Here is a 55,188-nt window from a genome sequence, read left to right as displayed (position 1 = left end):
CGCTGGCGCGGCGCTCCGGGTCGTCCTCGGTCCAGTACCGGTGCTCGGTCGCCAGCGCGGGGACGAGCTGCGCCGCCAGCAGCAGGCTCGTGAGCCGCCGCATCTTGCCCGTCAGCAGCAGCGCACCGGTGCCCAGGCTCAGCGCGCCCTCGGCGCGGACGAGCGCGACGGGGTCCTTGGTCGGCAGCCAGTCGAGGTTCTCGGCGATGTTCGCCAGCGCGGGGCCGTTCTGTTCGGCGCGCTGCCGAGGGTTGCGCAGGGCCTCCAGCCCGGCGACGAGGAAGGGCGCCGCCACGAACGGGCGGGCCAGTGCAGTGATGGGTCGCATGTCCGGTCTCATGCCCATCAAGGGCGTGATCAAGCACGAATGTCGGCGGGTGCGTGCAGGATGGGGCGCATGTGCGGTCGCTATGCCACAGCAAGGGCGCGGCAGGAGCTGCTCGACCAGTTCGGCGTGCAGCTCGACGGCGCGGGGGCGCTGGACCCCGACTACAACGTCGCGCCGACCAAGGACGTCCCGGCGGTGCTGGCCCGCCCGGCCGCCGACGCGGCGCGCGACGCGGAGGAGGCGGGCGTCGCGCCGCCGGACGGGGACGGCCCGGTGCGGGAGCTGCGCGCGCTGCGCTGGGGGCTCGTGCCTTCGTGGGCGAAGGACCCGGCGATCGGCAGCCGGATGATCAACGCGCGGGTCGAGACCGTCCACGAGAAGCCCGCGTACCGGCGCGCGTTCGCCCGCCGCCGCTGCCTGCTGCCCGCGGACGGCTACTACGAGTGGTACGTCCCGGAGCACACCGGCCCCGGCAGGCCGCGCAAGCAGCCGTTCTACATCCGCCCGGCGGACGGGTCCGTCATGGCGATGGCGGGCCTGTACGAGCTGTGGAAGTCCCCGGACGACGCCTGGGTCTGGACCTGCACCGTCATCACGACCGACGCGCCCGACGCCCTCGGCCGCATCCACGACCGCATGCCGATGGTCGTCCCGCCCGACCGCTGGGACGCCTGGCTCGACCCGGCGCTCACCGCCGCCGACGAGGTGCGCGGCCTGCTCGTGCCCGCGCTCGGCGGCGGCCGCCCGGCCCGGATGGAGGCGTACCCGGTCGGCGCGGCGGTCGGGAACGTCCGCAACAACGGCCCGGAGCTGATCCGGCCGCTCTCGGCGGAACCCGCCGAACCCGCCGAGCCCGCCGGGGACGACGGGGCGCTGTTCTGACCCGCGTCACCGCTCCGGGCGGCGCGCCGACGCCAGCAGGTGGACGCCGAGCGAGTCGTCCCCCGGCGGGGCCGTCAGCTCGGTGTTCACCAGGCGCGGCAGCGTCTCGGGCGACCGCGTCAGCATGTGCTCGACGGTCGACGGCGACAGCACCGTGCGCGGCCGGACCCACTCGACCTCCAGGCCGGACTCGGTGAGCAGCTCGCGGAGCTGGTCGATGCCGAAGCAGCGGGTGATCGTCCCGTCCGGCCACGGCACCAGCAGCACCTCCGCCGCCGGGACGTCCGACAGGTGCGCCCACTGGTTCCGCTCGGCCAGCAGCGCCATGCCGAGGGTCAGCGAGTCCACCGACACCAGCAGCCGCCCGCCCGGCCGCAGCACCCGCGCGATCTCCGCGACGGCCGCTTCGGTCACCAGATGCCGCGACAGGACGCGGTTCTCGGCGATCACGCCGTCCACGGACGCGTCGGTGAGGCAGCCCAGCCGCCCCGCGTCCGCGATCACCGTGGAGACGCCGGGCGGCCGCGTCTCGGCGCCGACGCGCGGCGGCGCGCCGTCCGGCACGGGCTCCACCACCTCGATCACCCGGTGCCCGGCCCCGGCGGCCTGCGCGGCGCTGCGGCCGTCGTCGCCGGACAGGTCCAGCAGCCGCCCCGGCCGGCGCGGCAGCCAGCGGGCGAGCTGCGCCTCCGCGACGGCCCAGTAGAAGGCCCAGTAGAGCGCGAGCGGCTCGGTGTCGTCGCTCGGGCCGGTCGCCGCGCCGCGGCGGCCGGTCGTTCGGGGAGGCTCGGGAGGTCGCGCCGGCACCGGTAGCAAGGCCGCTCCTGTTCTCGCCGTGTACGTCACTTCTTCCCCCATCGGGCGCGGCGTCACCCATCGGGGGCGCGCCCGGCCGTCCGTCTCCCCGCGCGCCGTCCCGCCGGGGGACGGCGCGCGGGCCGCTCGCAGGGTCTCAACGTGCGAGGACTCCCGCGTGTTCGCCGGACCGCCGGGAATCCGGGCGGGGACTCCGGTGTTGCACCGTCTCACAGGACGCGAGCGGATCGTCCCGCCCAGGAGGTTGTCGCCCATGACCGCAGTCGTCGCAGAACGCCGGGACACCGGTGCCGCGACGGTCCCCGCCCAGGCACCCGCCCCCGGCGGCGGGCCGCTCCGGCGCCGCCCGATATCGTCGGTGGGGTACGACGCCACCGGCGTCGCCACAGCCAAGGGGGTGGGTCAGGTACAGGGGACCACGGAGACCGTCGAGCAGCGCCAGGAGCGGTTCCAGCGCGATGTGCTCCCGTACTTGGATCAGCTTTACTCGGCCGCGCTGCGGATGACGCGCAACCCCGCGGACGCCGAGGACCTCGTGCAGGAGACCTTCGCCAAGGCGTTCGGGTCCTTCCACCAGTTCAAGGAGGGCACGAACCTCAAGGCGTGGCTCTACCGCATCCTGACCAACACGTTCATCAACACGTACCGCAAGAAGCAGCGGCAGCCGCAGCAGTCCGCGAGCGAGGACATCGAGGACTGGCAGCTCGCGCGCGCCGAGTCGCACACCTCCAGCGGCCTGAAGTCGGCCGAGGCCGAGGCGCTGGAGCACCTGCCCGACTCGGACGTGAAGCGGGCGCTGCAGGACCTGCCCGAGGAGTTCCGCATCGCGGTCTACCTCGCGGACGTCGAGGGCTTCGCCTACAAGGAGATCGCGGACATCATGGGCACCCCGATCGGGACCGTGATGTCGCGGCTGCACCGCGGCAGGCGTCAGCTCCGGGGGATGCTGGAGGACTACGCCCGGGAGCGGGGGCTCTCCGGCGCGAAGGAGGGGTCGGCGTGAAACGGCTGCCGATCCACCGGGACGGGCGCCGCTCGTCGCGGCGTCCGCTGAGCGGAAAGGGTGCGTGACGGCATGAGCTGCGGCGAAGCCCACGAGACCCCGTGCGGCGAGGTCCTCGCCCGGGTCTACACCTACCTCGACGGCGAGCTCGACCAGGGCCGCTGCGGCGAGGTGCGCCAGCACCTCGACGAGTGCGGCCCGTGCCTGCGCGAGTTCGGGCTGGAGGAGTCGGTCAAGAAGCTCGTCCACAAGTCGTGCGGGTGCGAGCCGGTCCCGTCGGACCTGCGGGCCCGCGTCCTCGGCCGCATCGAGCAGATCTGCGGCGAGCTGAAGGACGCCGAGGGCGCGAAGCCCGCCGAGAAGGGCTGATCCCGCGCCGCCGACCGGGCGGAACCGCGTCCGGCGTGCTCGGTATCGTGGCGGAATGCGCGTTCTCGTCACCGGTTCCGCCGGGTTCATCGGTTCCCACCTCGTCGACCGGCTCGTCGCGGACGGCCACGAGGTGGTCGGCGTGGACGACCTGTCGTCGGGCTCCAACGTGCGGGACGACGTCGAGCTGTGGGAGATGGACGTCGCCGACCCCGCGCTCCTCGACCGGGTCGCCGCGTTCGCGCCGGACGCGGCGTGCCACCTCGCCGCGCAGGTGAGCGTGCGCGTCAGCGTCGGGGACCCCGCGCGCGACGCCCGCGTCAACGTGCTCGGCACCGCGAACGTGCTGGAGGCGGTGCGCCGCGCGGGCGGCCGCAAGGTCGTGTTCACGTCGAGCTGCGCGGTGTACGGCGTGCCGGACGCGCTGCCGGTCCCGGCGGACGCGCCGCTGCGGCCCGCGTCGCCGTACGCGGCGTCCAAGACGAGCGGCGAGGTCTACTGCGGGATGTACCGCGCGCTGCACGGCCTGGACTACACGGTCCTGACGCTCGCGAACGTCTACGGTCCGCGCCAGACGCCCGAGGGCGAGGCGGGCGTCGTCTCGATCTTCACCGACGCGCTGCTGGCCGGGCGGCCCACGCGGGTGTTCGGCGACGGCACCCAGACCCGCGACTACGTCTACGTCGGGGACGTCGTGGACGCGTTCGCCCGCGCGGTCGGGCCGGACGGCGGCGGCGAGCGGCTGAACGTCGGCACCGGCCGCCAGACCACCGACCGGGAGCTGCACGCGCTCGTCGCGGCGGCGGTCGGCGCGCCCGACGACCCGGAGTTCGCGCCGCCGCGCCTGGGCGACCTGCCCGCGATGGCCGTCGACCCCGCGCGGACCCGCGCGGCGCTCGGCTGGACGGCGTCGGTGGAGCTGCGCGACGGGCTCGCGCGGACCGCCGAGTGGGCGCGCGAGCGGGCCGCCGTCCGGCCCGCCTGAACCGCCGCGCCCGAGCGTTCTGTGCATCGGCGTGTGCATGTGCCTTGTGCGCATACGCAGCGTCGATCTTCGCGACGCCGTCGCCACGCACAGTGGTGATTAGTTCACGCTTTGCTCACGATTCGCGGCATCCCTGTGTGACCTGCGCCTCCCGCGTTAGGCTTGGCCGCGCATCATCCGAACGGCATCGTCAACGGCATCGTCGAGGACGTCGGCGACGGGGCCCGGTCGGCCGTCCCCCCGCGGGAGCGCGCCCACGCGGTCCCGGCGGAGGTCCCCGGGGCACGTGGGGGAGACTCGTGACCATGATCGACCTCGGCACCGCGCACCGCGCCCGCCCGTCCGCCCGGCCGCGCCCGCGGCGGCGCCCCCGGCGCGGGATCTCCTGGGTCTAGCCCGCGCCCGCCGGTTCCGGCCAGTTCCAGCTCAGGCGGGGGGCGACCCCCGCGATCCCGGCGACCGCCGGGCACTCCCGAAGGGGGCGGCAATGCGCGAGCTACCCGCGGCGGCGTGGGTCTTCGTGGGCGGGGTGGTCGCGCTCGCGGCGGGCCTCGTCGCCACGGTCCCGCTCACCGACCTGGACTGGACCACCCTCGCGGTGCTCGCCGTCCTGTTCCTGGTCTGCGACTCCCGGCCCGCGCAGCTCACCGTGGAACGTGCCCGCGTGTCGCTGGGCTTCGCCGCCAGCCTCGCCGGCGTCGTCATGCTCGGCCCCGGCGGCGCGGCGCTGCTCGGGCTGAGCGCCGTCGTCACCGGCCAGCGGATGTTCGCGCCCGTCAAACGGCTGTTCAACGCCGCGCAGTTCGCGCTCGGCGGGTACGCGGCGGGCCGGGTCTTCGACGCGCTCGGCGGGCCGCGCTTCCACCCCAACGAGGCCGCGTGGGTCGAGCACGTCATCGGACCGTTCCTCGCCGCCGCGGTGACGTTCGTGCTGGTCAACCTCGCGCTCACCGGCGGCGTCCTCGTCCTGTCCCGGCAGGCGACGCTCGGCGGCATGGCCGCGCAGAGCGGCCAGCTCGTCCTCGGCTGCCTCGGCTACAGCATGTTCGGGCTGCTCATCGCGGGCCTGTGGCCGGGCATCCGGGCGTTCGCGGCCGTGCTCGTCCTGCTGCCGCTGTTCATCGCCCGCTGGGCGCTGGAGCAGGCCCACGACCAGCAGCGCTCGCACGCCGCCACGCTCGCGTCGCTGTGCCAGGCCGTCGAGACCAAGGACTACTACACGCGCGGCCACTCCGAACGGGTGTCGCGCGGCTCGGTGATGATCGCCCGGCAGATCGGGATGCGGCCCGCCCGCGTCGAGGCGATCCGGTACGCCGGGATGCTCCACGACGTCGGCAAGCTCGGCGTGCCCACGACCGTCCTGCAGAAGGACGGGCCGATGACCGAGCAGGAGTTCGCCGCCATCCAGCTCCACCCGATGCGCGGACTGGAGATCGTCCGCGAGATCGGCTTCCTCGACGAGGCCCTGGCCGGGATCATGCACCACCACGAGAAGATGAACGGCCGCGGCTACCCGATGGGCCTCGCCGGGGACGAGATCCCCGAGTTCGCGCGCGTCATCTCCGTCGCCGACGCGTTCGACGCGATGACCTCCACCCGCTCCTACCGGGCCGCGCGCGGCATCGACGAGGCCGTCGCCGAACTGCGCCGCTGCGCGGGCGACCACTTCGACCCCGTCATCGTCGACGCGTTCCTCACCGCGCTGGAGCGCGAGGGCTGGGAGCCGCCCGGCCCCGTCGCCGCGCCCGGCGACGCCGCGCAGACCACCGCGCAGGACCACGACGACCCGACCGCCCCGCTGCGCGTCACCCGCGACGGGGCCGCCCGGTGAGCGCCGGGGCCGGGTACCGCAGGCCCGGCTGGCAGACGCTCGACTCCGGGCAGGCGCTGCTCATCGCCGTGTCCGGGCTGATCGTGCTCGTCGCGGTGACGCAGGTCTTCGCCGTGCATCTGGTCCAGCCCGACATCGCCGTGTTCTTCGGCGTCCTCATCGCGCTCGGCGAGCTGTTCCGCATGGTGATGCCCGGCAACCGGGAGGTCGCGCCCGTCGCCACCGCCGGGGCGCTCGGCTACGCGCTGCTCGCCGGGGTCGGGCCGCGGCCGGACGCGCCGCAGGGCGGCGGGGTGCTGGACGTCGTCCCGGCGACGCACTCGTCGTTCCAGGTCATCGCGGTCGCCGCCACCGGCATGATCGTCGGGACGCTGCCGCACATCGCCGTGGGCCGCTCGCCGCGCCCGGACGCGATGGCGCGGCGGCTCGTCACCGTCGCGATCGTCGCCGTGGCGTTCCGGCCCGTCGTGCGGATGCGGCCCGACTGGCTGCCGCTGCTCGCGGTGATGGGCGCCGTGGTCGTGTGCGCGTGCTTCCTGGACGTGCTCGTCGCGGCCGTCATCCGCGCCGAGTCCGTCCGGTTCGGGATCGCCGTCCGCGACGAGATCCGCGCCAAGCTCGCGCTGTGCGCGGCGACCAGCGCCACCGCGATGCTCATCGCCGTCGCGACGACCGAACTGGGACCGGCGGCGCTGCTGGTGTTCACCGCGCCGATCCTCGTCACCCAGTTCGCGTTCCGCCGGTACGCGGGCATCCGCGCGACGTACCTGCAGACCGTCCGCGCGCTGTCGCGGGTCACCGAGGTCGGCGGCTACGTCGAGACGGGCCACTCGCGGCGCGTGTCGCGGCTCGCCGTCTCGATGGGCCGCGAACTCGGCATGTCGGAGGAGGAACTGCTCGAACTGGAGTACGCGGCGCTGATGCACGACATCGGGCAGCTCGCGCTCGGCGACCCGATCCCCGGCGGCGCGACCGTCCTGGCGTCGCCCGTCGAGCAGCGCCGCATCGCGGAGCTGGGCGCGGAGGTCATCAAGCAGACCGGCGTCCTGGACCGCGTCGCCGACATCGTGCGGCTGTCCTCCCACCCGTACCGGACGGCGCACGGCGACGCCGCCCCGCCCGACGCCGAACCGCCCCCGCCGCTCGCCGGACGCATCATCAAGGTCGCCAACGCCTACGACGACCTCGTCGGGGACTCCGGCGACCGCGATCGCGGCGCGGCCGTGCTCGAACGGCTCCGGCTCGACTCGGCCGCCGAGTACGACCCGGCCGTCGTGGAGGCCCTCGCCCGCGTCGTGGACCGCCGCCCCCGCCACTGACGCCCGTTCCGCGGGGTGAAGCGCGGGTAGTGACAAATCCACGCTCGGGTATTTGTCGTTCTCACCGCGCCGTGGACGGTCCCCCCGGGACTAGTGTTCGGGAACGTCCGCAGGGGGCGCGGTCGAGCGAGAGTGAGGGAGTTTCCGGTGTTCGAGTCCGTTCTCGTGGCGAACCGCGGCGAGATCGCCAGCCGGGTCGTCCGCACGGTGCGCGCGCTCGGCCTCAAGGCCGTCGCCGTGTACTCCGAGGCCGACGCGGAGCTGCCGTTCGTCGCGGAGGCGGACGAGGCGATCCTGCTCGGCCCCGCCGACCCGTCCCGCAGCTACCTCGACGGCGCGGCCGTCCTGGAGGCCGCGCGCCGCACCAACGCGCAGGCGATCCATCCGGGCTACGGGTTCCTCGCGGAGAACGCCGCGTTCGCCGCCGCCGTCGTCGACCGGGGCCTCGGCTGGATCGGCGCGCCGCCGCTGGCCGTCGCCCGGATGGGCGACAAGATCAACGCCCGGAACCTGATGCGGGAGGCGGGCGTGCCCGTCTGCCCCGGCGTCTGGGAGCCGGTGCCCGACGAGGAGACCGCCGTCGAGGAGGCCGAGCGCATCGGCTACCCCGTCATGGTCAAGGCCGCGGCGGGCGGCGGCGGGGTCGGCATGGGCGCGGCGCACGCCGAGGACGCGCTGCGCGCCGCGTTCCGCACCGCGCGCAGCCGCGCCGAGCGGTTCTTCGAGGGCTCCGACATCCTGCTGGAGCGCTTCGTCACCGGGGCGCGGCACGTCGAGGTGCAGATCCTCGGGCTCGCGGACGGCACCGTCGTCGCGCTCGGGGACCGCGACTGCTCGGTGCAGCGCCGCCACCAGAAGCTCGTCGCCGAATCGCCGTCGCCCGCGCTGGACGCCGAGCTGCGGACGCGGCTCGCCGACGCGGCCGTCCGCGCGGGCGAGGCCGTCGGGTACCGGGGCGCGGGCACCGTCGAGTTCCTGGTCGCCCCGGCCGCGGGCGAGTTCTACTTCCTGGAGATGAGCACGGCGCTGCAGGCCGAGCACCCCGTCACCGAGCTGGTCACGGGCATCGACATCGTCGAGCAGCAGCTCCGCGCCGCCGCCGGGGAGCCGCCGACGTTCACCGGCACCGCGCCGCACGGGCACGCGCTCGCGTTCCGGATCTACGCCGAGGACCCCAGGTGCTTCCTGCCGGGGCCCGGCCGCGTCCGGGTCTGGGAGGAGCCGGTCGGCGAGGGCATCCGCATCGACGCGGGCTACGCCGAGGGCAGCGCCGTCACCCCCGTGTACGACCTGCTCATGGCCAAGCTGTGCGTCCACGCCGCCGACCGCCCGGCGGCGCTGGAGCGGGCGCGCGCCGCGCTCGCCGCGTTCCGCGTGGAGGGGCCGCGGTCCAACATCGCGTTCCACCTCGAACTGCTCGACCGCCCCGAGTTCGACGACGGGCGGCACGACACCGGGATCGTCGAGCGCATGCGGAACCGCTGAACCGCGCGCCGATCGTCCGACGAAGTCCGCCGCCGGCACCGGCCGGGGCGTCGCAGAAGGGAGCCGCGGGTGGCCGAGGTCCGCGCGGAGATGGTCGCGAAGCTGCTGGAGGTCACGGTCGCCGAGGGCGAGCGTGTGGAGGAGGGCGACACGCTCGTCCTCCTGGAGTCGATGAAGATGGAGATCCCCGTGCAGGCGGAGGAGCCGGGCGTGGTCACCCGCCTCGCCGTCGCGCCGGGCGCGCAGGTCCAGGCGGGCGACCTCCTGGCCGTCATAGAGTGACCTGACCGATTCGTCCGACCGGGCCGGGAGGGACCGTGACGTACTGCGACCGCTGCGGCCGCGACGCCGCCGAGGGCGCGCACGACGCGTGCCGCGCCGCGCGCGCGATGGAGCCGCCGCGCTACTGCCCCGAGTGCCGCCGCCGCATGGTCGTGCAGGTGACGCCGCTCGGCTGGACGGCGCGGTGCTCCGCGCACGGCGTCACGCGCAGCGGGGAGCCCGTCTCCTGACGCGTCCCCTCACAGGGGCAGGTGGTAGGTCCACAGCAGCACGTCCGGCACCGGCGTCCAGTCGCGGCCGGGCGTGCGGACGAATCCGAGCCGCTCGTAGAGGCGGTGCGCGTCGGTCATGTTCGGCTGCGTCGAGAGGCGGACGCCGGTGAGCCCGGCGGCGCGCGCCCGGTCCAGGCAGGCGCGGACCAGCGCGCCGCCCGCGCCGGCGCCGCGCGCGGCGGGCAGCACCGCCAGCATCCGGAACTCGGCCTCGCCGGGCGCGGCCAGCTCGCTGTACGGGCCGCCGTGCGGGCAGTACGCGACCGATCCGACGAGCGCGCCGCCCGCCTCCGCGACGAGCAGTTCGGCCGCGGCGGCGCGTCCGGCGGCGTCCCGCAGCGTCTCCACGTAGTCGTCGCCGGGGTCGATGAGGCCGCCGCCGACGTAGACCGCCTCGGTGAGTTCGCCGATGCGGGCGTACTCGTCGGGGCGGGCCGGGCGGACGGTCACCGGGGTCGCCGCCCTCTCGTCTGCGAGCCGCATCGCTGATTCCTTCCGTCGCGTTTCCGGGTGCAGCGTAGGGGCATCGCCGGACATTCCCAGCGTCCGCTGATAGTCGTCAGGGTCTTGACGACGCTTCGCCGAGCCGGTTGATTGGCAGGCGCGACCCCGGCGGACCGGGCCGGGGCGACCCGCCGGAGGCCGCCATGCCGATCCCGCGCTCGATCCTCGGCACGCAGGACGTCGCCGACCTGGACCTGACCGTCGTCGCCGGGAGCTGGCCGGACGACGTCACCGGGCACTTCGTGGTCAGCAGCTCCGACCAGCGCTCGCACCCCGTCCACGCGTTCTTCGGCGAGGGGATTCTGGCGCGGCTCGACCTGCGGCCCGGCGCGGACGGGCGGTTCACCTGGCAGGCGCGCGTCGTCGACACGCCCTCCGTGCGGCTGCGCCGCCGCCGGCCCGACGTGTTCAGCCCTGGGCCGGTCGGCACCGGTTCGCCGTTCGGCTACCAGAACTGCGCGAACACCGCGCCGCTGCCGTGGGGCGACCGGCTGTTCGCGACGTGGGACGCGGGCCGGCCCGTCGAGGTCGACCCGGTGACGCTGGAGTTCGTCGCGGAGGTCGGGCACCGCGACGACTGGCGGCCCGCGATCGACCAGGCCGTGCTGCCGCTGGTGGCCACGACCGCGCATCCTGTCGTCGATCCGGACCGGGGCTGCCTGTGGAGCGTCAGCCGGGACGTCCTGACGGGGGAGACCGCCGTCATCCGGTACGACGGGACGGGCCGCCGCGTCCGCCGGTGGACCGTCGAGGGCGCGGTGCTGCCGCAGGCCACGCACACCATCACGCAGACGCGGGACTGGCTCGTCCTCGCCGACACCGCCTACAAGATCGACACCGACGAGGTCTTCGGCGGGGACCGGACCGTCGCCAACAACCCGGACGGGCCCGTCCTGCTGATCCGCAAGGACGACCTCGACCGGTCGTCCGGCTCGGTGCGCTGTACGACGTTCCGGATCGCGCCGGAGGTCAACCATTTCTACGCGCGCTACGACGACTCCGACGGTGTTCAGGTCGTCATGGAACATTCGCCGGGCGTGGACATCGGCATGTACCTGCGCGCGGACGACGTGGACGTGTACGGGCGGCCCGTCGATCCCGCGCTGCGGGGAATGTACTGCCACGGGATGAGCCCGGCCGTCACGACCGTCATGGAGTTCGACCCGGCGACCGGGAAGGTCCGCGAGACCGCGCGCGCCGCCGACCCCGCGCGCTGGTGGCAGGCGGAGCTGTCCGCGATCGACTGGAGCCGCGAGGGCCAGACCGACCCGACCCGGCACCACCTGATCTACCTGGGGTTCCATCCGGAGGCGATCAACCGGCGGGCGCTCGCGAACTACGGCGGCCGCGTCGACCCGGCGCTGTTCCCAGGGGAGGAGACCCCGGCGGTGCTCGTCACCCACGACCGGGACGGACTCGCGCCGCTCGCCGAATGGACGTTCGCGCTGGACGACTACCCGACCGCGCCCGCGTTCGTCCCGCGCGGACTCGGCGCGCCCGGCCGATCCCGCTACGCGGGCGCGGACCCGGGCGGGCACGACGGCTATCTCGTCGTCGCCGTCCACAACGACGACCGGTTCCGCGTCGAACTGTTCGACGCGGCCGACGTCGCCCGCGGCCCCTTGGCCGTCCTGGCGCCCTCACCCGGCACGACGCTCCCGTTCCTCATCCACGCCGCGTGGCTCCCCGACGCCCGCCCCGCGCGGGACGGCCTCGACCGCCTGCGCTTCGCCGACGACCTGGACAACCGCCTCGACGCCCTCCCCGCCGACCTCGCCGCCCTCGCCCACGAGGTGGCCGCGGACCTCGCGGACCGCCCCTCCTGACACCCGCGCCCGCCGCTCGTGCCGTGCTTCCACGCCGCAGGTCGGCGTCCCCACGCCGGACCGCCGTCGGGCTCCTTGCGTCCGTGCGCCCGCGCGGAGCGCGGGCGCACGGACGCGTCATCCCACGGCGCGCCGCATGGCGCGCGCCGCGCTCCCGCGTCGTCCGGCGACGGCGCGCGGCCGTCCACCGGGCCCGCTGTGTCGGGTGTCACGTCGGGCGCGGCGGCGAGGGACGGGCGCGGCGGGGTGTTCCCGCTGGCCGGAGGTCGGGTTACAAACAGGGGGCGTCAAGACTGTCGGTTTCCGCACGGTCGCGGGTTCAGGGGGCCGCGCTAGTGTGCGGCACGTGAGTGTGCTCGTGGTGACCGGGACCTGTACCGGGGTCGGGAAGACCGTCGTCACCGCCGCGCTGGCCGCGCTGGCGGCGACGCGCGGGACGCCGGTGGCGGTCGTGAAGCCCGGCCAGACCGGCGTCGCGCCGGAGGAGCCCGGCGACCTGGCCGACGTCCGGCGGCTCGCGGGCGTCACCGACCTGCACGAGTACGCCCGGTTCCCCGATCCGCTGTCGCCCGCGGCGGCGGCGCGCTGCGCGGGGCTGCCGCCGGTGCGCCTGTCGGACGTCGCCGTGCGCGTCGGCGAACTCGCCGCGACCCGCTCGCTGGTGCTGGTGGAGGGCGCGGGCGGTCTGCTCGTCCGCTACGACGACGACGGCCGCACCCTCGCCGACCTCGCCCGCTGGCTCGGCGCGGCCGTCCTGGTCGTCGCCCGGCCCGACCTCGGCACCCTCAACCACACGGCGCTGACGCTGGAGGCGATGGCGCACCGCGGCGTGCAGCTCGCCGGGGTCGTCGTCGGCGCGTGGCCGGACGACCCCGACCTCGCCATGCGCGCCAACCTGCGCGACCTGGAGACGATCGCGGCCCGGCCGCTCGCCGGGGCGCTCCCCGCGGGCGCGGGCGCGCTCGACCCCGCCGAGTTCCTGCCCGTCGCGCGCGGGGGCCTCGCGCCCGCGTTCGGCGGCGTCTTCGATCCGACGGCGTTCCGCGCCGCCCACGGCCTGCCCGAGAAGGAGAACCCGTGACCGACGTCCTCGATGTCGCCCGCCGCCAGGTGCTCGACGAGGGCCGCGGCCTGTCCGCCGCCCAGGTGCTGGAGTGCCTGTCGCTGCCGGACGACCGGCTCCAGGACCTCCTCGCCCTCGCCCACGACGTCCGGATGCGCTGGTGCGGGCCGGAGGTGGAGGTGGAGGGCATCGTCTCGCTGAAGACCGGCGGCTGTCCGGAGGACTGCCACTTCTGCTCCCAGTCCGGGACGTTCGAGTCGCCCGTCCGGTCGGTGTGGCTGAACATCCCCGACCTGGTCGAGGCCGCGAAGGAGACCGCCAAGACGGGCGCGACGGAGTTCTGCATCGTCGCGGCCGTGCGCGGTCCCGACGAGCGGCTGATGAAGCAGGTCCGCGAGGGCGTCGCGGCGATCAACGCGGCCGTCGACATCAACATCGCGTGCTCGCTGGGGATGCTCACCCAGGCGCAGGTGGACGAGCTGGCCGAGCTGGGCGTCCACCGCTACAACCACAACCTGGAGACGGCCCGCTCCCACTTCCCGAACGTCGTCACCACCCACTCGTGGGAGGAGCGCTGGGAGACGCTGCGCATGGTGAAGGAAGCCGGGATGGAGGTGTGCTGCGGCGGCATCGTCGGCATGGGCGAGACGCGCGAGCAGCGCGCCGAGTTCGCGGCGCAGCTCGCCGAACTCGACCCCGACGAGGTCCCGCTGAACTTCCTCACCCCGCGCCCCGGCACGCCGTTCGCGGACCTGCCCGTCGTGGAGGGCGCGGAGGCGCTGAAGACGATCGCGGCGTTCCGCCTCGCGCTGCCCCGCACGATCCTGCGCTACGCGGGCGGCCGCGAACTCACCCTCGGCGACCTCGGCACCCGTGACGGCATGCTCGGCGGCGTCAACGCCATCATCGTCGGCAACTACCTGACGACCCTGGGCCGCCCCGCCGAACAGGATCTCGACCTGCTCACCGAACTCCAGATGCCCATCAAGGCCCTCCAGAAGACCCTCTGACCTCGCACTTGGACGGCTGACGGCGGATCGTGCCGCAGGGGACCAGCTCCCCTGCGGCACGCTTTCACCAGGTCGTCCAGTTGCTCGTGTCGATGTCGATGTCGAACGGCTCGGGCAGGTGGATCGTCTTGCCGAACTCCCACTCCTCGGAGTGCAGGTATGCGCCGACGCCACCGTCGGGGACCGAGTACAAGATCGTCCGGGCGATTTTCGGGTCACGGTCGATCAGCAGGTAGTAAGGAATGCCGGCGCGGGCGTAGCTGACCCACTTGCTCTTCGTCCGGGAACCCGACGGGCGAGGGCGGTCGTTCGTGGCGTTCCGTCGCGACGTGACCTCGACGACGAGTTCGATCTGGTCCGGGGTGAGGATGTTCTCGCCCGTCTGGTTGGCCGTGTCGAGAACCTCCTCGTCCAAGACGACGAGGTCGGGAATGTATTCTTCCAGCGCCTCGGCGATGGTCAGCCCGGTGCCCTGATCAGTGGTCCAGCGGAACTCGTCGCGCTGGTCGTTCGCGCGGAGCAGCGTTTGAACGATCCGGCTGACGATGAAGTTGTGGCGAAGCGCGGCGGCGGGGGACACGACGATCTCTCCTCCGATGATCTCGACTCGGGCGCCGTCGTCGGTGAGGTGAAGGAAGTCGTGGAGTTCGCCGCTGACCCACAGCTTGTGCAATGAGTCCGAGAGCGTTGCCTCATATTCCCGAATTTTCACTTTTGTCACTTTAAGTGACTCCTCCCTCACGATCTGCTCCCGTCATCGTAGGGTCGGGTTAGGTCGAGCGTACCCAGAACGTGGGATCTCGTCGCGCTCTGTGACGTGCCGTCCGATGAAGGACGTCAGTCGCGGCGGAGGCGCGTGATGAACTTGTAGCGGTCGCCGCGATAAAGCGATTGTGCCCATTCGACGGGCTGGCCGGTGGAATCCACGGCGTGGCGGGACAGAAGAAGCAGGGGCAGGCCGACGTCCACCGCGAGGAGCTGCGCGTCGTGGGGCGTGGCCAGGACGGTCTCGATCGTCTCCTCGGCTTCGGCGAGGTGGACGTCGTAGGCCGTCGCCAGGGTCTCGTACAGCGAGTGGTGGCGGGGGAGTTCGCGGCGCAGCCCCGGGAAGCGGCGCGCGGGCAGGTGGGAGGTGTCGATCGACATCGCCTCGCCGTCGGCGAGCCGGAGCCGGTGGATGCGCAGGACCCGCCCGCCCGGCCGGATCGCCAGCAGCGCCGCCAGCCGCTCGTCGGCGCTGACGTAGCCGATCTCCAGGATGCGCGTCTCGGGCCGCAGCCCGTGGTGCCGCATGTCCTCGGTGTAGGAGACGAGCTGCAGTTCCTGCGACACCTTCGGCTTGGCGACGAACGTGCCCTTGCCCTGGATGCGCTGCAGCCGCCCCTCGACGACGAGTTCGGCGAGGGCCTGCCGGACGGTCGTCCGCGACGTCTCGTACTTCTCCGCCAGCGCCCGCTCCGGCGGCAGCGGGCTCCCCGCCGGAAGCGACTGGATCAGCTCGACCAGCAGTTCCTTCAGCTTGTAGTACTTCGGGATGCGCGGCGCGGGGGCGGCGTGGCCGCGGCCCAGCTCCGCCAGCACGGCCCGGTCGTAGGGTTGGTGCAGGGCGTCCCCGTGCCGGGGGTCCCCGCCTCTGACCTCCGTCACGGCTGCTCCTCACGTTCATCACCGGTTCTCCCGATGTTACGTGTGAAGACTACGACCGGTAGAACGTGCCACGGCGTCCAGAGCACCGGCCAGTACCGTGAAATCCGCCTCGTCCAGGGTGGCGCGCGCGGTGATCCGCAGGCAGGCGCGGCCCTTGGGCACCGACGGCGGCCGGAAGCAGCCGACGCGCAGCCCGCGGTCGCGGCAGAGCGCCTGCGCCTCGACGGCCGCGCGCGGCTCCCCGAGGTACACCGGGACGACGGCGGCGGCGGGTTCGGCCGTCGCCAGACCGGCCGCGCGCGCGAGGTCCCGGACGCGCCGCGCGTTGGCCCGCGCCCGTCCCGGCAGCCCCGGCTCGGCCGCCAGGACGTCGAGCGCCGCGAGCGCCGCCCCCACCGCCGCCGGGTTGAGCCCGGTGTCGAAGATGAAGGCCCGCCCGGTGTCCACCAGGTGCGCGACGACCTCCGGCGCGCCCAGCACCGCCCCGCCCTGCGACGCCAGCGACTTCGACAGGGTGAGCGTCAGCACGACGTCCGGCTCCCCGGCGAGCCCGGCGGCGTGGGCCGCGCCGCGTCCGCCGTCCCCGACGACGCCGAGCGCGTGCGCCTCGTCCACGACGAGCAGCGCCCCGTGCGCGCGGGCCGCGCGGTGCAGCGCGGCGAGCGGCGCGACGTCGCCGTCCACGGAGAACACCGCGTCGGTGACGACGAGCGCGTGCTCCTCGTCCCGCGCGGCGAGCGCGGCGGCGACGGCGGCTGCGTCCCCATGCGGCGCGACGACGACGCGGGACCGCGACAACCGGCACGCGTCCACGATCGACGCGTGGTTGACCTGGTCGGACACCACCAGCACGTCCGGCCCGCCGAGCCCCGCCACCGCCCCGAGGTTCGCCAGGTACCCCGACGAGAACACCAGCCCCGCCGCGCTGCCGGTCAGCGCCGCGAGCCGCCGGTCCAGCTCGGCGTGCAGCTCGGTCGTCCCGGTGACGAGCCGCGACCCCGTCGAACCGGCCCCGTACGCGCGCGCGGCCGCCGCCGCGCCCGCGACGAGCCGGGGGTCGCGGCTCAGCCCGAGGTAGTCGTTGGACGCCAGGTCGAGCAGCCCGTCGTCGGCGCCGCGCGGCCGCAGCTCGCGCCGCAGCCCCGCCTCGGCCCGCGCGGCCGCCGCCGCCCGCAGCCGGGCCAGGGGGTCGGTGTCGCTCATGGCACGCATCCTGCCAGGCCGGTGCCGGGGGCGGATGGGCGATGATGGGACCGTGCCCACCTTGAGTGATCTCGTCCGCGACCAGACCGATCTGACCGAGGCGGATCTGGAGTGGCTGCACGCGCTCGTCTCGGACTGGCAGCTCCTCGCGGACCTGTCGTTCGCCGACCTGCTGCTGTGGGTGCCGCTCCGGTCCGCCGACGCCCTGCCCGCCGACCCCGGCCGCCGCCGCGGCGACCCCGCGGAGTCCGGCGAGACCGTGCCCGGCTGGGTCGCCATCGCGCAGATGCGGCCGACGACCGGCCCGACCGCCTACTCCGAGGACCTGGTCGGCCGGGTCGTGCGGACGGGGCGGCGCGGCCTGATCGACGTCGCGTGGCGCGAGCGCCGCATCGTCCGCGAGGGCGACCCCGAGTGGGGGAGCGGCATCCCCGTCCGCGAGGAGTCGATCCCCGTCCGGCGCGGCGCGAAGATGCTCGGCGTCATCCAGCGCAGCACCAACCTCAGCTCCGCGCGGACGCCGAGCCGCCTGGAGCTGACGTACCTGCAGAGCGCCAGCGACCTCGCGCAGATGATCTCGGACGGGCGGTTCCCGGTGCCCGGCGAGGAGCCCAACCTCGTCCGGTCGCCGCGCGTCGGGGACGGCCTGATCCGCCTCGACCGCGCGGGCCGCGTCACCTACGCGAGCCCGAACGCGCAGTCGGCGTACCGGCGGCTGGGGTTTCCCGCGGATCTCGTCGGCGAGCCGCTGGGCGAGGTCACCGCGCGGCTGTGCGACACCGGCGAGCCGCAGGAGGAGGCGCTGAGCGTGGTCCTGGCGGGCCGCGCGCCGCGCGAGGTCGAGGTCGAGGCGCACGGGACGGTCCTGCAGATCCGCACGATCCCGCTGGTCGTCGGCGGCAACCGCATCGCCGCCATCGCGCTGTGCCGGGACGTCACCGAACTGCGCTGGCGCGACCGCGAGCTGATGACCAAGGACGCGACGATCCGCGAGATCCACCACCGCGTCAAGAACAACCTGCAGACCGTCGCGGCGCTGCTGCGGCTCCAGGCGCGGCGGCTGCGCGTCCCCGAGGGGCGGGCGGCCCTGGACGAGGCCGTCCGCCGCGTCGGGTCCATCGCGATCGTCCACGAGACCCTGTCGCACACCCCGGACGAGCTGATCGACTTCGACGACATCGCGGACCGCGTGATCATGATGGCCGGGGAGGTGTCCGCCCCCGAGACGCAGGTCGAGCCCAAGCGCACCGGCAGTTTCGGCGTGCTCCCCGCCGAGATCGCCACCCCGCTGGCGATGGCGCTGACCGAACTGCTGCAGAACGCGCTGGAGCACGGCCTGGCCAACCGGTACGGGACGCTGGAGGTCGTCGCGGTCCGCTACGGCGAGGGCCCCGCGCCCGCCGCCGAGTCGTCGCTGGCGAGCGTCCCGGTGTGGGGGGAGTGGCCGGGCGGCGCGGCGGCGGCCCCGCCGCGCGACGAGACCGGGCCGGACGGCCGCCGCCTCGTCGTGGTCGTCCTGGACGACGGCGCGGGCCTCCCGCCGGACTTCGACGTCGAGGGCACCACCAGCCTGGGGCTGCAGATCGTCCGCACGCTCATCGTCGGCGAGCTGGGCGGGCGGCTGGAGTTCCGCCGCCGCGAGGGCGGCGGCACCGAGGTCGTCGTGGACGTCCCGCTGGACCACCAGCACCGGCCGGGCCCGCCGCCCCGCTGACGCGCGAACGCCCGTGGCCGAGGCCACGGGCGTTCTTCGCGTCACTTCCGCCGCTGCGCTCTCCGACCGGAGGTTCGGAGGCGGCGCCCGTGCCCGAGCGGTTCCGCGCGGCGGGGTGCGTCAGTCGGACGCCGGAGTCAGAGCCCGGCGTTGGCGCGGGCCCGGGCCCGGGCGGCACGGCGCTTGACGGCGCGGCGCTCGTCCTCGCCCATCCCGCCCCAGACGCCCGAGTCCTGCCCGGACTCCAGGGCCCAGCGCAGGCACGCGTCGGTCACGTCGCAGCGGCGGCATACCTGCTTGGCCTCTTCGATCTGCAGGAGCGCGGGCCCGGTGTTCCCGATCGGGAAGAAAAGCTCGGGGTCCACGTCACGGCAGGCAGCGCGGTGGCGCCAGTCCATGCGGTCCACTCCTTCGTCGCGGTGGCGGAAGTCACTCAACTTGTGAACGGTTTCACATGTCGCGAACACCCCGAGACGCAAAAGATTTGGTCAGGTGGATTGTTCGGCGGCGCCGGTCGCGGTCGCGGGACGGCGGCGTTGAGTCCCGGTCGCTGGGCGCGCTTTGAGCGTGTCAGGACCCCGCCTGACCACGCAAGACCTCCGAGAAACGTTTCTCAAAGTATGAGTGTCGGATGTGTCACATCAGTGGGTCGGCGGCGTTGCTTTCCTGTTAACGGGCGCTGTGACCAGCCTCATATGACGATCCGTATGGCTTTCGGCACGGCTCGGAACGTGATCGACGTCTGTTCGCCCAGGTAGTCGCCGTCGAGCTGGAACGCCAGCGGGCGCGAGCCGCGCAGTGTGACCCACGCCGCGTCGTGGACGTTCACCACGTCCCGGCCCCGCACCGGACGGGAACGCGCCGTCAGCATCCCCGCGAACGCGCCCAGGATCGGCGCGACGCGCATCGACCGCATCCCGAACACGTCCAGTCCGAGGCCGAAGTTCGCCCGCGGACTCGGATTCAGCGGAAGGGGCCCGAGGAAAGTCCACGGCGCGGTGTTGGAAACGAACGCGAGAAAGACCCCGGAAATCGGCGGGCGCCCCGGCGCCTCCACCGTCACCGCCGGGACGCGCCGATCCGTGCCCCGGAAGAAATGGCGGAGCGCCGCCCGCACGTACAGCGACGGGTCCGCCTTCGCGCCCGCCAGCCGCCGCCGCTCGACCTCCCGGACGACCTCCGCGTCCAGCCCGACGCCCGCGCAGAACGTGAAGTAGCGGCGCGTGCCGTCCGGCAGCTCCGCCGACCCCAGGCCCACTGTGCGGTGCCGGCCCGCGCGCAGCGCCGCCAGCACCTCCCGCGTCGCGCCCACCGGGTCGCCCGGCAGCCCCAGCGCCCGCGCGAACACGTTCGCGCTCCCCGACGGCAGCACCGCCAGCGCGGGCAGCGCCGGGTCCGGGCCGTCGGCCAGCAGCCCGTTCACGGCCTCGTTGACCGTCCCGTCGCCGCCGAGCGCGATGACCACGTCGAACCGCTCCCGCGCCGCCTCCCGCGCCAGCTCCACCGCGTGGCCCCGGTGCCCGGTCTCGGCGAGCACGATGTCCAGGTCGCCGGCGAACGCCCGCAGGAGCGTGTCCCGGGCCTGCCGCGAGGTCGAGGTCGCCTTCGGATTGGCGATGAGCATGGCGCGCACGGCGTCAGGTTATCCACCGAAACGTACCGCCGCCCCGGACGGCCCCGCCCCGCGCGGCCGAGTAGGGTTCGGGGTGTGTCGAAGCGTCCCGCGATCGTGTACGCCGCCGCCGCCCTGGAAGCCCTCGAAGGGCTCGGCGCCGTCGCCGGCGGCGTGTTCGTCGGCGTCGAGACGGCCCTCGGCTCCGCCGTGGACCCGGTCAGCGCCATCGGCGTCACCGCCCTCGCGCTCATCGGCGGCGTCGCCATGCTCGTCGTCGCGCGCGGCCTGCTGCTCGGCGACCCGCGCAGCCGCGCCCCCGGCGTCCTCACCCAGCTCTTCGCGCTGCCCGTCGCCTGGTCGCTGTGGCAGAGCGACCGGCCCGGCTTCGCGGTCCCGCTCGGCATCGTCGGGATCGCCGCGCTGGTCGCGCTGCTCAGCCCGCCCTCCACCGCCTGGCTCGCCCGGCCCGACGAGGACGCCGAGGACCCCGAGCCCGCCCGCCACGGCTCCTGAGACGCCGGACGGGCGCCGCGCACCCGCGCGACGCCCGCCCTCCCCGCGAAACGTTCCTACTCGTCGGCCGTGAGCCCGTCCCGGAGCTGCGCCAGCGTCCGCGCCAGCAGCCGCGAGACGTGCATCTGCGAGATGCCCAGCTCCGCCGCGATCTGCGACTGCGTCATGTTCCCGAAGAACCGCAGCAGCAGGATGCGCTTCTCGCGCGCCGGAAGCTTCTCCAGCAGCGGCTTCAGCGACTCCCGGTACTCCACGCCCTCCAGCGACTCGTCGATCATGCCGAGCGAGTCCGCCACGGCGGGCGCGTCCTCGTCGCCCGAGTCCGGCGCGTCCAGCGACACCGTCGAGTAGGCGTTGGCGGACTCCAGGCCCTCCAGCACCTCCTCCTCGGTCATCTGCAGGTGCTGCGCCAGCTCGCTGACCGTCGGCGCGCGGCCCTCCCGCTGCGCCAGGTCGCTGATCGCCTTGGTCAGCGACAGCTTCAGCTCCTGGAGGCGGCGCGGCACGCGCACCGCCCAGCCCTTGTCGCGGAAGTGCCGCTTGATCTCCCCGACGATCGTCGGCGTCGCGTACGTGGAGAACTCCACGCCGCGGCCGAGGTCGAACCGGTCGATCGACTTGATCAGCCCGATCGTCGCGACCTGGATCAGGTCGTCCAGCCACTCGCCGCGGTTGCGGAACCGGCGCGCCAGGTACTCCACGAGCGGCAGGTGCAGCTCCACGAGCTGGTCGCGGATGCGCTGCCGCTCGGCGTCGCCCTCGGGCAGCTCGGCGAGCCGCTCGAACAGCGCGCGGGCGCGGGCGCGGTCGGGGACCGCGCCGTCGGTGCGCTCCGTGGCCGGCGCCGTGCTCACGCTCTCGCTGCCGGCGCTGTCGCCGGCCACCGTCGTCTTCTCCGTCACAGGACCCCCGCCCGGCGCTTCTGCAACGTCACGGTCACCCGGTCGTCCGCGCCGGCCTTCGCGTCCACCTCACCCGCCAGCGACGACAGCACCGTCCAGGCGAACGTGTCGCGGCTGGGCTCGGCCCCGTCGACCGTCAGCACCGACACGGCGATGCGCATCGCCTCGTCGGTCAGCTCGAACTCGCACGTCAGGTCCGTTCCGGGGACGGCCTGGGGCAGCAGCATCGCGCATGCCTCGTCGACCGCGATCCGCAGGTCCTCGATCTCGTCCAGCGTGAAGTCGAGCCGGGCGGCGAGTCCGGCCGTCGCGGTGCGCAGCACCGAAAGGTACGCGCCTGCGGCCGGGAGCTTCACCGTCACGACGTCACGCACGGACATCTCCGTACTGGCCGCCATCGCGGCGGTTTCCTCGGTCACGTCACTCCTCGTGGGATGGTCCGCTGTCTCCGAAACTACCGCGTATCGCGACCCCGGCGAGCATCCGCCGCGCGTGACGTTCCCGGCGATCTTCCGTCGCCAAGTGCGCAATCCGCGCATGCCGGGCGCTCTGCGGGGTCCGGGGCCGCCGAGTGGGGTCGGTCACGCACTCTCCGGCGCGGCCGCGACCTTCGCCAGCGCGCCGCCGGTGAGCCGGTAGACCGCCCACTCGTCCTGCCGCTCGGCGCCCAGCGACTCGTAGAACCCGATCGCGGGAGCGTTCCATTTCAGCACGGCCCACTCGACCCGGCCGTAACCGCGCTCCACCGCGATCCGCGCCAGCTCGGCCAGCAGCGCCCGGCCGTGGCCGCCGCCGCGCGCCTCCGGGTGGACGTACAGGTCCTCCAGGTGGATGCCCGGCTTCCCCAGCCACGTCGAGAAAGTGCGGAACCACAGCGCGAACCCGACCGGCGCGCCGTCCTGCTCCGCGACGAGCGCGGACGCGACCGCGCCGGGGCCGAACAGGTGGCGGCGCAGGTCGTCCTCGGTCGCCCGCACCTCGTGCAGGGCGCGCTCGTACTCGGCCAGATCGCGGATGAGCCGCAGGATGTGCGGCAGGTCGTCGGGGGTCGCCTCACGGATCATGCCGTCGAGGCTAGCGGCGGAGACGCGTGTGCCCGCCCCGGGGACCGGAGCGGGCACAGGTGCTGCGGGCGAGCGGGCTCAGCCCTGCTTGGTCTCCCAGAAGATCTTGTCGATCTCGGCGATTTTTTCGAGGAGCTGGTCGGCGACCTTGACGTCCATGCTGGACTTGGTGCCGCCACCGCCGCCCGCGAGCTTCGTGGCCTCGTTGAAGAGCTGGTGGAGCTGCGGGTACTTCTCGAAGTGCGGCGGCTTGAAGTAGTCGGTCCAGAGCACCCACAGGTGCTCCTTGACCAGGTTGGACCGCTGCTCCTTGATCAGGATGGCGCGGGTCCGGAACACCGGGTCCTCGTTGGCGTCGTACTTCTGGATGATCGCCTTGACCGACTCGGCCTCGATGCGGGCCTGCGCCGGGTCGTACACGCCGCACGGCAGGTCACAGTGCGCCGAGACCGCGGTGCGGCGGCGCAGAAGGCTCTTGAACACCTGTGCTTCCCTTCCCTCGTTTCGGATCATGCTCAGGGGACCGACATTACTCTGGTCGCACCTGCCGGGACCGCGCAGGGCGCTCGGTATTTGGGCCTAGGTCCCGTAAGGATCGGTGTCCGATCGGGCTGCGTTCATGCAAGGGGGCGGCGGTGCGCTGGAGCGGGTTCGTCCGCCGGCTGCGCGGGCGCGAGCTGACGCGCGCCGAGGTCACGGGCCCGTCGATGCTGCCGGGGCTGCGGCCGAGGGACCGGCTGCTGGTGCTGTCCGGCGGGCCGGTGGCGGCGGGCGACGTGGTCGTCGCGCGGCTCCCGGACGACCCGGCGACGCTGATCGTGAAGCGCGCCACGTTCCGCGACGGCGGCGGCTGGTGGCTGGAGAGCGACAACCAGGCCGCGCCCGGCCGCCGCGACAGCTGGGACTTCGGCGCGGTGCCCGACGCGCTCGTCGTGGGCCGCGCCGTCGCGCGCTACCGGCCGCTGCGCCGCGCGGGCCGGGTGCGCTGAACGCGCGACGGCCCGCGTCCCCGGGGGAACGCGGGCCGCGCGGCGGCGAATCAGACGCGGTTGACGCCCTCGGCGCGGGCCTGCGCCGCGACGGCGGCGGTCACCGCCGGGGCGACCCGCTCGTCGAACGGGTTCGGGATGACGTAGTCCGCCGACAGGTCCTCGCCGACGATGTCGGCCAGCGCGGACGCGGCGGCGAGCTTCATGCCCTCGGTGATCGAGTGCGCGCGGACGTCCAGCGCGCCCCGGAAGATCCCCGGGAACGCCAGCACGTTGTTGATCTGGTTGGGGAAGTCGCTGCGGCCGGTCGCGACGACCTTGGCGTGCCGCCGGGCGACCTCGGGGTGGACCTCGGGGGTGGGGTTGGAGAGCGCGAACACGATGGCGTCCTCGCTCATCGTCGCGATGGACGCCTCCTGCACGGTGCTGCCGGACAGGCCGATGAAGACGTCCGCGCCGCGCAGGGCCTCCTCGGTGGAGCCCTTGAGGTGCGACCGGTTGGTGATCGCGGCGATCTGCTGCTTGATGGGGTTGAGCCCGTCGCGGCCCTCGTAGATGAGGCCCTTGCTGTCGGACAGGGCGATGTCGCCGATCCCGGCCTCGATGAGGATCTTGGAGACGGCGATGCCGGACGCGCCCGCGCCCGCGACGACGGCGCGCAGGTCCGACAGGGGGCGGCCGACGAGCCGGGCGGCGTTCTTCAGCGCGGCGAGCGCGACGATCGCGGTGCCGTGCTGGTCGTCGTGGAACACGGGGATGTCGAGGGCGGCGCGCAGCCGGTCCTCGATCTCGAAGCAGCGGGGGGCGCTGATGTCCTCCAGGTTGATCCCGCCGAAGCTCGGGGCGAGCCGGATGACGGTCTCGACGATCTCGTCGGCGTCGGTGCAGGCCAGCGCGATCGGCACCGAGTCGACGCCCGCGAACTCCTTGAACAGCAGCGACTTGCCCTCCATGACCGGCATGGAGGCGGCCGGGCCGATGTCGCCGAGGCCGAGGACCGCGGTGCCGTCGGTGACGACGGCGACGACCTTGGACGTCCAGGTGTAGTCGTAGGCCAGTTCGGGCTGGTCGGCGATGGCGGTGCAGACGCGCGCGACGCCGGGCGTGTAGGCGAGGGAGAGGTCGTCGGCGTCCCGGACGGGGATGGTCGAGCGCATCTCCAGCTTGCCGCCGCGGTGCAGGCGGAACGCCGGGTCGTCGTCGAGTGAGTGCGGTTCGGTGGGAATGGGTTCGGCAGCCACAGCGACCCCTGTCGGTGAAAAGCGGATTTCGGACGATGCCGCCGCGGTGGTGTTGGACTGTTGGCCGGTCCACCTGGTGGACATCTCGCGACGTACGGGGGTCACCCGTTACCCGATTGTGCCACATCGCGTCCCCCGCGCCAGGGCCGTCGGCGGGTGGCGGGCGTCACTTCTGTGTCCGTTCGTACCCGTTCGGTGACATAACGCGCCGGTAGCGTGATGGTGAGCCAGGACGGGAGACGGTGTCCGAATCGTGTCTCGCCGTTTAACCGGATTGAAACTTTCCTGATGAAAAGATGCCCCCTGACCTGACGATCCATCCGCGGATCGTCGTCCAGTGAAGGAGGGGGAGCCTGTGCTGACCGGTTCTCTGCGCCGCCGTTCCCTCGCGGTCGGGACGCTCGTGCTCGCGGGCGCCCTCGGCCTCGCCGCCTGCGGCGACGACGACGGGACGACCACGACGGCCCCGGGCAAGGACGTCGGGGACGTCTTCGCGTCGATCCAGCGGGACGCGGCGCTGCACGACAAGCTCGACGCGAAGATCAAGTCGGCGGGCAAGGTCATCGTGGCGACGGACCCGTCCTACGCCCCCAACGAGTTCTATGACACCGACAACAAGACGCTGATCGGTCTCGACCTGGACCTCGGCAAGGCGCTCGGCAAGAAGCTCGGGATCGAGTTCGCGTTCCAGAAGGCGGGTTTCGACGCGATCATCCCCGGCATCAAGGGCGGCACGTACCAGCTCGGGATGTCGTCGCTCACCGACAGCAAGGAGCGCGAGAAGACGGTCGACTTCGTCACCTACTTCACGGCGGGCACCGCGCTGATGGTGAAGACCGGCAACCCCGGCGGGTTCAAGCCCGACGACCTGTCGCTGTGCGGCAAGAAGGTCGCGGTCGAGAAGGGCACCGTCCAGCTCGACGAGGTATCCCCGTACGACGAGAAGGCCGGAAAGGGCACGCGGACGAAGAAGTGTACGGACGCGGGCAAGCCCGCCCCGGTCGCGCAGCCGTACCCGGACCAGAACGGCGCGAACCTGGCCCTGTCCAGCGGCCGGGCCGACGCCGTCCTCGCGGACTCGCCGGTCATCGACTACGCCGCCAAGCAGTCCAACGGCCAGTTCGAGGTCTCCGGCGCGACGTACGACACGGCCCCGTACGGCATCGCGGTCGCCAAGGAGCTCGGCACGACGAAGGACGCCATCCTCGGCGCGGTCAAGGCCCTCCAGGCGGACGGCACCTACAAGAAGCTGCTGGAGAAGTGGGGGGTCGAGGCCGGCGCGCTCGACGGCCCGGTGATCAACGGCGCCCAGGGCTGACCGGATGACGTCGGTCTCCAAGGAGCCGCGGCAGGGGCCGCCCGAGCAGATCCGGGCGGTCCCCGTGCGGCACTACGGCCGCTGGGTCGCGGCCGTGCTCATCCTCTACGTCGCGGTCTGGGCCGTCCACAGCGTCGCCAACAACAAGCGGTTCGGCTGGGACGTCATCGGCCAGTACTTCACCGACGACGCGGTGATGCGCGGCATCCTCATGACGCTGGAGCTGACCGGCATCGCGATGCTGATGGGCATCGTCGGCGGCGTCCTGCTCGCGATCATGCGGCTGTCGCCGAACCCGCTGATCTCCGGCGCGTCCTGGCTCTACATCTGGGTGTTCCGGGGCACGCCGGTGCTGGTGCAGATCCTGCTGTGGGGTTTCATCAGCGCGCTGATCCCGAAGTTCTCGATCGGCATCCCGTTCGGGCCGACGTTCGCCGACTTCAGCGCGAACTCGCTGATCACGCCGTTCGTCGCGGGCTGCCTCGGGCTCGGCCTGAACGAGGCCGCGTACATGTCGGAGATCGTCCGCGCCGGAATCCTGTCGGTGGACCCCGGCCAGGCGGAGGCGGCGAGCGCGCTCGGCATGAGCCGCGCCAAGACGATGCGGCGGATCGTCCTCCCGCAGGCGATGCGGGTGATCATCCCGCCGACCGGCAACGAGATCATCTCGATGCTGAAGACGTCGTCGCTGGTGTCGGTGATCGCGGTGGCGGACGTGCTGTACTCCGTCCAGATCATCTACGGGCGGACGTACCAGACGATCCCGCTGCTGCTCCTGGCCAGCATCTGGTACCTGATCATGACGTCCATCCTGACCGTCGGGCAGTTCTACCTGGAGCGCTACTTCGGCCGGGGGTCCGCGCAGCGGCAGACGATGCTGGAACGGCTGTGGACGAACCTGCGGTCGGCCCGGCCCGCCGCGAAGGGAGCCGACCGATGAGCGGCGCGTCGCTGGGCAAGGAAGACGGCGGGCTGATGGTCCACGCCGAGGGCGTCCACAAGCGGTTCGGCCGCCTGGACGTCCTCAAGGGCGTGGACCTGAAAGTCAAACCGGGCGAGGTCATGTGCGTCATCGGGCCGTCCGGGTCCGGGAAGTCGACGTTCCTGCGGTGCGTCAACCACCTGGAGAAGATCGACGCCGGGCGGCTGCGCGTCAACGGTCACCTCGTCGGCTACCGCGAGAAGGGCGGTCGGCTCTACGAGCTGCGCGAACGCGAGGTCGCGATGCAGCGCCGCGAGATCGGGATGGTCTTCCAGCGGTTCAACCTGTTCCCGCACAAGACGGCGCTCGCGAACGTCATGGAGGCGCCCGTCCAGGTGAAGCGGACGCCGACCGCGCAGGCGCGGGAGCAGGCGCTCGCCCTGCTCGACCGCGTCGGCCTCGCGGACAAGACGCACAGCTATCCGTCGCAGCTCTCGGGCGGGCAGCAGCAGCGCGTCGCCATCGCCCGCGCGCTCGCGATGGAGCCCGCGCTGATGCTGTTCGACGAGCCGACGTCCGCGCTGGACCCCGAACTCGTCGGGGACGTCCTGGAGGTCATGAAGCAGCTCGCCCTCGACGGCATGACGATGATCGTCGTCACGCACGAGATGGGCTTCGCGCGCGAGGTCGGGGACTCGCTCGTCTTCATGGACGGCGGCGTCGTCGTGGAGGAGGGCGACCCGCGCTCGGTCCTCGCCGAACCGAAGCATCCGCGCACCCGGGACTTCCTCTCGAAGGTGCTGTAGGGGCCTGCGTAGGGTGGGCGGCATGTTCGCTGTCACGGCCACGCGTTTCGACGCCGACGAACCCCTGAACGGACTCGCCCTCGGCGAGCGGTCCGACCCCGAGCCGCCCGCCGGGTGGACGACGGTGACCGTCCGCGCCGCCGCCCTCAACCACCACGACCTGTGGTCGCTGCGCGGCGTCGGGCTGCGCGCGGAGCAGTTGCCGATGATCCTCGGCTGCGACGCGGCCGGGGTCGACGAGGACGGCAACGAGGTCATCGTCCACGCCGTCGTCGGAGACCCGGCGCGCGGCGGCGGCGATGAGACCCTCGACCCGAAGCGGACGCTGCTGTCGGAGCTGCACGACGGGACGCTCGCGGAGAAGGTCGCCGTGCCGCGCCGCAACCTCGTCCCCAAGCCGCCGGAGCTGACGTTCGAGGAGGCGGCCTGCCTGCCGACCGCGTGGCTCACCGCGTACCGGATGCTGTTCGACAAGGCGGACGTCGCGCCGGGCGGGTCCGTGCTCGTCCAGGGCGCGGGCGGCGGCGTCGCGAGCGCCGCGATCGTGCTCGGCGCGGCCGCCGGGCTGCGCGTCTACGCGACCAGCCGCAGCGCGGCCAAGCGCGAGCAGGCCCTCGAACTCGGCGCGACGGCCGCCGTCGAGCCCGGCGCGCGGCTGCCCGAGCGCGTGGACGCCGTCATCGAGACCGTGGGCGAGGCGACCTGGTCGCACTCGCTGAAGTCGCTGCGGCCGGGCGGACGCGTCGTCGTGTCCGGCGCGACCAGCGGGCAGCTTCCGCCGGCCGAGCTGAACCGGGTGTTCTTCCTGCAGCTCTCCGTCGTCGGATCGACGATGGGGACGCGCGACCAGCTCGACCGGCTCGCCAAGTTCCTCGTCGCCACCGGCGCGCGACCGCGCATCGACCGGGTGCTGCCACTGCGCGAGGCGCGCGACGGATTCGCGGCGATGGCCGAGGGCGACGTGTTCGGGAAGGTCGTTTTTACGGTCTGACTGTGGGGGGCGACCCCCAGACCCCCCGCGGCGCGGAGGATGCATCCTCGCTCCGCTGGCGCTCCGCTGGCGCTCCGCTGGCGCTCCGCTGCGGTGCGCGTGTTCCTTGTGGGGGGACGACCCCCCACACCCCCCGAGCGCGGAGCATGCATCCTCGCTCCGCTAGCGCTCCGCTGCGGTGCATCCTCCGCGCTGCGGGCGCCCGGCCGCTCGCCTGGCGGCTCGCGGCCGTGCGCCCGCCGCCAACCCCCTGGGGCTCCCGTCGTCGTTCGGGTGGGAAACCTCTTGGGACTGTCGTTTCGGCGGGGCGTCTTTCGTGGTCGGTGTGGGTCAGAACGGTAGGCCGTTGCCGCAGGGGACCGGCTGGTGGGCGTCCGGGTCGAGGGTGTTGGCGATCGTCCGGGAGACCGTGTCGTCGTAGGCGAGTCCGATGTGGCCCACGGTGTCGGACGGGCATACGTCCTGCACGTACATGTTCCGTACGCCCGGCTCGTCCACGAACGCGGTGTCGGTCGGCGTGACCAGCTCGTCGGTCTTCGACGCGATGACGGTGTAGGCGACGCCGGGCTGCGCGATCGGCCCGGACGTCAGCTTCGCGATCTCCGGCGCGCCGGTCGTGAGCTGCGTGCAGGCGACGCACCCGGCCCCGGCCAGCACCTGGTTGACCTGCGGCATGATCCCGAGCTGCTGGCCGAGCGTGACGAGTCCGGCGAACGTCGTGCCGTGCGTCGGCGGCGCGAGCGCAACGACATTCTTGATCTTCGCGGCGTACCCGGGCAGGAACTTCGGGATCGCCAGCGACAGGTAACCGCCTTCGGAATGCCCGATGATGTCCACTTTCGACGCGCCGGTGGACGCGAGGATCTTGTCGATGCGCGCGGCGTTCTCGCGCGCCGACGCGTCCACCGAGACGAGTCCGCCGACGGGGATCGGCGGAAGCGGCATCCCGTACGTCTCGGCGTAGACGCAGTAGCCCTGCCCGACGAGGTACGGGCCGAGCGTGAGGAAGTTGCCGGGCCCGTTGCCGCCGAGGCCGTGCAGCAGCAGGACGGGTTCGGGGTGCTTCGCGGACGGGCGGCAGTTCCAGTCGTTGAACCCGGACGACGGCGCGGCCGAGGCGGGCGGCTGCCCGGCGAGGACCAGGGCCAGGGACGCGAGCGCGGCGAGCGCGAGGACGGCGAGACGGCGGTGCATGGGGGACCTCCGGCGCATGGGGGACCGTCATTAGAGCACGCGCCCTTGTTGAGAACAAGAAGCCTTGTTGATAACTCGGGCGCCGGTAATGTCGGGACCGTGACACGGGCCAAGGAGTCGGGCGGGCGGCGCATCCGCGGGTTGGACGCCGAGCAGCGCCGGGAGCTGCGGCGACGCCAGCTCCTGGAGTCCGCGCTGGAGCTGTGCGCGACGCACGGGTACCAGAACGTCTCGATCGAGCAGCTCTGCCAGCACGCGTACGTCGGCACGAAGGGCTTCTACGAGATCTTCGCGAGCCGCGAGGAGTGCTACATCGCGCTCGTCCGCTGGATCAGCGAGCAGATCATGGCGGAGATGACGGAGCACCTGGCGGCCGCGCCGGAGGACCCGGCGGAGGCGGAACGGACGCTGGTCGCGGCGTTCGCGCACGCGCTCGTGGACGATCCGCGCCGCGCGCTCGTCACGTTCGGGCAGGCCAGCGGGGTGTCTCCGGCGGTGGAGCGGCTGCGGCGCGCGAACCGGCGGTGGGCGGCGGCGTTCGTGCGGGACGTCTGGCGGCGGTCGGGGGCCGTCCGCGACGACGCCGACGAGACCGTGGACCGGATCGCGATCGGGCTGGTCGGCGGGCTGTTCGACCTCGTCGCGGACTGGCTCCTGGCCGACGATCCCGCCGTGGACGCGCTCGTGGACGACCTCGGCGCGTTCTACGCCGTCGTCCGCGCGGGCGTCGCGGCCCGCATCGGCCCGGAGTGATCACGCGTCACTCCTCGGCATGACCGTCTTGGGAAGTGAGGATGGCGACGATCGCCGTTGCGGGGAAGCGGCGGTGGCCGGACGGGAGGACGATGGACGGGATGAGTCCGCTCTTCGCCCAGTTGAGGACCGTTCCGGACGAGACGGCGAACAGCGCGGCGACCTCTCGGGCGGTGAGCAGCGGGTGTTCGTGCGGAAGCATGGGTCAGCGCTTTCTGGTCGGGTGGAAAGGCCGGTTCCCGGGCGCGGAACCCGGCCGGACCGGCGGGTGCCGGGGTTGTGCCGTGCGGGGGACGGCGGGGAGCGGCCGCCGTTTCCGGCCGGGTGCGCCCCGCCCCCTCCTCGGGGCGCACCCGGTCCCGCGGGCCGCGCGGCGGCGGCTCGGAGCGCTCTTCGATCCGGCGTTCGGCGCGGCAGATCGCGAGCGTGAGCTGTTCGGCGGTGGGGGCTTCGACGACGACGGAGTGCGGGGCGAACGTCGCCCAGGCGGTGAAGGTGCGGCGGTACGCGCCCCACACGACGACCCAGCCGGGGGAGTTGAGTTCCAGCCGCCGCGCCTGCTCGTCGCGGTTCGGCATGGTGGTCACACCTGGGGAGAGAGGACCCGGACGATCGCCGCGGCCACGTCATCGACGTCCCGGACGGACCCGATGGCGTCCCCCCACGACCACACGAACACGAGCCCGGCAGGAGAGACGCGGCACCGCACGTCCTCCGCGAACTGCGCGCAGTCCAGATTGATCACGCGCAGGAACGGATCGGGGAAGTGGGCGGCCGCGACCAGCCGGCACCGGAACGGCTTCCGCCCGGCGAACCGCCCCCGCAGCGCCTCCAGATGAGGCCGGATGACGTCCGCCTCCGGCAAGGCTTCCTCGGCTGCGGCTGCGGCTGCGGCTGCGGCTGCGGGTCCGGACGTGGGCTCGGGCGTGGGCTTGGGGACGATCGTGGACGCGGGGTCCGGCGGCCGGGGGCCGAACGCGGAGCGCGCGGCCTTTTCGTCTTCGAGGGCCATCAGCGCGGCCAGCTCGGAACGGTCCTTCGCGATGACGACGTACAGCAGACCGCGTGCCTCTTCCTCCCAACTGAGCGGACGCAGCAGGCGGCAGGTCCAGGTCCCGTCAGGCGTCGCCCGAGGCTCGGCCCATCTGGTTCCGGGCTGAGGCGTCCCCGCCGAGCCCGGCTCGGGCGGCGGCGCGTCCGGCTGGATGGATCGCATCAGAACTCACCCGTCTTCCGGACGGCGCGCGCCGACCGCCGATCCCCGGTGGACCCCGCGGACGAGGCGCAGAGCAGGCAACCCAGCAGCGTGCCCAGCCCGACGAGCGCGAGCCCGTACAACAGGAGAGCGAGAACTAACACCCAACTTGTCCCGTAATGGTTCACCGAACTGCCTCCCTCGTCGGTTCGGGCGGCCCGCACCTTCCGTGCGGACGATCACGTACGTCCCTCGGTGCGCCCTGTCGGTGCTGTGACATTCGTTGGGTGGAGATGTGTGAAACCACTTCCACGGGCAACGACGCACGGTCATACTGCTGGCACAGAGGGTTGTGTGTTGCATCAAGAATCCACCTGGAACCTCTGTCGCGCAAGCGTTTCCAGGTGGAAAATCGAGCCAGTCCGAAGTCTGTACCGGACATATCGGTACGGATGGCACCAGAAAGGGCGAGTGATCATGCCGACCAACTACACGCTGACCGTGCGAGGCCGCCGGCTGATCCAGGAGCTCCGCCGGGCGCGCGAGGAGGCGGGATTCACGCAGGCGCAGGTCGCGGAGGAGATGGGGTGGTCAGAGAGCAAGCAGATCAAGTTCGAGCGCGGCGTCCAGCCCGCGAAGGTCTCCGACGTGCGGGCGATGCTCAGCCTCTACAAGGTCACGGACGAGGTCGCCGAAACGCTCGTCCGCCTGGCGAAGGACGCCACCCGCAAGGGCTGGTGGCACAGCCACGGCGACGTCATCCCGCAGTGGTTCGAGGTCTTCATCGGCCTGGAGACCGAGGCCACCGAGATCCGCAACTACCAGAGCGAGCTGATTCCTGGTCTGTTCCAGACGCCCGACTACCATCGCGCGTACCTTCGGGCCGCGCTGCTTGATGATGGAGACGAGGCTGAGATGGAGCGCACCATCGAAATCCGCCGCCAGCGTCAGACCCGGCTCGAAGCCTCGGATGCGCCCGCGTACTGGGCGATCTTGAATGAGGCTGCCATCCGGCGGTTCAGTGACACCGAGGTCGCGCGTCGGCAGCTCAAGTTCCTGCTCGACCGGGCCGAGCTCCCGTCGGTCACGTTCCAGATCCTGCCGTTCTCGGCGGGTATGCATGCGGCCCAGCACCTCGCGCCGTTCGTCATCCTCGGTTTCCCCGAGTCCGCTGACCTGGATGTGGTCTACATTGAGTCACAGCACGGGTCGCTGTACCTCGAAGAGAAGGCGCATGTGACCCGGTACAACGACGTGTTCAACCATCTGCGCGCCAAGGCGTACGACTCCGACCAGTCGCAGGCGTTGATCGCGCAGGCGATCCGGGAAGTCTGATGATCCGACGAAGCTCGCGTGGAATCACGGCCGCTGATCTGCCCGCTGTCCACTGGCGCAAGAGTAGCCACAGTAGCCACAACGGGGAATGCGTCGAAGCCGCCACACTAGACGGTACCCATCTGGCGCGTGACTCCAAGAACCCCACTGGCGCTGTCCTTGCGTTCAGCCAGGACGCTTGGGCTGCCTTCCTCGGCCAGGTCAAGGCGGGCAACCTCGACCTGAGCTGACCGACCACCCCCCGCGTTGTCGAGCTGGACCGGCTGCGGGGCCGGACCTAACAACTCTGGCCCCCTCGCCGCCACATCGAAGGTCCCAGTCTCATACTGGGACCTTCTCTTTTCCACCCGGAACTACCGTGCCAGCCACACTTACCTACCTCATCCTTGGCGCACAGTGATTTCCAGGTGGACGCTCGGCCGCATCCAGGGCCTCGACACGGAACGCGGTCTGGGCTTCCGTTGAGCGCGTTGACGTCGTGCAGTGAGCCGACGCGGCACCTCACGGGACGCCCCAGCGCATCGGCCGTTCGTCGGGGGCTATGACGGGTGCCGACTGGCGTGGCGTTCTCGATCATGTGGGAACGCCACGGCGCGTCAGCGCATGAGGTGGATCGCGTCCGCGAGTTCCTTCATCTCCGGCGTCAGGGTGCGTCTGCCTGAGATGACGCGTTCAAAGACATCATGCGCGTAGCGCTGGTTGGTGATCCATTCCGGCGCGTCGAACCTGACGCGTTGCAGCACGTCGAACGCCTCGGCGTGCTGGCGGAGCTTCACACGGGCGTGTGCCACGTCCAGCAGATGCCGGTTGCGGTTGTTGGAGGTCGGCCGGAGGTCGCCGAGCGGGATCTGGCCCGAGAGCGCGATGACCCGGTCCGGACGGTCCTCGACCATCGCGATCTCCGCGCGCTTCATCTCCACCGTGATCGGACCGTACGCCTTGAGGAAATCGTGCCGGGGCGCGTACTCGCCGCCCATCGCGACCGCGGCCGTCCGAGCGAGCCGGATGGCGTCCTCGGCCTCGCCGGGCTGCGCGTTCCGCGCCGCCGCCGTGGCCAGCCGGATGAGCAGCCAGCCCCACGCGGACAGCTCGGCCATCGTCGCGCGCGAGATCCGGGGCTCCAGCTCGTCCGCCCACTCGGTGGCCAGCGCGACGGTTTCGCCGAGCCGACCCTGGCGCATGCGGAGCCACGCCAACGTGTTGACGACCGATGCGGCCTCCAGTTCGTTCGACGCCTCGCGGATCGCGCGCGACAACGCCGCGTCGGCCGCGTCGAACTGCCGAGTCTGCGTGAGCAGCCACCCGGTGTGGTGCAGCAGGCGCGCGCGGACGGGACGCGCCTCGTCGCCGAGCTGGTCCGCGTCCCGCAGCAGGGCGGGCAGCGCGACGGACAGTTGCGCGTACTCGTCGTGCGCGAAGAACGGCATGAGGGCCGCGAGCGCGGCGGACACGCCCGGCACGGTCGGCGGTTCCTCCGGCGTCTCCCCGCCCGCGCCGAGCAGCGCGTTCCGAACCGGTTCCCACAGCTCGTCGTCGGGGCGGGCCTGGCGGGCGGACGGGCCGTCGATCAGCTCCGCCGTGCGCACGTGAAGCGCGGCGGCGAGTCTGCGCAGCGTCTCCAAGCGCGTGTTGTCGCGTTCGCCCTGCTCCAGCTTGCGCACGAGTGACAGCGAAACCCCGGCGTCGCTCGCCAGCTCCCGCTGCGTCATGCCCCGCCGCTTGCGGACCGAGCGCAGGCGTTCCCCGAGGTCCGGCCGGGTCGTCATGCGTCCATCGTAAGGACGCGAACCGCCGCGCAGCCGAAATACCGCCCAACCGCACACGCCGTCTGGACCGCTCCGCCGCCGGGCGTTCCCGACCCCATGCGGCGTCGAAGTCGCCGCGCGGAACTGTCTCCATCGCAACAACCACCTATCCGGCCCTTGACGTGCGGCGATCCCCAGGTGGACGCTCGGCGGCGGCCACCGCTCGCGCGGGAAAGCAGGCCGGATTTGTTGAGCGCATTGACTCTGTTCAAGGAGCCGTATGAGCGAGGATGCGGGCCGGATTTTCCGTCAGGCGTGGATCGACGGCGTGCGCAAGCACTTCCCGGGCGAGCCGAAACCCGGGTATGTGGCGCCGTGGGAAGAGATGCCCGAGTGGGAGCGCGACGCCGCGCGCACGGTCTTCTGCCAGGTCGCGTCCTTCATCGAACTCGGTGCGACGGACGCCATGACCCGCGAGCAGAAGGGCCGCTTTGTCGCGCTGTGCTGGATCGCCCAGGTCCACAAGCACCTTCCCCACCCCAAGCCGTCCTACGTCGCGGACTGGAACGACCTCCCCGCCTGGCAACGCGAAACGGACGCCGACATCTTCGAGACCATCGCGAAGCACTGAACGCGCGGCGGCGGACCCGGCCCGACCCGCCGGGCCTGCCGCCTCAGCGACAACCACCTACCTCGCCCTTGACGCATGTGAACGACCGGACGGAAGCTCACGGCATAAAGTCATCGCGCCAAGACGGGGATCACCATGACGATGAGCGCCTGGCGAAAGAGCACGTACAGCGGCACGAACGGCAACTGCCTGGAAGTCGCCACCTGGCGCAGAAGCAGTCACAGCGGCAACGGCGGTAACTGCGTCGAGGTCGCCGCGTGGCGCAAGAGCAGCCACAGCAGCCGCAACGGTGATTGCGTGGAAGCCGCCACGGTCGGCGCGCTTCATCTGGCGCGCGACTCCAAGAACCCCGCCGGTCCCGTCCTGGCCTTCGACCGCTCGACCTGGGCGGCCTTCCTCGACAACGTGAAGTCCGGCGACTTCGATCTGGGCTGACCGACCGGCCGACCGCCGCGCTGGACGCGGGCGGGCGTGATTCTCGCGTTCTCGCCGGTGGCCGGGGCGCCGCGTTTCGGGTGGCGGGATCGGTCTGCGGGCGTTCCGGCCAAGAGCCCGGACGGTCCGCGCTGGGTCCGTGTCATGACCGAAGCGGAGGAATGGGCGCACGGCGAGCGGTGGACGGGAAACGCCGACGCGAATGCGATCCGGGGCATCGCCAAACCGCGCGTCCTGCATGTCGATGAAGGCGGGCCGGGACGCCGACGCCTCCGCGTCGAGATCATGACCCGCCTGCCCGGGACGCCTTGTTCGCCTACCGACGTGCTGCGCGCTGCCCCTTCGCTGTCCGACGCTTGGTGGGGTGAACTGCGCGCCGCACTCCACACGCTGTCGCGGACGCCGACCGAAAGGGCGGGTCGCTCGCCCGGTCACGTCGTTGATCGCATCCGCGGTCGGTTCGGCATCGAGCTTGATCCGGCCGCATTGCGTTGGGAGACCGTTCACGGTGACCTGCATTGGGCCAACCTTTTCGCGCGCCCGTTCGGCATCGTGGACTGGGATCACTGGGGGCGCGGCCTTGTCGGGGAGGACGCCGCGACGCTCTACTGCGCCAGCTCGCTCCAGCCGGATACGGCCGAGCGCGTCCTGACGACTTTCGCCGATGTTCTCGACTCCGAGGCGGGGCGACCCGCCCTGCTCCTGGTGCTCGCCCGCTTTCTTCACCGCGCCGAGGACGGTGACCATCCCGATCTCGTCCCCGCGCTTCACCGCTTGGCCGACCGCCTCATGGCATGAGAACCGCAAAAGCCCTGGCCATCCCGCCCCCGTCGTTTTGACGTCGGGGGTCGGTACGATCCGCGCGATGGTTCCAGGGACGGCGATGGGAGCGAGCGTGGGCGTGCTTTTCGATTACTTCCGGGCACCCGATGGGGAGACCGCGCTCCGCCTCCTTGACGAGGGCGACGGCGTACCGAACGGCCCGGCGACCATCGCCGGTCTGGACGCGCTGGATGCGAAGGGCATTGATCCGCACATCGCCCTCGGCGAGCTGATCGGGCTGATCCGCGCCGCGCCGGAGAGCGCCGATCTGGTCCGGACCCGGTTCCTGTGGCCGCCGGATGGGACGGAGGCGCAGCACGAAGGCCCCTGGCTCGAAGAACTCGATGACCGAATCCGTGACGCGCTCGCCGGAGCCGAGGACCGCGCGCTCCCGTCGGTTGCCGAGGAATGGGTCCGGATCGAGGAACCCGGTGAGGTGGACACGGCACCCGCCCTGCGCTTCGTGGAGAGCCTTGTGGCTCTGGCCCGCCGCGCTCGCCAGGCGAACGACCATCTCTACTGCTGGACCTGCTTGTGAACCGAAGTGCAGCCGCGTGATCCCCTGACCTGGGAAAGCCGTGCGGCCGACCTCACGGTGGCCGCCGCGTGCCGTCGCGGACATCGGAGGAGCGGCCCGGGCCGGCAGTTCTCCAACAGGGTGGCGGCCCGGTTTATCGCTGACCACGTTCCGCCGGTGCCAGGTAAAGTGCCGGTGAAGCCGCAAGGCGGCGGTTTCCGAATGGTCTGGAGAACGTGCAGGTCACAGGTCATGAATGCGGTGTCCGTGGGTGAGTTCGGCGAGCGGACGCGGGTAACCGGTTCCCGTGATCTCGGAACCGACGTGCGGCCAAGGGAGTGGCGAGCGGTCACTGCCCGGTCCCGGCCATGACGCCGCTGGGCGACCCGCGGCCCGCGTGCCACGCGATGCTGCTGCGGCTCGCGGGCCGACTGCCCGACGAGGTGCTGGCCGAGGAACGGCACTGGCTCGCGATCGGCCGCCTGGACTACATCGCCCGGACCGTTCCGGTGGCGGCGGTCACCCTGGACGTGCCGCTCACCGACGCCGACCTGGCGGTGCTCCGCGAGCTTCGCGACGGATACCGGCTGGACGGGCCGCCGCTGAACGCAGTCCGCCGCCACCAAGGCGAACCGGATATGCCGTACCGCTTCACCCCCGCACCGCCGACGCGCGGTGACGCGAATCCCGCCGGGCACGCGGTCGACACGCTGGACCGGGCGGTGATCGGCGTCGTCGGCGCGGCGGACGGAGCCGTCGATCTGACGCGGTCCTACCGGTCCCTCCCGGACCTGCCGATGATGCCGCCCAAGCGGATCTACCTCGTCAGGACCGAACCGGGCGTCGAGCCCTATCTCCTCACCCTCGACCTCCAGGCCGCGATGGCCGGGCACGGCGAGCCCGACCCGCAGGCGGAGGTGTTCGCGGCCGACGTGGAATTGCCGCCCTACCACCAGAGCGCACTCGCCGCCGGAGCCGTGCTGTGGACGCGCCCCGGCAGCCCGGACGGTACCCGCCGCGAGAACAGGAAGCCGCGCCGATGAGCCCGCGACTGGCCCGCACCGCCTCGGAGGCGTACCCGTACACGGCCCGGCAGCCGTGCGAGGACTGCGGAACGACGGGTTTCGTCCCGGACGGCTCGGCCTCCGAGATCCCCGACGACGTGCTGACCCGCCAGCGTTTCGACGTCGAGCGGCTGCGCGGCACCCTCACCGAGGTCCGCGCCGCCCGGCGGAGCTTCGCGGACTGACGAAGGAGGTTCGCAATGGCGGACGAGGAACGACGGGACGCGGCCGGGTGGCAGCCGCCGGCACCGCTTCCGGTCATGCCTCCGCAGGAGGTCGGCGGGTTTCGGTTCGCGGCGGTCGCGGACGGGTTCGATGAGCGGAAGCGTCCGCGACCGTGGCCGGGACGTCCCTGGGTGAGCGACGCCGGGGAGCGCGGGCGGCTGCTCGAATACCTTCGCTCCGGCGCGCTGCTCGTCCCGTCCGACGAGCGCACCTACGACGTGTTCGACCCGGAGAACCCCGACCGGCGCTGGGCGGTACCGGTGCGCTACCGGACCGATGGGACGTGGATCTGGTCCGACATCTCGACCTACCACCTTCAGGAGCACCACCTCGCCCCGCAGCCCGCGTTCTACGAGCACATCGAGAGCCACGAATACCGCTGCCCTCCGGTGCCCGAGCCCGTCCGGCTGGCCGCGCGCGAGGCGCTGTTCGAGTGCGGCCGGATCGAAGCACGGCTCCGCGCCGAGTACAGGAAGCAGCAGTACCTGGAGACCACACCGCCGAGCCTGGTGCGGGGTGAACTGTCGAACGAGCCGCCGACCATCCCGATGGACTACGACCGCTTCGACGAGCTTGATCTGGAGAACCCGCGGTTCCACGCCGACGTGGAGACGGCGCTGTTCCAGGCCGGATGGATGCCGGGCCGCGACGCGGCCGCGCGGGTCGACCCCTGGCTGGCCGACTTCTGCGCCCAGACCGACCCGCTGGGGAAGCGGCACGAGATCTTTCCGGCCGCGCGTGACATCTATCGCGAGTTCGGCCTGCTGGACCTGTACCCGTTCGGGCGGGGCGAGGAGACCGGCGCGTTCCCCATCCACTTCTTCCCGGCGGACGTTCCGCTGGCGGAGGTGTCGGCGTTCGGGCTCGCCGCCAGGCTGTCCATGCGGACCTTCCCCATCGGCCGCACGGACGATTCCACGAACGTGCTGATCGTTGACGAGCAAGGCCGCGTCTACATGGTCCACGACATCGGCGGCGAGTTCTTCCTGGGCACGAGCATCGACGCCGCCCTGGAGGTGCTGGTGAGGGGCTTGCGCGCACCGACGTTGCGGAGCCGGATCGGCGACCTGCGATCCGGCAACCGGTGATCACCGGCACCTTCCGACAGCTTCGCCGAAAGTGAACGCCAAGAGATAGTGGGCGCTTGCCCACTTATAGTGGGCGCATGGCCACTTCAGAAGCAGGAACCCAGGGAACGGCGGCGCACCGGCAGCGGGAGATCGCCGAGGGCTTCGGCGCGGACGCCGACCGGTACGACCGGGCCCGCCCCGCGTACCCCGCCGAGCTGGTGGAGCGGATCGTCGCGGGCAGCCCCGGCCGGGACGTGCTCGACGTCGGCTGCGGGACGGGCATCGCCGCGCGCCTCTTCGCCGCCGCCGGATGCCGCGTCCTCGGCGTCGACCCCGACCCGCGCATGGCCGAACTCGCCGGACGCGACGGAATCGCGACCGAGGTCGCCACCTTCGAGGACTGGGACGCGGCGGGCCGCGCGTTCGACGCGGTCGTCGCCGCGCAGTCCTGGCACTGGGTGGACCCCGTCGCGGGCGTCGCGAAGGCCGCCGCGGCCCTCCGCCCCGGCGGCCGGTTCGCCGCGTTCTCCAACGCCTTCGACCCGCCGGACGAACTGCGCGCCGAGTTCGCCGCCGTGTACGACCGCGCCCTGCCGGACTCGCCGTTCGGCAGGCTCTGGACCCGGCCCGCCTCGGACACCTACCGCGAGGGATACAAGAAGGTCGCGGACACGCTCCGCGAGGCCGGAACATTCGACGAGCCGGAGGAATGGCTGTTCCCCTGGGAACGCCCCTACACCCGTGACGAGTGGCTGGACCTCGTCGTCACCACCGGCGGTTTCACCCGGCTCCCCGAGGACGTCCGGCGGCGAATCCTCGACGGGCTCGGCGCGGCCGTGGACGCGGCGGGCGGCGCCTTCACGATGGCGTACACGACGATCGCCGCCACGGCCCGCCGCAAGGCCGCCTAGCGATCAAGCGCGCCCCCAATTCACCGGGCCGGACGCGATTTAACTCCGTCGCGCGGCGGCGGCCGACGCCCGCGGCAAGGCGCCTCGGCCGGATCGCGAAGCGGTGCCGCGCTCGCCGACGACCCGGTTAGACCGAGCCGCCCGAGGCGGGACTTCTGAAAACGCCGGCGGGTTTTGATCTGCGGCCATGTGCTCCAGGGAGGCGGATGCTTCGCTGGGGTACATGGCCGCAGGTCGGGTGGCCGGAACGCATTTTCGTCGTGCTTCGGGAGGCAATGCGGTCCGGTCGGAAACTGCGATCGTGCGTGGAGAAATGTCGCTAGTGTGCCGCCTCGTACTGTTCGATCACGTTCGCAGGGATGCGTCCGCGCTCGTTGACCTCGATGTTCTGCGCCCTGGCCCAGGCGCGGATCTCGGCGGGCCGCTCGCGGCTGTCGGCCGTGCGCGGGGCGCGGCCGGGCTTGGCCGTCCTGGCCTGAACGCGGCGGGCGCGCTTGACGAACGGTTCCAGACCGTCGCGAAGCCGTTCCGCGTTCTTCGTGCTCAGGTCGATGGAGTAGGCGGCTCCATCGAGTGAGAAGTGGACGGTCTCTTCCGCCTCCCCGCCGTCGATGTCGTCGACGAGGGTGACCATGACTCTATGTGCCATGCCAGACTCCTTGTTGCATGCGTCGAACCGGCGTTCGGATGGCCCAGTGGCAAACAGCATAGCCTCTTCGTTGGTTTACGCGTGACGAGGATTTGCCAGTCGGTTTGTGTGGAAATGGTGCCGTTCATCCATTGCGCTGGGGAATATTCGCCCGGCGGCCGATCGGCGCGGCGCGTCCCGCCGCGGACTTCGACTTCAACGCCGTCCGCGCCGGGCCAGCGACGGAATGACCCTCGCCGGGACCATCTACATCCCCGACGACGCGTCCGGGAAGCCGTTCCCGGCTATCGTCGTCGGGCACCAGACGACCGGGGTGAAGGAGCAGCGGGCGACCTGCGCAGCCGGGAGGCGGCGGGCGAGCCCGCGACGATGGTCAGCGCGCAGCGCCGACGAGCTGGACCAGTACGACTCCTACGCCGAGGTCGAGAAGATCGCGCCGCGCCCGCTACCGGTCGCCGTCCCGCAGGGACTCGGTGATCCGGTCGCGCGCCTCGTCGAGGACCGCGCGGACGCGGCGCAGGTCGTCGTCGGTGAAGCCGCCCCCGGCGGCGGCCGAGCGGACGTCGCCGACGAACGAGCTGAGCAGCCGCTCCAGCTTGAGCCGCCGCACGTCCTCCCGGGAGCCGGTGGCGGTGCGCCACGCGTCCTCCCAGTTGCGCCGCCACTCCTCCTTCCAGAGCTGCGTCTGCTCGCGCCACTGCTCCTTCTGGCGCAGCCACTCCTCCTTCGTGGTGCCCGCCGTGCCGCGCCAGGCGTCCTTGGCGGTCTCGGCCGTCTCCCGCCACACGTCGCGGGTGGAGTCGGCCGTGCCCTGCCACGCCTCGCGGGTCGCCTGGCGGCTCTGCTCGCGGACGGTCCGCGCCGCCTGCGTCAGCTCCTCGCGCAGCGACCGGACGGTCTGCCGCACGTCCTGCTGCACCTCCCGCGCGAACTTCTGCGCGGACGCGGAGATCTCGTCCTCCAGCTCCGCCAGCTCGTCCATGCGGCGCTCCAGCTCGGCGCGCCCCGCGTCGGTCAGCGAGTAGACCTTCTTGCCCTTCACCATCTCGTGCGTGACCAGGCCCTCGGCCTCCAGCCGCGCGAGCCGCGGGTAGATCGTGCCGGGGGACGGCGAGTAGACGCCGAGGAACCGGTCCTGGAGCAGCCGGATCACCTCGTAGCCGTGCCGCGGGCTCTCCTCCAGCAGCTTGAGCAGGTACAGCCGCAGGCGGCCGTGGCCGAAGACGGGGCTCAACGCGGGTTCTCCGTTCCGGAGTCGGTGATCTCGGGGGAGTCGTCGTCGCGGGCGAGCAGCGTCACCGCGCCGGACACGGTGGTGACGGCGACCTTCCCGGCGCCGTCGCCGATGGTGCCGCCGATGTTCTTCATGATCCCGACCTCCTGGCGGCGCAGCTCCGCGAACGAGGTGTCGATCGCCCCGGCCGCGCTGCTCAGCGCGACGGCCGCCCCGGCGGTCGCGGGGACGCGCAGCGCGACGTCGCCGGAGACCGAGTGGACGTCGATGCGCCCGGCGTGCGGCAGTTCGACGTCGGCGGTGACGCGGCCGCTGACGGTGCGCGCGCCGAGCCGCGCGACGGTGCCGCCCGCGAGCGCGAGGTCGCCGGAGACGGAGGTGAACGAGACGGTGCCGTCCAGGCCGGTCGCCTCGATGGCCCCGGAGACGGTGTTGGCGTCCACGTCACCGGTGACGCCGTCGAGCGTGACGGTGCCGGACGCGCTCTTGACGGACGCCCGCGCGCCGAGCCCGGAGATCAGCCCGTCCGCCGACACCAGGTTCACCGAGACGGGGCACTCGCGCGGCACGGTGACGGTCACGTCCGCGCGGACGCTGCGGGTGCGGAGCCAGCCGAGGACGCCGTCGAGCAGGTTGTCCTGCGTGATCGTCAGCAGCCCCGCCTCGTGGACGACGCGCAGCGGCGGCCCGGACACGTGGTGGACGACGACGGACGGGACCGCGTCGGGCGCGTCGGTCGCGAGCACGGACAGACTCCCGGCGACGATGGTGGCCCGCAGCGTGACCACCCCGTCGAGCTCCAGGTCGATGGGTTCCTCGATCGTCCACCGCGTCATCCGCGCCGCCCTCCTCGCCCGGCGGGCGGTCCGGCCCGCCCGCGCTTCAACACGATATGTCGCGTATGCGAAAAGTCAAGATGTATCGCGTCAGTCGTCGTCCTCGTCGTCCAGCCGCGCCAGCCACGTCGCCAGCCGCTCGACGGGCGTCTCGAACTCGGGGTTCAGGTCCACGAACTCGCGCAGCCGCTCCGCGAGCCACGCCAGGCTCACGTCCTCCGCGCCGCGCCGGTCCGCCAGCTCCTCGATGCCGCGGTCAGTGAAGTACATCCTCTTCGTCCCTATCCGTCCGTGAACGCCGGGGGCTCCGGACCGCGCCGCGCGCGCTCCGGAGCCCCCGGCCGAAACCGTCCCGACTAGCCGAACAGGCGTTCCAGCAGGGCCTCCTGCTCCGCCTGGTGGACCTTCGCCGACCCCACGGCCGGCGACGACGACGCCCGCCGCGACACCCGGGACAGGCGCAGGCCCTCCAGGTGGTGCGGCAGCTTCAGCGCCATGAACGGCCACGCGCCCATGTTCGCCGGCTCGTCCTGCACCCACACGACCTCGGTGTGGTTCGGGTACTTGGCCAGCTCCGCGCGGATCTCGTCCACCGGCGGCGGGTACAGCCGCTCGACCCGGACGACGGCGGTGTCGGTGCGGTCCTTGGCGTCCCGCGCCTTCGCCACGTCGTAGTAGATCTTGCCGGTCGTCAGCAGCACGCGGGTGACGCCCGCCGGGTCGATCGCCGGGTTCGTCTCCCCGATCACCGGCTGGAACCGGCCCTCGGTGAACTCCGACACCGGCGACGTCGCGGCCTTGAGGCGCAGCAGCGACTTCGGCGTGAACACCACCATCGGCTTGCCCCGGCCCGACAGCGTCTGCCACCGCAGCAGGTGGAAGTAGTTCGCCGGGGTCGTCGGGTAGGCGACCGTCATGTTGTCCTGCGCGCAGAGCTGCAGGTACCGCTCGATGCGGGCGGACGAGTGGTCCGGCCCCTGGCCCTCGTAGCCGTGCGGCAGCAGCAGCACCACCGACGAGCGCTGGCCCCACTTCTGCTCGCCCGAGGAGATGTACTCGTCGATCACCGACTGCGCGCCGTTGGCGAAGTCGCCGAACTGCGCCTCCCACGCGACCAGCGCGTCCGGGCGGGTCATCGAGTAGCCGTACTCGAAGCCCATCGCCGCGTACTCGCTGAGCAGCGAGTCGTGGACGTACAGCTTCGACACGCCCTGCCCGAACTGCTTGAGCGGCGTGTACTCCTCGCCGTTCTTGCGGTCCACCAGGACGGCGTGCCGCTGCCCGAACGTGCCGCGGCGACTGTCCTGCCCGACGAGCCGCACCGGGCGGCCGTCGATCAGCAGCGAGCCGATCGCCAGCAGCTCCCCGGTCGCCCAGTCGATCGCGTCGTCCCCGACGGACTGCACGCGGCGCTGCAGGATCGGCTGCAGGCGCGGGTGGACGCTGAAGCCCTCCGGCAGGTTCACCTGCGAGTCGATGAGCTGCTTGACGACGTCGCCGGGGATCGCGGTCGGGACCGACGCGTGGTCGATCGGGATGCGCTCCTCGACGTCGGGCTTGACGACCGAGCCCGGCTCCAGCGGCTTCTTGACCGCCTCGCGGGTCTCGGTGAACGCGCGCTCCAACTGCTCCTGGTAGTCGCGCAGCGCCGCCTCGGCCTCCTCGACGGTGATGTCGCCGCGGCCGATCAGCGCCTCGGTGTAGAGCTTGCGCACCGAGCGCTTGGCGTCGATCAGGTCGTACATGAGCGGCTGCGTGAACGAGGGGTTGTCCGACTCGTTGTGGCCGCGCCGCCGGTAGCAGACCATGTCGATGACGACGTCCTTCTTGAACGTCTGCCGGTACTCGAACGCCAGCCGCGCGACGCGTGCGCACGCCTCGGGGTCGTCGCCGTTGACGTGGAAGATCGGCGCCTGGATCATCCGGGCCACGTCGGTGGAGTACACGCTGGAGCGCGAGTACTCCGGCGCGGTCGTGAAGCCCACCTGGTTGTTCACCACGACGTGGACGGTGCCGCCGGTGCGGTAGCCGCGGAGCTGCGACAGGTTCAGCGTCTCCGCGACGACGCCCTGGCCCGCGAAGGCCGCGTCGCCGTGGATCAGGATCGGCAGGACCGTGAACCCGGCCTCGCCGACGTCCAGCAGGTCCTGCTTGGCGCGGACGACGCCCTCCAGCACCGGGTCGACCGTCTCCAGGTGGGACGGGTTGGCGACCAGCTCGGTGTGGATCGTCGAGCCGTCGGCGGCGGTGAAGTCGCCGGACGCGCCCAGGTGGTACTTCACGTCGCCCGAGCCCTGGGCGCTGCGCGGGTCGAGGTTGCCCTCGAACTCGCCGAAGATCTGCCCGTAGGACTTGCCGATGATGTTGGCGAGGACGTTCAGCCGCCCCCGGTGCGCCATGCCGACGACGACCTCGTCCAGCGAGGCGGTCGCGGCGGCGGAGATCACCGAGTCCAGCAGGGGGATCAGCGACTCGCCGCCCTCCAGCGAGAACCGCTTCTGCCCGACGAACTTGGTCTGCAGGAACGTCTCGAACGCCTCGGCGCTGTTCAGCCGCCGCAGGACGTGGAGCTGCTCCTCGCGCGACGGCTTGTCGTGCGGGACCTCGACGCGCTCCTGGATCCAGGCGCGCTCCTCCGGGTCCTGGATGTGCATGTACTCGATGCCGACCGTGCGGCAGTACGCCATGCGCAGGACGCCGAGGATGTCGCGGAGCTTCATCGTCGGCTCGCCGCCGAACCCGCCCGTCGCGAACTCGCGCTCCAGGTCCCACAGGGTGAGGCCGTGCTGGAGGATGTCGAGGTCGGGGTGGCGGCGCTGCTTGTACTCCAGCGGGTCGGTGTCGGCCATGAGGTGGCCGCGGACCCGGTAGGCGTGGATCAGCTCGTGGACGCGCGCGACCTTGGCGACGTCGTCCTCGTGGGAGGCGGAGATGTCCTTGACCCAGCGCACCGGCTCGTACGGGATGCGCAGCGCCTCGAAGATCTCGTCGTAGAAGCCGTCCGCGCCGAGCAGCAGCTCGTTGATGCGGCGCAGGAAGTCGCCGGACTGGGCGCCCTGGATGATGCGGTGGTCGTAGGTGGAGGTCAGCGTCATGACCTTGCTGATCCCCATGCGGGCGAGCGTGTCGCCGGACGCGCCCGCGAACTCCGCCGGGTACTCCATCGAGCCGACGCCCACGATCGTGCCCTGCCCCGGCATCAGGCGCGGCACGGAGTGGACCGTGCCGATCGTGCCCGGGTTGGTGAGGCTGATCGTGGTGCCCTGGTAGTCCTCCAGGGTGAGCTTGTTGCCGCGCGCCTTGCGGACGATCTCCTCGTAGGCCGCCCAGAACTGGCGGAAGTCGAGGGTGTCGGCGGCCTTGATGCTCGGCACGACGAGCTGCCGCTGGCCGTCGGCCTTCTGCAGGTCGATCGCCAGGCCGAAGTTGACGTGCTCGGGCCGGACCAGCACCGGCTTGCCGTCCACCTCGGTGTAGGCGGCGTTCATCTCCGGCATCGCCGCCAGCGCGCGGACGATCGCGTACCCGATCAGGTGCGTGAAGGAGACCTTCCCGCCGCGCCCGCGCTTGAGGTGGTTGTTGATGACGATGCGGTTGTCGATCAGCAGCTTGGCGGGGACGGCGCGGACGCTCGTCGCGGTCGGGACCGCGAGGCTGGCCTCCATGTTCTGGGCCGTGCGCGCCGCGACGCCGCGCAGCCGGACCTCCTCGGCCCCGGCGGGGACGGGGGCCGGCGGGGCGGCGGGGCGGCTCTTGGCCGCCGCCTTGCTCTCGGCCGCCCGCACGGCCGCCTCGGCGGGCTGCGGGGCGGGCGCGGCCGCGGGGGGCGCGGCGGGCGCGGGTGTCGGCGGAGCGGCCGCCGTGGCCGGGGTGGAACCGTTCGCGCCCGGCGCCGGGGAGGCGGGGGCCGGGGCCGGGGCCGGGGCCGGGCGGGAGCCCGGCCGGTAGTCAGCGAAGAAGTTCCACCAGGCTTCGTCCACCGAGTTGGGGTCTTCGAGGTACTTCTGGTACAGCTCGTCGACCAGCCACTCGTTGGCGCCGAAGTCTGTGATCTTGGGGTCGGCACTAGTTTGCGACGACTCTGTCGACACGGCGGAGATCGCCCTCTTCCGCAGCTCGCAGGTGAGTTCTGAGACACGTCAAGGCTACTCGCCCTCGGGCCGCACATCTGCCAGCTCATACCCCCCGGCCGTGCGATGTCCCGCCATGTCGCCCCTGTTGGGGGATTCCCGCCCGGGTCCGCGCGGGGCGCGGACCCGGGCGGAACGGCGGCGGGCTCGGGGCCGCGCGTCAGTGCGTGTGCGCCGGGACCGTCGGGCCCTCGCTGGCCTGGACGAGGACGAAACCCTGTCCCTGGAAGGAGAGCTGGACGGCCTCGCCGCTGCCGCGCCCGATCAGGGCCGCCGCCTTGAATGTCCGGTTAATCCCGGTTTGCAGGGTGGTGCTCCACGCCACGGCGGACTGGGCGTCCGCGAACGTCGGCGCGCGGCCCGCGTCGAGCATGACCGGCGTGCCGTGGGTGTGCAGCGCGACCCAGCCCGTCCCGGCGAGGGTCGTGTTGAACAGGCCGCCCGCCATCATGCCCGCGCCCTGCACGCGCTTGATGTCGGTCTGGAGGTGCGAGTCGTAGGCGAGGATGTTGGCGCCGTTGACCGTCAGGGACTCGTTCTCCAGGTAGAACAGGTGGACGTCCTCGGCGTTGTGCGCCAGGAACAGCAGGCCCTGGCCGGTGGCGCGCATCAGCGGCGCGCCCTCCTGCGTGACGAGCTTCTTGATGAACTTGCCGACGCCGCCCGCGCCCTGGAACTCGAAGTCCATCTGCCCCTGGAAGGCGACCATCGCGCCCTGCCGGGCGATGACGTCGCCGTTGAGGTGGACGCGGAGCATCCGCGGGTTCTGCAGGACGAAGTGGCCGGGGACCTGGCCCTGGTCCATGTTGTTGAAGAACGGGCTGCGCATGGGGTCGGGACTCCTGGGGCTGGCTGGGCTTGCTGGATCGCGCGCCGACGTGCGCCGACGCGGACCGCCAGCTTAGAGACGGCCGGTGACGGAACCGGCCGCCGCTCAGCCGTCGCGGCGCGGGACGGCCCGGTTCTGCGGGGCGGTCCAGTCCGTGATCGGGCCGAGCGGGACCACGCCGGACGGGTTCACGTCGCGTTGGGTGACGTAATAGTGGCGTTTGATGTGGTCGAAGTCCGTCGTGCCGCCGAACGCCGGGATCGAGTACAGGTCCCGCGCGTACGCCCACAGCGCCGGGTAGTCGGTGAGCCGCCGCAGGTTGCACTTGAAGTGGCCGTGGTAGACGGCGTCGAAGCGCGCCAGCGTGGGGTAGAGGCGCACGTCGGCCTCGGTGAGGGCGTCGCCGAACAGGTAGCGGCGGCCGGTCAGGCGCTCCTCCAGCTCGTCCAGCGTGGTGAACAGCGCGCGGACGGCCTGCTCGTAGGCGTCCTGGTCGGTGGCGAACCCGGCCCGGTAGACGCCGTTGTTGACGGTCTCGTAGACGACCTTGTTCAGGGCGTCGATCTCCGGGCGCAGGGTCTCCGGGTACAGGTCCGGCGCTCCGGGCGCGTGGAACGCCGCGAACTCGGTCTCCAGGGTCGTCGTGATCTCGGGGAAGTCGTTGGTGACGAGCCGGCGGTCCTTCACGTCCCAGACGCACGGCACGGTGTAGCGGCCGGTGAACTCCGGATCGGACGCCAGATACAGCTCCGACAGGAACGTCGCGCCGGTCACCGGATCGGGTTCGGGGAAGCGCCAGCCGCGCTCGTCGCGAATCGGGTCCACGACGCCGACGCTGATCACGTCCTCCAGTCCGAGGAGCCGCCGCACGATCAGGCTGCGGTGCGCCCACGGGCACGCGTAGGACACCAGCAGCCGGTAGCGGCCCGCCTCGGCCGGGTGGCCGCTCGACCCGTCGGCGGTGATGCGCGCGGTGAACCGGTTGGGCTGGCGGACGAACGCGCCGCCCTTCCGCTCTGCGTCGATCATGGACCGGGTTCCTCTCCTGAGTCCGGCGTTCTCCCGTCCGCCATCGTCGCGCGCGCGGACGGAACGGGGAAGGCCCGCGGATACGATGGCGTTGCCGGCGCTCACCGGCGCAACGGGGCGTACGCGACCGGAAAGCTCGGGGGAACCGGATGCTGGAGAACTTCAACGCGCTGGTGGACGGGCTCCCGGCCGCGCTCGTCTACCTGATCATCGCGTTGCTGGTGTTCGCCGAGGCGGCGCTGTTCTTCGGATTCGTGTTCCCCGGCGAGACGGCCGTCGTGGTCGGCGGCGTGCTCGCCGCGAGCGGCAAGCTGTCGCTGCCGGTGCTGCTGGTCGTCACGATCGGCTCGGCCGTCATCGGGGACTCGGTCGGCTACGAGATCGGCCGCAAGTACGGCACGCGGCTGCTCGGCACCGGGCCGATGCGCAAGCACACGGCCAAGATCGCCAAGGCGCAGGACCTCATCCGCAGGCGCGGCGCGTTCGCGGTGTTCATCGGGCGGTTCACGGCGCTGCTGCGCGCGCTGATGCCCGCGCTGGTCGGCGCGTCCCGGATGCCGTATCCGCGGTTCCTGCTGTTCAACGCGATCGGCGCGGTCGTGTGGGTCGTCGGCTACACGCTCGGCGGGTACTTCGCCGGGCAGGCGTTCGACAAGGCGGCGGCGCTGGTCGGGCGGAGCCTGGCGATCGTGGTGGCCGTCGCGGTGATCGCGGCGCTGGTGGTGTGGAGCGTCCGCAAGCGTCGCCAGGAGGCCCGCGAGGAGGACGCGGCCGAGCGCGCGGCCGACGAGTCCGCGCCCGCCGGCGAGTCCGGGCCCGAGGACCGCGCCCCGGCGTCCGACGACGCCGAGGACGAGTCCGCGCCGTCCCGCCACCCGCACTGACCCGACGCTTCCGCGCGGCCCCGCCACCTGCGGTCGGGCCGCCGCCTCCGCGTGTCCGGACGATGTTCCGGGGCGAAAGCCGAGCGAGATTCGGTCTAGTGGTACCACTGGGTAACCCTCAGATGATTACCTGGGGGTGTTCCGCGGGATTTCGGCGGACAACGCAGTCGGCGATGTGAGGAGACAGGGATGTCGGAACTGCGCTACGACGGCCGGGTCGCGGTCGTGACCGGGGCGGGTCACGGGCTCGGCCGCCAGCACGCGCTGGAGCTGGCCGCGCGCGGGGCCAAGGTCGTCGTGAACGACCTCGGCGGCGACCGCTCCGGTGTCGGAGCTTCGGCCGGACCGGCCCAGGAGGTCGTGGAGGAGATCAGGAAGAACGGCGGCGAGGCCGTCGCCGACCCCGGCAACGTCGCCGACCCCGAGGGCGCGGCCGGGATCGTCAGGACCGCGGTGGACACCTTCGGCAAGATCGACATCGTCGTCAACAACGCGGGCATCCTGCGCGACAAGTCGTTCAAGAACATGACCGTCGAGGAGTTCGACTCGGTCATCGCCGTCCACCTGCGCGGCTCGTTCCTGGTCTCCAGCGCCGCCTGGCCGCACCTGCGCGAGCAGGGGTACGGCCGGATCGTGAACACCTCGTCCCCGGCGGGCCTGTTCGGCAACTTCGGCCAGGCCAACTACGCGACGGCCAAGATGGGCCTCGTCGGCTTCACCAAGACCCTCGCCCACGAGGGCGCGAAGTACGGCATCAAGGCCAACGCCATCGCGCCCGTCGCCTGGACGCGCATGACCGAGGACCTGCTGCCCGCCGACTTCGCGGACGCGCTCGGCGTCGGCCAGGTCACCCCGCTGGTGGCTTACCTCGCGCACGAGGAGATCGCGGAGTCCGGCCAGGTCTACACCGTCGGCGGCGGCCGGATCGCGAAGATCTTCGTCGCGGAGGGGCCGGGCTGGGGCACCAAGGACGCGCTGTCGGTCGAGTCCGTCCGGGACAACTGGGCGGCCGTCAACGCGGCCGAGCCGCTGACGGTGTTCAACAACGTGGGCGAGCAGATGGGCCCGCTGATCCAGCAGCTCACGTCCTGACCGTCCGGCATGGGCGACCTCACCGTGGAACGGCGGGACGGGGCGGCGATCCTCACCCTGTCCCGCCCGGACCGGCTGAACGCGGTCACGGCCGAGCTGACCGAGGAGCTGATCGACGCCCTCGGCGCGCTCGCGCGTGACACCGCGACCCGCGTCGTCGTCCTCACCGGGGCGGGGCGCGGGTTCTGCTCCGGGATGGACCTCGGCGGCGACCCCGGCGACGGGCTCGCCGGGGGCGGCCCGGGCCGGGGGCGGGTGCAGCGCCTGCACCGCGGCATCGCGCGCGGCGGGGAGGTGACGGCGCGGCTCCGGGAGATCCCGCAGCCGGTCATCGCGGCGCTGCACGGCCCCGTCGCGGGTCTCGGCGTCGCGTGGGCGCTGGCCTGCGACCTGCGCGTCGCGGACCCGACGACGCGGTTCGTCGTGCCGTTCACCGACCTCGGCCTGTCGGCGGGCGACTGCGGGCTGTCCTGGCTGCTGCCGCGGCTCGTCGGCCCGGCGCGGGCGGCCGAGGTCGCCTACCGGGCCGAGCGGTTCACTCTGGACCGCGCCGACGAGCTGGGGCTGGTCACCGAGCGCGCGCCCGAGGGCGGCGACCTGGCGGCGGCGCTCGCGCTGGCCGACGAGCTGCTGGCCAAGTCGCCCTACGGGCTGGCGCGGACCAAGGAGCTGCTGAACCTGTCCCTGGACGCGCCCGGCCTGCGCGGGCACCTCGCGGCGGAGACGGCCGTGCAGACCCTCGCGTTCTTCACCGAGGACCTGGCCGAGGGCATGGCGGCGACGCGCGAGCGGCGGCCGCCGGAGTTCCGCGACCGCTGACGCGGCGAAGAGAACGGGCGGGCCGCCGACCGGCGGCCCGCCCGTTCGCGGTTCTGCGGGAGCGGGTCAGGCGAGGGCCCCGGCGAGCGCCTCGGTGTAGCGGAGCGCGGCGAGCCGCGCCAGCGCCGGATGCGCGCCGATCGGCGCGGCGTGGCCCCCGCCGATCGCGGCGGCGGCCTGCTCGATCGCGGCGACCTCCGGCTCGTGCCCGATGAGGTGCGGGGCGAGCGCGACGGTCGACGCGCCGGACGCGCGCAGCCGGTCGGCGGCGTCGCGCAGCGCGCCCGCGTCCGCCAGCGGCGCGGTGAACACCGGGCAGGCCAGCCGGGACGCCAGCAGCACGCCGGTGACCTCGGCCTGCGCGACGGCGCGCGCGTCGCCCGGCGTCGCGACGACGACGCCGCCCGCCGCCGTCACCATCGTCATCATCCGGATGCGGTCGGCGCGCGCGAGGCCCGCGTCGGCGAGCCGGTCGTGCAGCGCCTCGGCGATCAGCGGGTGCGGGCCGAGCGGTTCGGCGGCGATCACCGGGACCGGCGCGCGCTCGGCGGCGGCGGTCACGGCGCGGGAGACGGCGGCGTCGAACAGGCCGCAGAACGGGACGACGACGGCCGCGGGTTCGTCGGGTCGGTGCCGCTCCAGTCCGGACAGCAGCCCCGCGAGGGCCGCGCCGTCACCGTCGAGGTGGCCGACGAGCGCGGGCTGTCCGGTGTGCTCGATCTCCACCAGCCGGGCGATCTCGGCGGCGATGGCGGCGCCGGGGCCGCCCGCCGGGCCGGGGACCGCGAGGACGAGGGCGGGGGAGTCGGGGGGCAGCAGGAAGGATTCGTCGCCGCGGTGCCGCCCGCCGCGGGGGGCGCGGCGGCGGCGCGACGGAAGTGCCTCGGATGCCTGGCTTTCGGGACTCACGGCGGGAATCGTAACGCCGCTGGGCGTTCGGCGGAGATTCCGCTGCTCCGCAACAGCGAAGTGTGACCCGATGGATGACGGCGTTCGCCGGGTTATTTATCGGTTGGTGGCATAAAAAGTGGATGACGGTGTTCGTCCGTGCGCGCGGGTCCTTCGGGCCTGTGCGGCGACGTAGTAGGCTCCGGCAGATCCCCGCACAGCCCGTATCGGGAGGGTTTCCCCCGCATGTCGCGCCAACTCGCCCCAAAGCCCCCGGTAGGCGGCCTGTCCCGCGAGCCGCGATGAGACGGCGTCTCTCCTCGATCCGGGCGCGGATCACCCTGCTGACCCTCGTCCCGCTCCTCGCGCTGGGCGGGCTGTGGGTCTTCGCGACCGGGATCACCTACGGCGAGGCCCACCAGCTCCTGCAGAGCCGCACGTTCACGCAGAAGTCGCTGCTGCCGACGCAGCGGCTCGTCGCCGCGCTCCAGAAGGAGCGGCGGCTGTCGATGTGGCGGACGGCGTCCGGCCGCGACGCGCTCCCCGACACGCCGCCCGGCGGCACCGACCTCGCCGCGCAGCGGCGGGCCACCGACCAGGCGCGCGACACCGTCCGCCGGTACGCGGCCGGGTCGGACCTGCGCGGCGGCGTCCGGTCCGACGTCCTCGCCCATGTGGACGCGTTCGTGCGCGGCCTCGGCGCGCTCGACGTGATCCGGCGGCAGGTCGACTCCGGCGCGGCCGGGCGGCCCGACGTCCTGCGCGAGTACGACGGCATGATCGACGCCGGGTTCGCGCTGTACGCGTCCGTCGTCCCCGGGGACGGCCGCATCGCCGTGGACGCCCGCACGCTCACCTCCGTCGGCCGCGCCCACGAGTACCTGTCCCGCGAGGACGCGCTGCTCACCGGCGCCGTCGCGGCGGGCCGCCTCACCGCCGCCGACCGCGCCGAGTTCGCGCAGATCGTCGGCGCGCAGCGGTACATGTACGGCGACACCGTCCCGAGCCTGCCCGCCGCCGACCGCACCCGCTACGGCGCGCTCGTCGCGTCCCCGGAGTTCGCGCGGCTGCGGCTGCTGGAGGACGAGATCGTGCGCGGCGCCCGGACCGTCCCGGCGCGGACGGCCCGCGCGGCGAAGGCCGCCGGACGGCCCGCGCTGTCGCCCCGGCAGTGGTGGACGGCGTCCGACGCCGTCGACGCGCGGCTGTACGCGTTCGAGAACGCCGCGCTCGACGGCGTCACCGACCGCGCCACCGGCGTCGCGGTCTCCGCGTTCGCGCGGCTCGCCGTCGCGGGCGGCCTCGGGCTGCTCGCCGTCATCGCGTCCGCGCTGCTCGCCTACCGCGTCGCGCGGCGGCTGCTGCGGGAGTGCCGCACGCTCGCCGACGCCGTCGTGGACTTCGCCCGGCGCAGGCTCCCCGAACTCGCCGAGCGCGTCCGGCGCGGCGAGCAGATCGACCCGCGCGACGTCGTCCTGCCCACGCCCCGGTTCAAACTCGGGGAGATCCAGGAGATCTCCGAGTCCTTCGTCGTCACCCGCGACGCGGTCCTCGTCGCGGCGGCGGGCGAGATCGCCGCGCGGCGCGGCATCAGCGAGGTCTTCGTCAACCTCGCGCGCCGCAACCAGACGCTGCTGCACCACCAGCTCCGGCTGCTGGACCGCATGGAGCACCGCACCGAGGACCCCGACGAGCTGGCCGACCTGTTCCGCCTCGACCACCTCGCCACCCGGATGCGGCGGCACGCCGAGGGCCTGGTCATCCTCGCGGGCAAGAGCGCCGGGCGCGGCTGGCGCAACCCGGTGCCGCTCGTCGACGTCGTGCGCGGGGCCGTCGCCGAGGTCGAGGACTACCAGCGCGTCCGGCTGCAGCCGCTGCCGCGCATCGCGCTGCTCGGCGCGGCCGTCGCGGACGTCATCCACCTGCTCGCCGAGGTCGTGGAGAACGCCACCGCGTTCTCGCCGCCCGGCTCGCCGGTGCTCGTCAGCGGGCACCCGGTCG

At 72.6% G+C, this 55,188-nt stretch carries 59 protein-coding genes (2 of these 59 cut by a window edge); 34 read left to right on the top strand and 25 right to left on the bottom strand.

Annotated features, from left to right (window positions below):
• Positions 1-328, bottom strand: partial view of a DoxX family protein gene (locus G339_RS34845; protein ID WP_033323894.1) — the 5' portion only. 386 nt of this gene lie to the left of the window's left edge; the window shows 328 of its 714 coding nt (coding positions 1-328); it begins with the start codon at positions 326-328; its stop codon lies beyond the left edge, outside the window.
• Positions 329-397: 69 nt separating this feature from the next.
• On the opposite strand from G339_RS34845, the gene G339_RS0122135 reads away from it, so the two are divergent.
• Complete coding sequence (locus tag G339_RS0122135) at positions 398-1,210, top strand: SOS response-associated peptidase (RefSeq protein ID WP_033323892.1); 813 nt, start codon at positions 398-400, stop codon at positions 1,208-1,210.
• Between the two features lie 6 nt (positions 1,211-1,216).
• On the opposite strand, the gene G339_RS0122130 is transcribed toward G339_RS0122135, so the two are convergent.
• The gene (locus G339_RS0122130) at positions 1,217-2,017 is read right to left on the bottom strand and encodes a class I SAM-dependent methyltransferase (RefSeq protein WP_019633250.1); all 801 of its coding nucleotides are present in this window, start codon (positions 2,015-2,017) and stop codon (positions 1,217-1,219) included.
• A gap of 262 nt (positions 2,018-2,279) precedes the next feature.
• Here G339_RS0122130 and G339_RS0122125 point away from each other — a divergent pair, with 262 nt between their 5' ends.
• From G339_RS0122125 to bsaP, 8 genes are all read left to right on the top strand, one after another.
• On the top strand, positions 2,280-3,029 hold the full coding sequence (locus G339_RS0122125; RefSeq protein WP_019633249.1) for a sigma-70 family RNA polymerase sigma factor: 750 nt from the start codon (positions 2,280-2,282) through the stop codon (positions 3,027-3,029).
• A gap of 72 nt (positions 3,030-3,101) precedes the next feature.
• Complete coding sequence (rsrA, locus tag G339_RS0122120) at positions 3,102-3,398, top strand: mycothiol system anti-sigma-R factor (protein WP_019633248.1); 297 nt, start codon at positions 3,102-3,104, stop codon at positions 3,396-3,398.
• Positions 3,399-3,453: 55 nt separating this feature from the next.
• Positions 3,454-4,383 carry an NAD-dependent epimerase/dehydratase family protein gene (locus tag G339_RS0122115; protein WP_019633247.1) on the top strand — a complete coding sequence of 310 codons (930 nt, stop codon included), beginning with the start codon at positions 3,454-3,456 and terminating at the stop codon, positions 4,381-4,383.
• A 487-nt stretch (positions 4,384-4,870) separates the two neighbouring features.
• Positions 4,871-6,214 carry an HD-GYP domain-containing protein gene (locus G339_RS0122105; protein ID WP_019633245.1) on the top strand — a complete coding sequence of 448 codons (1,344 nt, stop codon included), beginning with the start codon at positions 4,871-4,873 and terminating at the stop codon, positions 6,212-6,214.
• The gene (locus G339_RS0122100) at positions 6,211-7,533 is read left to right on the top strand and encodes an HD-GYP domain-containing protein (RefSeq protein WP_019633244.1); all 1,323 of its coding nucleotides are present in this window, start codon (positions 6,211-6,213) and stop codon (positions 7,531-7,533) included. Before G339_RS0122105 ends, G339_RS0122100 begins: the two co-directional genes overlap by 4 nt.
• A gap of 147 nt (positions 7,534-7,680) precedes the next feature.
• A complete protein-coding gene (locus tag G339_RS0122095) occupies positions 7,681-9,018 on the top strand; it encodes an acetyl-CoA carboxylase biotin carboxylase subunit (protein WP_019633243.1) in 1,338 nt (445 codons plus the stop codon).
• A gap of 69 nt (positions 9,019-9,087) precedes the next feature.
• Positions 9,088-9,300 carry a biotin/lipoyl-binding carrier protein gene (locus G339_RS40565; protein WP_019633242.1) on the top strand — a complete coding sequence of 71 codons (213 nt, stop codon included), beginning with the start codon at positions 9,088-9,090 and terminating at the stop codon, positions 9,298-9,300.
• Between the two features lie 35 nt (positions 9,301-9,335).
• Positions 9,336-9,530, top strand: a complete 195-nt coding sequence (gene bsaP, locus G339_RS0122085; RefSeq protein ID WP_019633241.1) for a biotin synthase auxiliary protein BsaP — start codon at positions 9,336-9,338, stop codon at positions 9,528-9,530.
• Between the two features lie 9 nt (positions 9,531-9,539).
• Here the strand turns inward: bsaP and G339_RS0122080 are convergent, their stop codons facing one another.
• Positions 9,540-10,055 carry a GNAT family N-acetyltransferase gene (locus G339_RS0122080; RefSeq protein ID WP_019633240.1) on the bottom strand — a complete coding sequence of 172 codons (516 nt, stop codon included), beginning with the start codon at positions 10,053-10,055 and terminating at the stop codon, positions 9,540-9,542.
• A gap of 164 nt (positions 10,056-10,219) precedes the next feature.
• On the opposite strand from G339_RS0122080, the gene G339_RS0122075 reads away from it, so the two are divergent.
• From G339_RS0122075 to bioB, 3 genes are all read left to right on the top strand, one after another.
• Complete coding sequence (locus tag G339_RS0122075) at positions 10,220-11,902, top strand: carotenoid oxygenase family protein (protein ID WP_019633239.1); 1,683 nt, start codon at positions 10,220-10,222, stop codon at positions 11,900-11,902.
• 346 nt (positions 11,903-12,248) lie between these two features.
• Positions 12,249-12,983, top strand: coding sequence for a dethiobiotin synthase (bioD, locus tag G339_RS0122070; RefSeq protein ID WP_033323974.1), 735 nt, complete (start codon positions 12,249-12,251; stop codon positions 12,981-12,983).
• Positions 12,980-13,975 carry a biotin synthase BioB gene (gene bioB, locus G339_RS0122065; RefSeq protein WP_019633237.1) on the top strand — a complete coding sequence of 332 codons (996 nt, stop codon included), beginning with the start codon at positions 12,980-12,982 and terminating at the stop codon, positions 13,973-13,975. The genes bioD and bioB overlap by 4 nt, the downstream gene beginning before the upstream one ends.
• 64 nt (positions 13,976-14,039) lie before the next feature.
• Here bioB and G339_RS34840 read toward each other — a convergent pair whose 3' ends face one another.
• The 3 genes from G339_RS34840 to G339_RS0122050 all read right to left on the bottom strand — a co-directional run bounded on the left by G339_RS34840 (position 14,040) and on the right by G339_RS0122050 (position 16,825).
• Entirely contained in the window at positions 14,040-14,687 is a 648-nt protein-coding gene (locus G339_RS34840; RefSeq protein WP_169514772.1) for a Uma2 family endonuclease, read from the bottom strand.
• Between the two features lie 125 nt (positions 14,688-14,812).
• A complete protein-coding gene (locus G339_RS0122055) occupies positions 14,813-15,544 on the bottom strand; it encodes a GntR family transcriptional regulator (RefSeq protein WP_026341679.1) in 732 nt (243 codons plus the stop codon).
• A 114-nt stretch (positions 15,545-15,658) separates the two neighbouring features.
• A complete protein-coding gene (locus tag G339_RS0122050) occupies positions 15,659-16,825 on the bottom strand; it encodes an aminotransferase class I/II-fold pyridoxal phosphate-dependent enzyme (protein ID WP_019633234.1) in 1,167 nt (388 codons plus the stop codon).
• A gap of 52 nt (positions 16,826-16,877) precedes the next feature.
• Here G339_RS0122050 and G339_RS0122045 point away from each other — a divergent pair, with 52 nt between their 5' ends.
• Positions 16,878-18,539, top strand: a complete 1,662-nt coding sequence (locus G339_RS0122045) for a sensor histidine kinase (protein ID WP_026341677.1) — start codon at positions 16,878-16,880, stop codon at positions 18,537-18,539.
• Between the two features lie 137 nt (positions 18,540-18,676).
• Here the strand turns inward: G339_RS0122045 and G339_RS0122040 are convergent, their stop codons facing one another.
• Together G339_RS0122040 and G339_RS0122035 are read right to left on the bottom strand one after the other, a co-directional pair.
• Positions 18,677-18,937 (bottom strand): WhiB family transcriptional regulator, encoded by a 261-nt coding sequence (locus G339_RS0122040; RefSeq protein ID WP_019633232.1) that lies wholly within the window; start codon positions 18,935-18,937, stop codon positions 18,677-18,679.
• Positions 18,938-19,230: 293 nt separating this feature from the next.
• Positions 19,231-20,172: a diacylglycerol/lipid kinase family protein gene (locus G339_RS0122035; protein WP_019633231.1), complete on the bottom strand. Its 942-nt coding sequence runs from the start codon at positions 20,170-20,172 to the stop codon at positions 19,231-19,233.
• A 75-nt stretch (positions 20,173-20,247) separates the two neighbouring features.
• On the opposite strand from G339_RS0122035, the gene G339_RS0122030 reads away from it, so the two are divergent.
• On the top strand, positions 20,248-20,667 hold the full coding sequence (locus tag G339_RS0122030; RefSeq protein ID WP_019633230.1) for a hypothetical protein: 420 nt from the start codon (positions 20,248-20,250) through the stop codon (positions 20,665-20,667).
• A gap of 56 nt (positions 20,668-20,723) precedes the next feature.
• Here G339_RS0122030 and G339_RS0122025 read toward each other — a convergent pair whose 3' ends face one another.
• The 4 genes from G339_RS0122025 to sodN all read right to left on the bottom strand — a co-directional run bounded on the left by G339_RS0122025 (position 20,724) and on the right by sodN (position 23,116).
• Entirely contained in the window at positions 20,724-21,521 is a 798-nt protein-coding gene (locus G339_RS0122025) for an RNA polymerase sigma factor SigF (RefSeq protein ID WP_026341676.1), read from the bottom strand.
• Between the two features lie 44 nt (positions 21,522-21,565).
• Complete coding sequence (locus G339_RS0122020) at positions 21,566-21,988, bottom strand: ATP-binding protein (RefSeq protein ID WP_019633228.1); 423 nt, start codon at positions 21,986-21,988, stop codon at positions 21,566-21,568.
• Positions 21,989-22,150: 162 nt separating this feature from the next.
• On the bottom strand, positions 22,151-22,633 hold the full coding sequence (locus tag G339_RS0122015) for a GNAT family N-acetyltransferase (protein WP_019633227.1): 483 nt from the start codon (positions 22,631-22,633) through the stop codon (positions 22,151-22,153).
• A gap of 78 nt (positions 22,634-22,711) precedes the next feature.
• Positions 22,712-23,116, bottom strand: coding sequence for a superoxide dismutase, Ni (sodN, locus tag G339_RS0122010; RefSeq protein WP_019633226.1), 405 nt, complete (start codon positions 23,114-23,116; stop codon positions 22,712-22,714).
• A gap of 152 nt (positions 23,117-23,268) precedes the next feature.
• Here sodN and G339_RS0122005 point away from each other — a divergent pair, with 152 nt between their 5' ends.
• Positions 23,269-23,622 carry a S24 family peptidase gene (locus tag G339_RS0122005; RefSeq protein WP_019633225.1) on the top strand — a complete coding sequence of 118 codons (354 nt, stop codon included), beginning with the start codon at positions 23,269-23,271 and terminating at the stop codon, positions 23,620-23,622.
• Between the two features lie 50 nt (positions 23,623-23,672).
• On the opposite strand, the gene G339_RS0122000 is transcribed toward G339_RS0122005, so the two are convergent.
• Complete coding sequence (locus tag G339_RS0122000) at positions 23,673-24,863, bottom strand: NAD(P)-dependent malic enzyme (RefSeq protein WP_019633224.1); 1,191 nt, start codon at positions 24,861-24,863, stop codon at positions 23,673-23,675.
• Positions 24,864-25,218: 355 nt separating this feature from the next.
• Here G339_RS0122000 and G339_RS0121995 point away from each other — a divergent pair, with 355 nt between their 5' ends.
• From G339_RS0121995 to G339_RS0121980, 4 genes are read left to right on the top strand one after another with little or no spacing between them, the layout of a single operon-like run.
• On the top strand, positions 25,219-26,181 hold the full coding sequence (locus tag G339_RS0121995) for a transporter substrate-binding domain-containing protein (protein WP_019633223.1): 963 nt from the start codon (positions 25,219-25,221) through the stop codon (positions 26,179-26,181).
• A 4-nt stretch (positions 26,182-26,185) separates the two neighbouring features.
• Entirely contained in the window at positions 26,186-27,121 is a 936-nt protein-coding gene (locus tag G339_RS0121990; RefSeq protein ID WP_019633222.1) for an amino acid ABC transporter permease, read from the top strand.
• Positions 27,118-27,909, top strand: a complete 792-nt coding sequence (locus tag G339_RS0121985) for an amino acid ABC transporter ATP-binding protein (protein WP_019633221.1) — start codon at positions 27,118-27,120, stop codon at positions 27,907-27,909. The genes G339_RS0121990 and G339_RS0121985 overlap by 4 nt, the downstream gene beginning before the upstream one ends.
• 22 nt (positions 27,910-27,931) lie before the next feature.
• Complete coding sequence (locus G339_RS0121980; protein WP_026341672.1) at positions 27,932-28,900, top strand: zinc-binding dehydrogenase; 969 nt, start codon at positions 27,932-27,934, stop codon at positions 28,898-28,900.
• A gap of 330 nt (positions 28,901-29,230) precedes the next feature.
• Here the strand turns inward: G339_RS0121980 and G339_RS34835 are convergent, their stop codons facing one another.
• Positions 29,231-30,094, bottom strand: coding sequence for a lipase family alpha/beta hydrolase (locus G339_RS34835; RefSeq protein WP_019633219.1), 864 nt, complete (start codon positions 30,092-30,094; stop codon positions 29,231-29,233).
• 99 nt (positions 30,095-30,193) lie between these two features.
• Here G339_RS34835 and G339_RS0121970 point away from each other — a divergent pair, with 99 nt between their 5' ends.
• Positions 30,194-30,847, top strand: coding sequence for a TetR/AcrR family transcriptional regulator (locus tag G339_RS0121970; protein WP_033323887.1), 654 nt, complete (start codon positions 30,194-30,196; stop codon positions 30,845-30,847).
• Between the two features lie 7 nt (positions 30,848-30,854).
• Here the strand turns inward: G339_RS0121970 and G339_RS0121965 are convergent, their stop codons facing one another.
• A complete protein-coding gene (locus tag G339_RS0121965; protein ID WP_019633217.1) occupies positions 30,855-31,049 on the bottom strand; it encodes a helix-turn-helix domain-containing protein in 195 nt (64 codons plus the stop codon).
• Between the two features lie 381 nt (positions 31,050-31,430).
• Positions 31,431-32,063, bottom strand: a complete 633-nt coding sequence (locus tag G339_RS0121960; protein WP_019633216.1) for a hypothetical protein — start codon at positions 32,061-32,063, stop codon at positions 31,431-31,433.
• A gap of 456 nt (positions 32,064-32,519) precedes the next feature.
• Here G339_RS0121960 and G339_RS0121950 point away from each other — a divergent pair, with 456 nt between their 5' ends.
• Both G339_RS0121950 and G339_RS38080 read left to right on the top strand, forming a co-directional pair.
• The gene (locus G339_RS0121950) at positions 32,520-33,377 is read left to right on the top strand and encodes a helix-turn-helix domain-containing protein (RefSeq protein WP_026341671.1); all 858 of its coding nucleotides are present in this window, start codon (positions 32,520-32,522) and stop codon (positions 33,375-33,377) included.
• Positions 33,377-33,607 carry a DUF397 domain-containing protein gene (locus G339_RS38080; RefSeq protein ID WP_084693360.1) on the top strand — a complete coding sequence of 77 codons (231 nt, stop codon included), beginning with the start codon at positions 33,377-33,379 and terminating at the stop codon, positions 33,605-33,607. Before G339_RS0121950 ends, G339_RS38080 begins: the two co-directional genes overlap by 1 nt.
• Positions 33,608-33,973: 366 nt before the next feature.
• Here the strand turns inward: G339_RS38080 and G339_RS0121945 are convergent, their stop codons facing one another.
• Positions 33,974-35,143: a helix-turn-helix domain-containing protein gene (locus G339_RS0121945; RefSeq protein WP_019633213.1), complete on the bottom strand. Its 1,170-nt coding sequence runs from the start codon at positions 35,141-35,143 to the stop codon at positions 33,974-33,976.
• A 259-nt stretch (positions 35,144-35,402) separates the two neighbouring features.
• Between G339_RS0121945 and G339_RS0121940 the strand changes: the two genes are divergently transcribed.
• From G339_RS0121940 to G339_RS0121900, 8 genes are all read left to right on the top strand, one after another.
• Positions 35,403-35,753: a hypothetical protein gene (locus tag G339_RS0121940; protein ID WP_019633212.1), complete on the top strand. Its 351-nt coding sequence runs from the start codon at positions 35,403-35,405 to the stop codon at positions 35,751-35,753.
• Positions 35,754-35,888: 135 nt separating this feature from the next.
• Entirely contained in the window at positions 35,889-36,188 is a 300-nt protein-coding gene (locus tag G339_RS38075; protein ID WP_084693359.1) for a DUF397 domain-containing protein, read from the top strand.
• A 144-nt stretch (positions 36,189-36,332) separates the two neighbouring features.
• Entirely contained in the window at positions 36,333-36,986 is a 654-nt protein-coding gene (locus tag G339_RS0121925; protein ID WP_019633209.1) for a hypothetical protein, read from the top strand.
• A 97-nt stretch (positions 36,987-37,083) separates the two neighbouring features.
• Positions 37,084-37,548, top strand: coding sequence for a hypothetical protein (locus G339_RS0121920; RefSeq protein ID WP_026341669.1), 465 nt, complete (start codon positions 37,084-37,086; stop codon positions 37,546-37,548).
• 347 nt (positions 37,549-37,895) lie between these two features.
• Positions 37,896-38,570, top strand: coding sequence for a hypothetical protein (locus G339_RS0121915; RefSeq protein WP_026341668.1), 675 nt, complete (start codon positions 37,896-37,898; stop codon positions 38,568-38,570).
• Positions 38,567-38,776, top strand: coding sequence for a hypothetical protein (locus tag G339_RS0121910; RefSeq protein ID WP_019633207.1), 210 nt, complete (start codon positions 38,567-38,569; stop codon positions 38,774-38,776). Before G339_RS0121915 ends, G339_RS0121910 begins: the two co-directional genes overlap by 4 nt.
• Positions 38,777-38,947: 171 nt before the next feature.
• Positions 38,948-39,904 (top strand): SUKH-3 domain-containing protein, encoded by a 957-nt coding sequence (locus G339_RS37030; protein WP_157407939.1) that lies wholly within the window; start codon positions 38,948-38,950, stop codon positions 39,902-39,904.
• A gap of 77 nt (positions 39,905-39,981) precedes the next feature.
• Positions 39,982-40,797, top strand: coding sequence for a class I SAM-dependent methyltransferase (locus tag G339_RS0121900; protein WP_019633205.1), 816 nt, complete (start codon positions 39,982-39,984; stop codon positions 40,795-40,797).
• A gap of 319 nt (positions 40,798-41,116) precedes the next feature.
• On the opposite strand, the gene G339_RS0121895 is transcribed toward G339_RS0121900, so the two are convergent.
• The 7 genes from G339_RS0121895 to G339_RS0121865 all read right to left on the bottom strand — a co-directional run bounded on the left by G339_RS0121895 (position 41,117) and on the right by G339_RS0121865 (position 49,504).
• On the bottom strand, positions 41,117-41,446 hold the full coding sequence (locus G339_RS0121895; protein ID WP_026341667.1) for a histone-like nucleoid-structuring protein Lsr2: 330 nt from the start codon (positions 41,444-41,446) through the stop codon (positions 41,117-41,119).
• Positions 41,447-41,891: 445 nt separating this feature from the next.
• Positions 41,892-42,680 (bottom strand): PadR family transcriptional regulator, encoded by a 789-nt coding sequence (locus tag G339_RS0121890; protein ID WP_019633203.1) that lies wholly within the window; start codon positions 42,678-42,680, stop codon positions 41,892-41,894.
• Entirely contained in the window at positions 42,677-43,516 is an 840-nt protein-coding gene (locus G339_RS0121885; RefSeq protein ID WP_019633202.1) for a DUF4097 family beta strand repeat-containing protein, read from the bottom strand. The genes G339_RS0121890 and G339_RS0121885 overlap by 4 nt, the downstream gene beginning before the upstream one ends.
• Positions 43,517-43,606: 90 nt before the next feature.
• Positions 43,607-43,786, bottom strand: coding sequence for a DUF6104 family protein (locus tag G339_RS0121880; protein ID WP_019633201.1), 180 nt, complete (start codon positions 43,784-43,786; stop codon positions 43,607-43,609).
• Positions 43,787-43,872: 86 nt separating this feature from the next.
• Positions 43,873-47,607: a multifunctional oxoglutarate decarboxylase/oxoglutarate dehydrogenase thiamine pyrophosphate-binding subunit/dihydrolipoyllysine-residue succinyltransferase subunit gene (locus G339_RS0121875; RefSeq protein ID WP_019633200.1), complete on the bottom strand. Its 3,735-nt coding sequence runs from the start codon at positions 47,605-47,607 to the stop codon at positions 43,873-43,875.
• A 199-nt stretch (positions 47,608-47,806) separates the two neighbouring features.
• Positions 47,807-48,475 (bottom strand): AIM24 family protein, encoded by a 669-nt coding sequence (locus G339_RS0121870; protein ID WP_019633199.1) that lies wholly within the window; start codon positions 48,473-48,475, stop codon positions 47,807-47,809.
• Between the two features lie 105 nt (positions 48,476-48,580).
• Complete coding sequence (locus G339_RS0121865; protein ID WP_019633198.1) at positions 48,581-49,504, bottom strand: glutathione S-transferase family protein; 924 nt, start codon at positions 49,502-49,504, stop codon at positions 48,581-48,583.
• 149 nt (positions 49,505-49,653) lie between these two features.
• On the opposite strand from G339_RS0121865, the gene G339_RS0121860 reads away from it, so the two are divergent.
• The 3 genes from G339_RS0121860 to G339_RS0121850 all read left to right on the top strand — a co-directional run bounded on the left by G339_RS0121860 (position 49,654) and on the right by G339_RS0121850 (position 52,299).
• Positions 49,654-50,388, top strand: a complete 735-nt coding sequence (locus G339_RS0121860) for a DedA family protein (RefSeq protein WP_019633197.1) — start codon at positions 49,654-49,656, stop codon at positions 50,386-50,388.
• 189 nt (positions 50,389-50,577) lie between these two features.
• Complete coding sequence (locus G339_RS0121855) at positions 50,578-51,480, top strand: SDR family oxidoreductase (protein ID WP_019633196.1); 903 nt, start codon at positions 50,578-50,580, stop codon at positions 51,478-51,480.
• Positions 51,481-51,489: 9 nt separating this feature from the next.
• Complete coding sequence (locus G339_RS0121850) at positions 51,490-52,299, top strand: enoyl-CoA hydratase/isomerase family protein (protein WP_019633195.1); 810 nt, start codon at positions 51,490-51,492, stop codon at positions 52,297-52,299.
• 66 nt (positions 52,300-52,365) lie between these two features.
• Here the strand turns inward: G339_RS0121850 and G339_RS0121845 are convergent, their stop codons facing one another.
• Positions 52,366-53,208 (bottom strand): sirohydrochlorin chelatase, encoded by an 843-nt coding sequence (locus G339_RS0121845; RefSeq protein ID WP_019633194.1) that lies wholly within the window; start codon positions 53,206-53,208, stop codon positions 52,366-52,368.
• A 281-nt stretch (positions 53,209-53,489) separates the two neighbouring features.
• Between G339_RS0121845 and G339_RS0121840 the strand changes: the two genes are divergently transcribed.
• Positions 53,490-55,188 carry the 5' portion of a sensor histidine kinase gene (locus tag G339_RS0121840; RefSeq protein ID WP_019633193.1) on the top strand. It continues 860 nt past the right edge of the window, so only the first 1,699 of its 2,559 coding nucleotides appear in the window; it begins with the start codon at positions 53,490-53,492; its stop codon lies beyond the right edge, outside the window.

The sequence above is a fragment of the Actinomadura atramentaria DSM 43919 genome, from assembly GCF_000381885.1.
Taxonomy (GTDB): Bacteria; Actinomycetota; Actinomycetes; order Streptosporangiales; family Streptosporangiaceae; genus Spirillospora; species Spirillospora atramentaria.
Note: the sequence above shows the minus strand (reverse complement) of the source record. Positions and strands in the feature narration are given on the sequence as shown.

Excerpts from the sequence above, each read along its gene's own strand:
- G339_RS0122135 (WP_033323892.1), top strand. The coding sequence starts at position 398 with ATGTGCGGTCGCTATGCCACAGCAAGGGCGCGGCAGGAGCTGCTCGAC.
- G339_RS0122125 (WP_019633249.1), top strand. The coding sequence starts at position 2,280 with ATGACCGCAGTCGTCGCAGAACGCCGGGACACCGGTGCCGCGACGGTC.
- rsrA (WP_019633248.1), top strand. The coding sequence starts at position 3,102 with ATGAGCTGCGGCGAAGCCCACGAGACCCCGTGCGGCGAGGTCCTCGCC.
- G339_RS0122115 (WP_019633247.1), top strand. The coding sequence starts at position 3,454 with ATGCGCGTTCTCGTCACCGGTTCCGCCGGGTTCATCGGTTCCCACCTC.
- G339_RS0122105 (WP_019633245.1), top strand. The coding sequence starts at position 4,871 with ATGCGCGAGCTACCCGCGGCGGCGTGGGTCTTCGTGGGCGGGGTGGTC.
- G339_RS0122080 (WP_019633240.1), bottom strand. The coding sequence starts at position 10,055 with ATGCGGCTCGCAGACGAGAGGGCGGCGACCCCGGTGACCGTCCGCCCG.
- G339_RS0122075 (WP_019633239.1), top strand. The coding sequence starts at position 10,220 with ATGCCGATCCCGCGCTCGATCCTCGGCACGCAGGACGTCGCCGACCTG.
- G339_RS0122050 (WP_019633234.1), bottom strand. The coding sequence starts at position 16,825 with ATGAGCGACACCGACCCCCTGGCCCGGCTGCGGGCGGCGGCGGCCGCG.
- G339_RS0122040 (WP_019633232.1), bottom strand. The coding sequence starts at position 18,937 with ATGGACTGGCGCCACCGCGCTGCCTGCCGTGACGTGGACCCCGAGCTT.
- G339_RS0122015 (WP_019633227.1), bottom strand. The coding sequence starts at position 22,633 with ATGATCCGTGAGGCGACCCCCGACGACCTGCCGCACATCCTGCGGCTC.
- G339_RS0121990 (WP_019633222.1), top strand. The coding sequence starts at position 26,186 with ATGACGTCGGTCTCCAAGGAGCCGCGGCAGGGGCCGCCCGAGCAGATC.
- G339_RS0121985 (WP_019633221.1), top strand. The coding sequence starts at position 27,118 with ATGAGCGGCGCGTCGCTGGGCAAGGAAGACGGCGGGCTGATGGTCCAC.
- G339_RS0121980 (WP_026341672.1), top strand. The coding sequence starts at position 27,932 with ATGTTCGCTGTCACGGCCACGCGTTTCGACGCCGACGAACCCCTGAAC.
- G339_RS34835 (WP_019633219.1), bottom strand. The coding sequence starts at position 30,094 with ATGCACCGCCGTCTCGCCGTCCTCGCGCTCGCCGCGCTCGCGTCCCTG.
- G339_RS0121965 (WP_019633217.1), bottom strand. The coding sequence starts at position 31,049 with ATGCTTCCGCACGAACACCCGCTGCTCACCGCCCGAGAGGTCGCCGCG.
- G339_RS0121960 (WP_019633216.1), bottom strand. The coding sequence starts at position 32,063 with ATGCGATCCATCCAGCCGGACGCGCCGCCGCCCGAGCCGGGCTCGGCG.
- G339_RS0121950 (WP_026341671.1), top strand. The coding sequence starts at position 32,520 with ATGCCGACCAACTACACGCTGACCGTGCGAGGCCGCCGGCTGATCCAG.
- G339_RS38080 (WP_084693360.1), top strand. The coding sequence starts at position 33,377 with ATGATCCGACGAAGCTCGCGTGGAATCACGGCCGCTGATCTGCCCGCT.
- G339_RS0121945 (WP_019633213.1), bottom strand. The coding sequence starts at position 35,143 with ATGACGACCCGGCCGGACCTCGGGGAACGCCTGCGCTCGGTCCGCAAG.
- G339_RS0121940 (WP_019633212.1), top strand. The coding sequence starts at position 35,403 with ATGAGCGAGGATGCGGGCCGGATTTTCCGTCAGGCGTGGATCGACGGC.
- G339_RS38075 (WP_084693359.1), top strand. The coding sequence starts at position 35,889 with ATGACGATGAGCGCCTGGCGAAAGAGCACGTACAGCGGCACGAACGGC.
- G339_RS0121925 (WP_019633209.1), top strand. The coding sequence starts at position 36,333 with ATGACCGAAGCGGAGGAATGGGCGCACGGCGAGCGGTGGACGGGAAAC.
- G339_RS0121915 (WP_026341668.1), top strand. The coding sequence starts at position 37,896 with ATGACGCCGCTGGGCGACCCGCGGCCCGCGTGCCACGCGATGCTGCTG.
- G339_RS0121910 (WP_019633207.1), top strand. The coding sequence starts at position 38,567 with ATGAGCCCGCGACTGGCCCGCACCGCCTCGGAGGCGTACCCGTACACG.
- G339_RS0121900 (WP_019633205.1), top strand. The coding sequence starts at position 39,982 with ATGGCCACTTCAGAAGCAGGAACCCAGGGAACGGCGGCGCACCGGCAG.
- G339_RS0121895 (WP_026341667.1), bottom strand. The coding sequence starts at position 41,446 with ATGGCACATAGAGTCATGGTCACCCTCGTCGACGACATCGACGGCGGG.
- G339_RS0121885 (WP_019633202.1), bottom strand. The coding sequence starts at position 43,516 with ATGACGCGGTGGACGATCGAGGAACCCATCGACCTGGAGCTCGACGGG.
- G339_RS0121880 (WP_019633201.1), bottom strand. The coding sequence starts at position 43,786 with ATGTACTTCACTGACCGCGGCATCGAGGAGCTGGCGGACCGGCGCGGC.
- G339_RS0121870 (WP_019633199.1), bottom strand. The coding sequence starts at position 48,475 with ATGCGCAGCCCGTTCTTCAACAACATGGACCAGGGCCAGGTCCCCGGC.
- G339_RS0121865 (WP_019633198.1), bottom strand. The coding sequence starts at position 49,504 with ATGATCGACGCAGAGCGGAAGGGCGGCGCGTTCGTCCGCCAGCCCAAC.
- G339_RS0121860 (WP_019633197.1), top strand. The coding sequence starts at position 49,654 with ATGCTGGAGAACTTCAACGCGCTGGTGGACGGGCTCCCGGCCGCGCTC.
- G339_RS0121855 (WP_019633196.1), top strand. The coding sequence starts at position 50,578 with ATGTCGGAACTGCGCTACGACGGCCGGGTCGCGGTCGTGACCGGGGCG.
- G339_RS0121850 (WP_019633195.1), top strand. The coding sequence starts at position 51,490 with ATGGGCGACCTCACCGTGGAACGGCGGGACGGGGCGGCGATCCTCACC.